This window comes from Exilibacterium tricleocarpae (assembly GCF_007004655.1).
GTDB classification, from domain to species: domain Bacteria; phylum Pseudomonadota; class Gammaproteobacteria; order Pseudomonadales; family Cellvibrionaceae; genus Exilibacterium; species Exilibacterium tricleocarpae.
The window spans coordinates 288,358-346,028 of record NZ_ML660089.1 but is presented as its reverse complement, the minus strand read 5'-3'; the positions used below and the strand labels follow the sequence as shown (position 1 = coordinate 346,028).

At 59.0% G+C, this 57,671-nt stretch carries 50 protein-coding genes (2 of these 50 only partly in view); 5 read left to right on the top strand and 45 right to left on the bottom strand.

Annotation, left to right across the window (positions count from 1 at the left end):
* The 6 genes from cysN to gyrA all read right to left on the bottom strand — a co-directional run.
* Positions 1–476 carry the 5' portion of a sulfate adenylyltransferase subunit CysN gene (cysN, locus tag FKG94_RS06015; RefSeq protein WP_142903290.1) on the bottom strand. It extends 955 nt beyond the left edge of the window, so 476 of the gene's 1,431 nt are visible here — the first part of the coding sequence; it begins with the start codon at positions 474–476; its stop codon lies off the left edge, out of view.
* A complete protein-coding gene (gene cysD / locus FKG94_RS06010; protein ID WP_142903289.1) occupies positions 476–1,387 on the bottom strand; it encodes a sulfate adenylyltransferase subunit CysD in 912 nt (303 codons plus the stop codon). The genes cysN and cysD overlap by 1 nt, the downstream gene beginning before the upstream one ends.
* 183 nt (positions 1,388–1,570) lie before the next feature.
* Positions 1,571–3,808, bottom strand: coding sequence for a bifunctional prephenate dehydrogenase/3-phosphoshikimate 1-carboxyvinyltransferase (locus FKG94_RS06005; protein WP_142903288.1), 2,238 nt, complete (start codon positions 3,806–3,808; stop codon positions 1,571–1,573).
* An 878-nt stretch (positions 3,809–4,686) separates the two neighbouring features.
* A complete protein-coding gene (gene cysC, locus FKG94_RS06000; protein WP_142903287.1) occupies positions 4,687–5,277 on the bottom strand; it encodes an adenylyl-sulfate kinase in 591 nt (196 codons plus the stop codon).
* A gap of 323 nt (positions 5,278–5,600) precedes the next feature.
* The gene (gene pheA, locus FKG94_RS05995) at positions 5,601–6,719 is read right to left on the bottom strand and encodes a prephenate dehydratase (protein WP_142903286.1); all 1,119 of its coding nucleotides are present in this window, start codon (positions 6,717–6,719) and stop codon (positions 5,601–5,603) included.
* Positions 6,720–6,774: 55 nt separating this feature from the next.
* Entirely contained in the window at positions 6,775–9,426 is a 2,652-nt protein-coding gene (gene gyrA, locus FKG94_RS05990; RefSeq protein ID WP_142903285.1) for a DNA gyrase subunit A, read from the bottom strand.
* 244 nt (positions 9,427–9,670) lie between these two features.
* On the opposite strand from gyrA, the gene FKG94_RS05985 reads away from it, so the two are divergent.
* The 4 genes from FKG94_RS05985 to FKG94_RS05970 all read left to right on the top strand — a co-directional run bounded on the left by FKG94_RS05985 (position 9,671) and on the right by FKG94_RS05970 (position 14,111).
* Positions 9,671–10,996: a TRZ/ATZ family hydrolase gene (locus tag FKG94_RS05985; protein ID WP_142903284.1), complete on the top strand. Its 1,326-nt coding sequence runs from the start codon at positions 9,671–9,673 to the stop codon at positions 10,994–10,996.
* Between the two features lie 576 nt (positions 10,997–11,572).
* Complete coding sequence (gene ubiG, locus FKG94_RS05980) at positions 11,573–12,316, top strand: bifunctional 2-polyprenyl-6-hydroxyphenol methylase/3-demethylubiquinol 3-O-methyltransferase UbiG (protein ID WP_142903283.1); 744 nt, start codon at positions 11,573–11,575, stop codon at positions 12,314–12,316.
* Positions 12,313–12,969 carry an HAD family hydrolase gene (locus FKG94_RS05975; protein WP_142903282.1) on the top strand — a complete coding sequence of 219 codons (657 nt, stop codon included), beginning with the start codon at positions 12,313–12,315 and terminating at the stop codon, positions 12,967–12,969. The genes ubiG and FKG94_RS05975 overlap by 4 nt, the downstream gene beginning before the upstream one ends.
* Before the next feature lie 362 nt (positions 12,970–13,331).
* Positions 13,332–14,111 (top strand): YciK family oxidoreductase, encoded by a 780-nt coding sequence (locus tag FKG94_RS05970; RefSeq protein ID WP_142903281.1) that lies wholly within the window; start codon positions 13,332–13,334, stop codon positions 14,109–14,111.
* Here the strand turns inward: FKG94_RS05970 and FKG94_RS05965 are convergent.
* From FKG94_RS05965 to flhA, 15 genes are all read right to left on the bottom strand, one after another.
* Entirely contained in the window at positions 14,062–14,571 is a 510-nt protein-coding gene (locus tag FKG94_RS05965) for a hypothetical protein (protein WP_142903280.1), read from the bottom strand. The genes FKG94_RS05970 and FKG94_RS05965 overlap by 50 nt on opposite strands.
* A 41-nt stretch (positions 14,572–14,612) precedes the next feature.
* Positions 14,613–15,026, bottom strand: coding sequence for a DUF2802 domain-containing protein (locus tag FKG94_RS05960; RefSeq protein ID WP_142903279.1), 414 nt, complete (start codon positions 15,024–15,026; stop codon positions 14,613–14,615).
* Positions 15,027–15,042: 16 nt separating this feature from the next.
* Positions 15,043–15,528, bottom strand: coding sequence for a chemotaxis protein CheW (locus tag FKG94_RS05955; RefSeq protein ID WP_142903278.1), 486 nt, complete (start codon positions 15,526–15,528; stop codon positions 15,043–15,045).
* 180 nt (positions 15,529–15,708) lie between these two features.
* The gene (locus FKG94_RS05950) at positions 15,709–16,701 is read right to left on the bottom strand and encodes a chemotaxis protein CheW (protein ID WP_142903277.1); all 993 of its coding nucleotides are present in this window, start codon (positions 16,699–16,701) and stop codon (positions 15,709–15,711) included.
* Positions 16,698–17,507, bottom strand: a complete 810-nt coding sequence (locus FKG94_RS05945) for a ParA family protein (RefSeq protein ID WP_142903276.1) — start codon at positions 17,505–17,507, stop codon at positions 16,698–16,700. Before FKG94_RS05945 ends, FKG94_RS05950 begins: the two co-directional genes overlap by 4 nt.
* A gap of 460 nt (positions 17,508–17,967) precedes the next feature.
* Positions 17,968–18,966: a flagellar motor protein MotD gene (gene motD / locus FKG94_RS05940; protein ID WP_142903275.1), complete on the bottom strand. Its 999-nt coding sequence runs from the start codon at positions 18,964–18,966 to the stop codon at positions 17,968–17,970.
* Between the two features lie 106 nt (positions 18,967–19,072).
* Positions 19,073–19,813, bottom strand: coding sequence for a flagellar motor protein (locus tag FKG94_RS05935; protein WP_142903274.1), 741 nt, complete (start codon positions 19,811–19,813; stop codon positions 19,073–19,075).
* A 1-nt stretch (position 19,814) separates the two neighbouring features.
* Positions 19,815–20,879, bottom strand: a complete 1,065-nt coding sequence (locus FKG94_RS05930) for a protein-glutamate methylesterase/protein-glutamine glutaminase (protein WP_142903273.1) — start codon at positions 20,877–20,879, stop codon at positions 19,815–19,817.
* A gap of 37 nt (positions 20,880–20,916) precedes the next feature.
* Positions 20,917–23,253, bottom strand: coding sequence for a chemotaxis protein CheA (locus tag FKG94_RS05925; protein WP_142903272.1), 2,337 nt, complete (start codon positions 23,251–23,253; stop codon positions 20,917–20,919).
* 10 nt (positions 23,254–23,263) lie between these two features.
* Positions 23,264–24,061: a protein phosphatase CheZ gene (locus FKG94_RS05920; RefSeq protein WP_142903271.1), complete on the bottom strand. Its 798-nt coding sequence runs from the start codon at positions 24,059–24,061 to the stop codon at positions 23,264–23,266.
* A gap of 51 nt (positions 24,062–24,112) precedes the next feature.
* On the bottom strand, positions 24,113–24,496 hold the full coding sequence (gene cheY / locus FKG94_RS05915; RefSeq protein ID WP_142903270.1) for a chemotaxis response regulator CheY: 384 nt from the start codon (positions 24,494–24,496) through the stop codon (positions 24,113–24,115).
* Positions 24,497–24,787: 291 nt separating this feature from the next.
* Positions 24,788–25,510: an RNA polymerase sigma factor FliA gene (locus tag FKG94_RS05910; protein ID WP_142903402.1), complete on the bottom strand. Its 723-nt coding sequence runs from the start codon at positions 25,508–25,510 to the stop codon at positions 24,788–24,790.
* Between the two features lie 27 nt (positions 25,511–25,537).
* Positions 25,538–26,365, bottom strand: a complete 828-nt coding sequence (locus FKG94_RS05905) for a MinD/ParA family protein (protein WP_142903269.1) — start codon at positions 26,363–26,365, stop codon at positions 25,538–25,540.
* A 28-nt stretch (positions 26,366–26,393) separates the two neighbouring features.
* Positions 26,394–27,824: a flagellar biosynthesis GTPase FlhF gene (gene flhF, locus FKG94_RS05900; protein ID WP_246124973.1), complete on the bottom strand. Its 1,431-nt coding sequence runs from the start codon at positions 27,822–27,824 to the stop codon at positions 26,394–26,396.
* Positions 27,825–27,857: 33 nt separating this feature from the next.
* Positions 27,858–29,927 (bottom strand): flagellar biosynthesis protein FlhA, encoded by a 2,070-nt coding sequence (gene flhA, locus FKG94_RS05895; protein WP_246124981.1) that lies wholly within the window; start codon positions 29,925–29,927, stop codon positions 27,858–27,860.
* Positions 29,928–30,087: 160 nt separating this feature from the next.
* Here flhA and FKG94_RS05890 point away from each other — a divergent pair, with 160 nt between their 5' ends.
* The gene (locus FKG94_RS05890) at positions 30,088–30,345 is read left to right on the top strand and encodes a hypothetical protein (RefSeq protein WP_142903267.1); all 258 of its coding nucleotides are present in this window, start codon (positions 30,088–30,090) and stop codon (positions 30,343–30,345) included.
* 170 nt (positions 30,346–30,515) lie between these two features.
* On the opposite strand, the gene FKG94_RS05885 is transcribed toward FKG94_RS05890, so the two are convergent.
* The 24 genes from FKG94_RS05885 to FKG94_RS05770 all read right to left on the bottom strand — a co-directional run.
* Positions 30,516–31,619, bottom strand: coding sequence for an SMP-30/gluconolactonase/LRE family protein (locus tag FKG94_RS05885; protein WP_179957502.1), 1,104 nt, complete (start codon positions 31,617–31,619; stop codon positions 30,516–30,518).
* Between the two features lie 204 nt (positions 31,620–31,823).
* Positions 31,824–32,957 (bottom strand): flagellar biosynthesis protein FlhB, encoded by a 1,134-nt coding sequence (gene flhB, locus FKG94_RS05880; RefSeq protein ID WP_142903266.1) that lies wholly within the window; start codon positions 32,955–32,957, stop codon positions 31,824–31,826.
* 7 nt (positions 32,958–32,964) lie between these two features.
* Positions 32,965–33,744, bottom strand: a complete 780-nt coding sequence (gene fliR, locus FKG94_RS05875) for a flagellar biosynthetic protein FliR (RefSeq protein WP_142903265.1) — start codon at positions 33,742–33,744, stop codon at positions 32,965–32,967.
* Complete coding sequence (gene fliQ, locus FKG94_RS05870) at positions 33,744–34,013, bottom strand: flagellar biosynthesis protein FliQ (protein WP_142903264.1); 270 nt, start codon at positions 34,011–34,013, stop codon at positions 33,744–33,746. Before fliQ ends, fliR begins: the two co-directional genes overlap by 1 nt.
* A 49-nt stretch (positions 34,014–34,062) precedes the next feature.
* A complete protein-coding gene (gene fliP, locus FKG94_RS05865; RefSeq protein WP_246124980.1) occupies positions 34,063–34,758 on the bottom strand; it encodes a flagellar type III secretion system pore protein FliP in 696 nt (231 codons plus the stop codon).
* Between the two features lie 233 nt (positions 34,759–34,991).
* Positions 34,992–35,441, bottom strand: coding sequence for a flagellar biosynthetic protein FliO (gene fliO, locus FKG94_RS05860; protein WP_142903263.1), 450 nt, complete (start codon positions 35,439–35,441; stop codon positions 34,992–34,994).
* Between the two features lie 55 nt (positions 35,442–35,496).
* Positions 35,497–35,985, bottom strand: a complete 489-nt coding sequence (gene fliN / locus FKG94_RS05855) for a flagellar motor switch protein FliN (protein WP_218943449.1) — start codon at positions 35,983–35,985, stop codon at positions 35,497–35,499.
* Complete coding sequence (gene fliM, locus FKG94_RS05850) at positions 35,978–36,982, bottom strand: flagellar motor switch protein FliM (RefSeq protein ID WP_142903262.1); 1,005 nt, start codon at positions 36,980–36,982, stop codon at positions 35,978–35,980. The genes fliN and fliM overlap by 8 nt, the downstream gene beginning before the upstream one ends.
* Before the next feature lie 23 nt (positions 36,983–37,005).
* Positions 37,006–37,524 (bottom strand): flagellar basal body-associated FliL family protein, encoded by a 519-nt coding sequence (locus FKG94_RS05845; protein WP_142903261.1) that lies wholly within the window; start codon positions 37,522–37,524, stop codon positions 37,006–37,008.
* 330 nt (positions 37,525–37,854) lie between these two features.
* Complete coding sequence (locus FKG94_RS05840) at positions 37,855–39,207, bottom strand: flagellar hook-length control protein FliK (RefSeq protein ID WP_218943448.1); 1,353 nt, start codon at positions 39,205–39,207, stop codon at positions 37,855–37,857.
* 301 nt (positions 39,208–39,508) lie between these two features.
* Positions 39,509–39,847, bottom strand: coding sequence for an Hpt domain-containing protein (locus FKG94_RS05835; protein ID WP_142903260.1), 339 nt, complete (start codon positions 39,845–39,847; stop codon positions 39,509–39,511).
* A gap of 91 nt (positions 39,848–39,938) precedes the next feature.
* The gene (locus FKG94_RS05830) at positions 39,939–41,660 is read right to left on the bottom strand and encodes an ATP-binding SpoIIE family protein phosphatase (RefSeq protein WP_142903259.1); all 1,722 of its coding nucleotides are present in this window, start codon (positions 41,658–41,660) and stop codon (positions 39,939–39,941) included.
* Between the two features lie 53 nt (positions 41,661–41,713).
* The gene (locus FKG94_RS05825) at positions 41,714–42,019 is read right to left on the bottom strand and encodes an STAS domain-containing protein (protein ID WP_142903258.1); all 306 of its coding nucleotides are present in this window, start codon (positions 42,017–42,019) and stop codon (positions 41,714–41,716) included.
* A 354-nt stretch (positions 42,020–42,373) separates the two neighbouring features.
* Positions 42,374–43,441 carry a protein-glutamate methylesterase/protein-glutamine glutaminase gene (locus FKG94_RS05820; protein WP_142903257.1) on the bottom strand — a complete coding sequence of 356 codons (1,068 nt, stop codon included), beginning with the start codon at positions 43,439–43,441 and terminating at the stop codon, positions 42,374–42,376.
* A gap of 29 nt (positions 43,442–43,470) precedes the next feature.
* A complete protein-coding gene (gene cheD, locus FKG94_RS05815) occupies positions 43,471–44,106 on the bottom strand; it encodes a chemoreceptor glutamine deamidase CheD (RefSeq protein WP_142903256.1) in 636 nt (211 codons plus the stop codon).
* Between the two features lie 19 nt (positions 44,107–44,125).
* Complete coding sequence (locus tag FKG94_RS05810; RefSeq protein WP_246124971.1) at positions 44,126–45,133, bottom strand: CheR family methyltransferase; 1,008 nt, start codon at positions 45,131–45,133, stop codon at positions 44,126–44,128.
* Complete coding sequence (locus FKG94_RS29335) at positions 45,118–48,447, bottom strand: methyl-accepting chemotaxis protein (RefSeq protein ID WP_281284215.1); 3,330 nt, start codon at positions 48,445–48,447, stop codon at positions 45,118–45,120. Before FKG94_RS29335 ends, FKG94_RS05810 begins: the two co-directional genes overlap by 16 nt.
* Before the next feature lie 57 nt (positions 48,448–48,504).
* On the bottom strand, positions 48,505–49,083 hold the full coding sequence (locus FKG94_RS05800) for a chemotaxis protein CheW (protein WP_142903255.1): 579 nt from the start codon (positions 49,081–49,083) through the stop codon (positions 48,505–48,507).
* A 20-nt stretch (positions 49,084–49,103) separates the two neighbouring features.
* Positions 49,104–51,518 (bottom strand): chemotaxis protein CheA, encoded by a 2,415-nt coding sequence (locus FKG94_RS05795; RefSeq protein ID WP_142903254.1) that lies wholly within the window; start codon positions 51,516–51,518, stop codon positions 49,104–49,106.
* Between the two features lie 57 nt (positions 51,519–51,575).
* Positions 51,576–51,935 carry a response regulator gene (locus tag FKG94_RS05790; RefSeq protein WP_142903253.1) on the bottom strand — a complete coding sequence of 120 codons (360 nt, stop codon included), beginning with the start codon at positions 51,933–51,935 and terminating at the stop codon, positions 51,576–51,578.
* Between the two features lie 37 nt (positions 51,936–51,972).
* Entirely contained in the window at positions 51,973–52,254 is a 282-nt protein-coding gene (locus FKG94_RS05785) for an STAS domain-containing protein (RefSeq protein ID WP_142903252.1), read from the bottom strand.
* A gap of 359 nt (positions 52,255–52,613) precedes the next feature.
* Complete coding sequence (locus FKG94_RS05780; protein WP_142903251.1) at positions 52,614–54,383, bottom strand: fused response regulator/phosphatase; 1,770 nt, start codon at positions 54,381–54,383, stop codon at positions 52,614–52,616.
* A 241-nt stretch (positions 54,384–54,624) separates the two neighbouring features.
* Positions 54,625–56,997 (bottom strand): ATP-binding protein, encoded by a 2,373-nt coding sequence (locus tag FKG94_RS05775; protein ID WP_142903250.1) that lies wholly within the window; start codon positions 56,995–56,997, stop codon positions 54,625–54,627.
* 49 nt (positions 56,998–57,046) lie between these two features.
* Positions 57,047–57,671, bottom strand: partial view of an EAL domain-containing protein gene (locus FKG94_RS05770; protein WP_142903249.1) — the end only. 2,183 nt of this gene lie beyond the right edge of the window; 625 of the gene's 2,808 nt are visible here — the last part of the coding sequence; its start codon lies off the right edge, out of view; its stop codon occupies positions 57,047–57,049.

Sequence of the window (57,671 nt, the reverse complement as noted above, 5' to 3'; positions counted from 1 at the left end):
TGCTTGATGCCCAACAGCGAGGCAATATAGCTGTGGCGCCGGGTTTGCGTCATCACCCCGTGACGGGCATCGATAAGAATAATGGCAAGATCACAGGTGGAAGCACCAGTGGCCATATTGCGGGTGTACTGTTCGTGCCCCGGCGTGTCGGCAATGATAAATTTGCGCTTGGCCGTGGAGAAATAACGGTAGGCCACATCGATGGTAATGCCCTGCTCCCGCTCCGCCTGCAGACCGTCGACCAGCAGCGCCAGGTCGATTTTTTCGCCCGTGGTGCCGTGTTTGCCGGTGTCGGCTTTGACCGCCTCCAGTTGGTCTTCGTAAATCATTTTAGAGTCGTGCAACAGGCGCCCGATCAGGGTGCTCTTGCCGTCGTCCACGCTGCCACAGGTCAAAAACCGCAACAGCTCCTTGCGTTCGTGTTGGGCGAGATACTCGTCGATATCTTCGGCGATTAGTGCTGACTGGTGAGACATTAAAAATAACCCTCCTGCTTTTTCTTCTCCATGGAGCCGGAGCTGTCGTGATCGATCACCCTGCCCTGCCGCTCGGAGGTGGTGGTCAACAACATCTCCTGGATAATTTCCGGCAGTGTGGTCGCCGTAGACTCCACGGCACCGGTCAGCGGGTAGCACCCCAGGGTGCGAAAGCGCACCATTTTTTCCTGAATTTGCTCGTCGGGCTCCAGCGGCATACGATCGTCGTCGACCATAATCAGGACCCCATCCCGCTCCACCACCGGACGCTTGGCGGCAAAATACAGCGGTACAATAGGAATGCTTTCTAAATGAATATATTGCCAGATATCCAGCTCGGTCCAGTTGGAAAGTGGAAACACGCGAATACTTTCGCCTTTGTCCACTTTACCGTTATAAATATTCCACAATTCCGGCCGCTGGTTTTTCGGGTCCCAGCGGTGGTTTTTATCGCGAAAAGAGTAGACCCGCTCTTTGGCCCGGGATTTTTCCTCGTCGCGCCGGGCGCCGCCAAAAGCCGCGTCAAAGCCGTATTTGTCCAGCGCCTGTTTCAGCGACTGGGTTTTCATGATGTCGGTGTGCTTGGCGCTGCCGTAGGTGAACGGATTCACCCCCATTTTCACGCCTTCCTCATTGATATTGACCAGCAGCTCCCATCCCAGCTCCTTGACGCGCTGCTCGCGGAACTCAATCATCTGGCGAAACTTCCAGGTGGTATCGACATGCAGCAGCGGGAACGGCGGCTTGCCCGGGTGAAACGCCTTTTGGGTCAGGTGCATCATCACCGCCGAGTCTTTGCCGACGGAGTAGAGCATAACGGGGTTGTCAAATTCTGCGGCAACCTCGCGAATAATATGAATACTCTCCGCTTCCAGTTGCTTCAGGTGAGTCAGATCATAACTGTTGGACATGATATCGAGCTACTGTTGTTAGACTACTGTTGTCAGATTACTACGGTTAGACCACTGTCAACCCACCCGGCTAACCGGGCAGCTTTCGGCTGACTGATCGTGATTAAATAGCGACGGCGGTTTGAAAGCCCCAACAAAACCCGCCCCGGCGAGGGTGCATTATAGGATAAACCTGCGCAAAGATTATGTATCGTATACTTCTAAGCTTATTCCCGCGCCTCGGGCGATCTCGGCAAACCCCGGAAAGGACGTCGCCACATTGGCGCAGTTGTCGATCTGTATTTCACCGCCGGCACGCAGGGCCGCAATGGAAAACGCCATGGCAATACGGTGGTCCCCCAAGCTGTCGACACGGCCCGAACCTATTTCACCGCCGCGGATAACAATCCCGTCGGGCGTCGGCGCCGCGCGCACACCGAGCACTTGTAAACCGTCGGCCATGGCCTGAATCCGGTCGCTTTCCTTGACTCGCAGCTCCTGTGCACCGGTGAGCACGGTCTCTCCCTGGGCACAGGCGGCCGCCACAAACAGCACCGGAAACTCATCAATGGCCAGGGGCACCTGGTCCGGCGGAACGTGAATGCCCTGCAACGGGGCATAGCGAACACGGATATCCGCGACCGGCTCCCCTCCTACAACGCGTTCGTTCGACAGGGTCAAATCCGCGCCCATCAACCGCAGGATATTGATCACACCGATACGGGTGGGATTGACGCCGACGTGCAACAACGTCAGGTCGGAGCCCGGCGCGATGGAAGCCGCCACCATAAAAAACGCCGCCGAGGAAATATCGGCCGGTACGTCGATAGCAGCAGCCGTCAGGGTTCCACCCCCGCTCAGCTCGGCGGTGGCGCCACGCCGCTCAACCGGGTAGCCAAACCCCGCCAACATACGCTCGGTGTGGTCCCGGGTCGGCGCCGGCTCGGTGACGCGAGTGCTGCCCTCGGCATACAACCCGGCCAACAACAGGCTGGATTTCACCTGGGCACTGGCCATCGGCATGGTGTAATCGATACCCTGTAATTGCCGGCCGCCGGTTATCTTCACCGGCGGCACGCCGCCGGCGCCAGTTTCGATCGCCGCGTTCATAAGGCCCAGCGGTTTGGCGACCCGATTCATGGGTCGCTGCGACAGGGATTCATCGCCGGTCAGCACCACATCGAATGCCTGCCCCGCCAGCAACCCGGCCAGCAACCGCATCGACGTGCCGGAGTTACCCAGGTACAGCGGACCCGGCGGTGGCCGCAGGCCGTGCAAACCGACCCCGTGCACCTTGACCCGCCCCTGGGAAGGCCCCTCGATAACCACCCCCATATCCCGAAACGCCTGCAGCGTCGCGAGCGCATCCTCGCCTTCGAGAAAGCCCTCTATTTCAGTCACTCCCTCGGCGAGCGAACCCAACATAATGGCGCGATGGGAAACAGACTTGTCGCCCGGCACGCGAATCGAACCCGACACCTTGCCACCGGGCTGTAAATGAAACCTTAACTCTCTGTCCTGCATAGAATTCGAATACGCCTGTTTTGCCAACATTTTTGTAAAATGGTCCCGCGCCGCTTTTGCGCGCGTAAACACCCCCAACAGCGTTTCGCTGTCTTCTGTCTCGATCGCCTGCCTTAAACCCGCCAGGTTCTGGCTGAACAAATCCAGCGCTTTCAGCACGCTGTCGCGATTGGCCCGCATAATGTCGTGCCACATCACCGGATCACTGGAGGCAATCCGGGTAAAATCCCGAAAACCGCCTGCCGCATAGCGAAAAATATTTTCATTCTCCGCATCGTTGGCGAGCGTATCCACCAGTGAATAGGCGATGGCATGGGGCAGGTGGCTGGTGGCGGCAAGCACTTCGTCGTGCTCCGCTACCGGCATTTCCAACACCTCCGCACCCACGCTCTGCCAAACCCGGCGCACTTTATCACGATGTGCCTGTCCCGTTTCAGGCGTGGGCGTCAGGATCACCCGGTGATCGCGATATAACTCCGCGCGGGCGGCAGTCACCCCGCTTTTTTCCGAACCGGCGATCGGGTGGCCCGGCACCAGTTGCGCCGGCACCTCGCCAAAGACTTCGACCGCCGCTGCCAGCACACTGCCTTTGACACTGGCGCCATCGGTGAGGGTGACCTGCGGGGATACCACGGCCTTTATCTCCGCGAACACCCGCGCAACGGCGAGAGTCGGCACGGCAATAAAAATCAAGTCGCGCTCGCCCAGCTCCGCCGCCACCTCACTTAGCGAGGTGTAGGCCCGGTCGACAATACCGAGGGCTTTGGCCTGCTCGCAGGTATCCTGGCGGCGGGCGATTCCGATCACTTCACCGCAGCGGCCATTGGCTTTTAAACCGGCGGCGAGACTGCCGCCAATCAGGCCGAGGCCGATAACGACCAGTTTGTTGATCAGGTTTTCTTCGTGCGGAAATCTCATTTTGCGGTCAGGCCTGTAATCCGGTTGAGTGCTCATATGTGTTAAGTCTGCATGACAACCGCTTCAAGCGCTTACCATCGTTTGAGACGACTACCTTCGAGAGTACTTGGAAAAATTTTAACAATTTATCGATCTGCACGTTACCGTCACCCAACTCAATTATAAATACCGAGGGTAGGCCTGGCTCTGGAGACGGCTTTCAGAAACTCTCGACAGCAGGGATGCTGTCGGGACCACCAAGAGTAGGCGCCTTAAACGACAGTAGGCGCTTTAGGCGAGCCCCCATGGGTGGAGCGAGAAACAGCGAAGGGCTGCCTCGCCCCGCGCAACGCCCAAAGCCTCTGGCTTTGGGCTGGACCCGCTTGCAGGGGTTCATCAAGGGACGCCTAGTCCGTGTTTCTGAAAGCCCTCCCCAGAGCCAGGCCGTTCAGTTGGAACCTAGTATTATGATCAGTAAATCTTTTCACTCCAAAACGGGTTTTGGTCTCCTTAGCCAGCCCGGTCTCAATCCGGGCATAGCCCTTTGGGACACGCCGTGAATACATCCCTGTAGGCTCTTCGCCAGCATCCCTGCTGGCGCAGGTCCCAAAGGGCTATGCCCGGATTGAGACCTAAGTGCCACCAAAGTGAAATTCTTTTCTGGTCGAAGCACTAGTTGCTAGAGTACTACCAACTAAAGTAGGCACCTAAAGTGAATACCATCGCTATCAAGACCATTTTTATCATCAAGCTTGTAAAGCACCCGGGCCTTTTCAAGCGGACTCTGTATAACAAACCACTGGCTGGGGTTGCGGGCGGAGCCTGTCTGCGGTGCGGTCGAATTTGTATTCACACCTGAACCACTGAAAACCGGCCCTGCCTTGCCACCCCGACAAAACTCAAACAATCCCCTGATCCTTCAAGTAATTGGTCAGCAGGATCACCGAATCCTCCACCGTGGCCTCGCCGGCCTTGATGGTGACCTGCGCATCCTCCGGCGGCTCGTAGGGAGAATCGATACCGGTGAAGTTTTTAATCTGGCCGCGCCGGGCTTTTTTATAGAGCCCTTTGGGATCGCGCACTTCACAGATATCCAGCGGCGTATCCACATAAACTTCTATAAACTCTCCCGGCTCGAACAGCGACCTGACGATATTGCGATCACTGCGAAAAGGGGAAATAAACGCGCATATCACAATCAGTCCGGCATCGACAAAAAGCTTGGCCGCCTCACCGATACGGCGGATATTCTCAACCCGGTCTTTGTCGGAGAAGCCCAGGTCTTTGTTGAGGCCGTGGCGCACATTGTCCCCATCCAACAGGTAGGAGTGGTGGCCGCGCTTGTAGAGTTCGTGTTCCAGCGCATTGGCAAGGGTCGACTTGCCGGCCCCACTCAAGCCGGTAAACCACAACAGACAAGGCTGTTGGTTCTTTTGCACAGACCGCATATCGCGGGTAATTCTGTGCTCGTGCCAGGTCAGATTGCTCATAGGTTCACCTTTCCTAGAGTGCTGTCAGCCCAAATGTTGTCAATATCGGCCTTTTCACGTTATCGCTATCCACCTTGATTAAGATATCGTAGGTAGGTCTGCCGCTGGGTAGGGCTTTCAGAAACTCTCGACAGCAGGGATGCTGTCGTGAAGCCCCCATGGGTGGAGCGGGAAACAGTGAAGCGCTGCTTCGCCCCGCGCAACGCCCAAAGCCTCTGGCTTTGGGCTGGACCCGCTCGCGGGGGTTTACGGCGTGTTTCTGAAAGCCCTACCCAGCGGCAGACCGATCGATTGGCACATTATTGCTTAAGGAAATGCCACCATCACAAAACCGCTTTCGGATAAGAACCGAGCACCTTCAAATCCGATGCCCGCTCCCCCACGGCCCGAAGTGCCGCACGCACAGGTTCGTCGTCGATATGTCCGGAGAAATCAATAAAAAACACATAGTTCCAGGTACCGCTGCTCGATGGGCGGGTCTCGACCCGGGTCAAATCGACGTTGTGCTCGTGAAACGGCCGCAGCAAATCGTGTAAGGCACCGGGCTGATTTTTCATAGCCACGACAATGGAGGACTTATCCTGGCCGCTGGGCGGCACCTCCTGGGTGCCGATAATCAAAAAGCGGGTGGAATTATCCGGCTGGTCCTCGATCTTCTCCGCCAGCACCTCGAGCCCGTAAAGATCGGCCGCCATCTCACCGGCGATGGCGGCGGCATTCCACTCGCCTTTGATGCGCTTGGCCGCCTCGGAGTTACTGTTAACCGCCACCCGGTCGGCGTGGGGATAGTGACCATCCAGCCACTTGCGGCACTGGGCCAGCGATTGGGAGTGCGAGTAGATGCGGGTGATGCTATCGGTATTGGTAACCCCGGACACCAGCAGGTGTTGGTGGATGCGCAACTCCACCTCGCCGCAAATTTTCAGATTGGAATCCATAAAATTATCGAGCGTGTGGTTCACCACCCCTTCGGTGGAATTCTCAACCGGCACCACTCCGTAGTTAACCGCGCCCGCCTCCACTTCGCGGAACACCTCGTCGATCGCCGACATGGGCACGCTGACGGCGGCGTGCCCGAAGTGCTTGAGCGCGGCCTGCTGGGTAAACGTACCCTCGGGCCCCAAAAAAGCCACCTTTACCGGTTGTTCGAGGGCCAGGCAGGCCGACATGATTTCGCGAAACAGCCGCGCCATCTCCTCGTCGTCCAGGGGACCGTGATTGTGCGCCATCACATTGCGCAATACCTGGGCTTCCCGTTCCGGGCGGTAGTAGAGGGCCGCGCCGCCAGCGGCCTTTTTCACGTCGGCCACCTGCTGGGCGCAGGCGGCGCGCTCGCTGATCAGTTCGCCAAGCTTGAGATCGATAGCATCGATACGCTCGCGCAACTGCCCCAACTCGGCCGGGGAGCCCTGCGCTACGGGCGGCTCTTGGTCTGCTGCCATGCTGGTATTACCATCCCATCAATTAAATGAAATTATCGCTTTGCGAGCGTTCAACTCACTCGCCGGCGTCCGGGCTGTTGTCTTCCGGGTTATTGTTTTCCGGGTTATTGTTTTCCGGGTTATTGTCTTCCGGGCTACTGTCTCCGGAGCCCTGATCTTCCAGATCGACTGCCGCCGCCTCAATGCGCTCTATCCGCTCCACGCCCACCAGGTGCTCGCCCTCTTTCACTTTGATCAGGCGTACCCCCTGGGTGTTGCGCCCGAGGATGGAGACCTCGTCGACCCGGGTTCTGACCAGGGTGCCCTGGTCGGAAATCAGCATGATCTCATCGCCGTCGAACACCTGGGTGGCCCCCACCAACTGGCCGTTGCGCTCGGTGGTCTGCATACCGATCACCCCCTGGCTGCCGCGGCCCTTGGTGGGGAAGTCGTCAACATCGGTGCGCTTGCCGTAGCCGTTCTCACTGACGGTCATCACCTTGCCGCCGGCGGCGGGGATCACCATGGAAATCACGCGCTGCTCCTGGGTCAGTCTGATGCCCCGCACACCGCGGGATATCCGGCCCATGGAGCGCACATCGGTCTCCTTGAAACGGGCGGCCTTACCGGAGGAGGACACCAGGATCACATCGCAGTTGCCGTCGGTAATAGCCGTGCCGATCAGGTCGTCACCGTCATCCAGGTCGATGGCGCGCAGGCCGACGCTGCGAGGCCGGGAGAACTGAGTCAAAGGAGTCTTCTTCACGGTGCCCCTGGCGGTGGCCATAAAGATAAAATGATCGTCGTCGTACTCCCTTACCGGCAGGATTGAGGTAATGCGCTCGCCCTCCTCCAGCGGCAGCAGATTCACCATCGGACGCCCGCGGGACTGGCGCCCGGCGAGCGGAATCTGATACACCTTGAGCCAGTAGACCTTACCGGCATTGGTAAAACACAGAATCGTATCGTGGGTGCTGGCGATCAGCAGGTGCTCGACAAAATCCTCGTCCTTGACCGCCGTGGCGGCCTTCCCCATACCGCCGCGGCGCTGCGCCTGGTAGGCATCCAACGGCTGGGATTTGGCGTAACCGCCGTGGGAGATGGTAACCACCCGATCCTCCTCGCTGATCAGGTCCTCCACGGTCAGGTCAGACTTGGAACTCTGGATATCCGTGCGCCGCTCATCGCCGAAGTCCGCCACTACCTGTTCCAGTTCGCCGCGAATCACCTGCATCAGGCGCTCCGGGTCGCCCAGGATGGCCAGAAACTCGCCGATCTGCTCCAGCTTCTCTTTATATTCGGCCAGCAGCTTGTCGTGTTCCATACCGGTGAGGCGGTGCAGGCGCAACTCGAGGATCGCCTGGGCCTGGGCCGGCGACAGGTGATACTGGCCGTCGCGCAGGCCGTAATGTGCCTCGAGTTCCTCGGGGCGGCAGGCATCGGCGCCGGCGCGCTCTAGGAACTGATTGACATCGCCCACCGCCCAGCCCCTGGCAATCAACGCCTCCTTGGCCTCGGCAGGTGTGGGCGACGCCTTGATCAGCTCGATCACGGCGTCGATATTGGCGATCGCCACCGCCAGACCCTCGAGAATATGGCCCCGTTCCCGGGCTTTGCGCAACAGGTACACGGTGCGCCGGGTGACCACCTCGCGGCGGTGCAAGATAAAGTATTCCAGCAACTGCTTGAGATTCAGAATGCGCGGCTGGCCATCGACCAGGGTCACCATATTGATGCCGAATACGCTTTCCAGTTGGGTTTGGGCGTAGAGGTTGTTGAGTACCACGTCACCCATCTCGCCGCGCTTCAGTTCGATAACGACCCGCAACCCGTCTTTGTCCGATTCGTCACGCAACTCGGAAATCCCCTCGATCTTTTTCTCTTTCACCAGCTCGGCGATACGCTCGATCAAGCGGGCCTTGTTGAGCTGGTAGGGAATCTCGGAGACGATAATGGTCTCTTTATTGGTCTTGTCATCCCGCTCGATATCGGCCTTGGCACGCACATAGATACGGCCGCGCCCGGTGCGGTAGGCCTGCACGATACCGGCACGCCCGTTGATGATACCGCCGGTGGGGAAATCCGGCCCGGGAATCACCTCCATCAACTCATCGACACTGATCTCGGGGCTGTCAATGACTGCCAGGCAGCCTTTGACCACCTCGCGCAGGTTGTGCGGGGGAATATTGGTGGCCATGCCCACCGCAATGCCGGAGGAGCCGTTGACCAGCAGGTTGGGCACCCGGGTGGGCAGGACATCGGGAATCTGTTCGGTGCCGTCGTAGTTGGGGACGAAATCAACCGTCTCCTTATCCAGATCGGCCAGCAACTCGTGGGCGAGTTTGGTCATGCGTATTTCGGTATAACGCATGGCGGCGGCGCCGTCACCGTCGATGGAACCGAAGTTGCCCTGGCCGTCCACCAGCATATAGCGCAGGGAGAAGGGTTGGGCCATACGGACGATGGTATCGTATACAGCCGCGTCGCCATGGGGGTGGTATTTACCGATCACATCGCCCACCACGCGGGCCGATTTTTTATAGGCTTTATTCCAGTCGTTGTTGAGCTCACTCATGGCGAACAGCACGCGCCGGTGCACCGGCTTCAAACCGTCACGGACATCGGGCAAGGCGCGCCCGACAATGACGCTCATGGCGTAATCCAGGTAGGATTGTTTCAGCTCATCTTCAATACTGACGGGTAATATTTCTTTCGCTAAGTCGCCCATAAACCAAGGGATTCCTTGTTATCATCGCGTTGTCGTCACTTACCCGCGCCGGCTCTGGGACCAACTGCGGTGCGGCGGACCAAAACGTCGAATACTACCATAAAAATCAGTAAGATAGGCAGCCAAACACAGACACCAGGTACCGATGGCGCTTCCTTGAGCAACTATGTGCTAATTAGCCGGCCTGGCTTTAAACACCATGACCTTAAAAGGCCCGTAAGGCTTTTAAAACAAAGGATTTCCTATGACTGCACCGGAGACTGTCGATCTTTTAATCAACGCGCGCTGGATTATCCCGGTGGTGCCGGAAGACCAGGTATTTGAGCATTGCAGTATCGCTGTCAACGACGGGCAAATCCTGGCCATAGTGCCGCAGGCGGAGGCCACCAGGAAGTTTGCCGCCACCGACACCGTGGATTTGCCCGAGCACCTGGTGATTCCGGGGCTGATCAACGCCCATGGGCACGCTGCCATGAGTCTGCTGCGGGGCTTTGCCGACGACACCTCGTTACACGACTGGCTCGAGCAGCATATCTGGCCGGCGGAGCAGCGTTGGGTCGACCCACAGTTTGTCAGGGATGGCGCCAATCTGGCCATTGCCGAGATGATTCGCAGCGGTACCAGTTGTTTCGCCGATATGTACTTCTACCCCGAGGAGACGGCCGCCGCCGCCCAACACGCCGGTATCCGCGCCCAGGTGGCCTTTCCGATTCTCGACTTTGCCACCGTCTGGGGCAGGGGACCGGACGAGTACATCAGCAAGGGGCTGGCCCTGCACGACGACTACCGCTCCCAGGACCTGGTCCATATGGCCTTCGGCCCCCACGCCCCCTATACCGTCGGCGACGGGCCCCTGTCCCGCGTTGCGACCCTGGCCGAAGAGCTGCAGGTACCGATCCAGATTCACCTGCACGAGACCGCCCAGGAGGTTCGCGAAGGTATCAACGCCCACGGCGTGCGCCCGAGCGAGCGCCTGGCCAACCTGGGGCTGCTGTCGCCGCTGGCCCAGTGTGTGCATTTGACCCAGGTGGACGACGGCGATATCGAACGGCTGGCGCTCAGCGGCGCCCGGGCCATTCACTGCCCCGAATCCAATCTCAAGCTTGCCAGCGGCTTCTGTCCGGTGGCGCGCCTGCTGGAGGCCGGTATCACAGTCGCCCTCGGCACCGACAGCGCCGCCAGCAATAACGATCTGAGCCTGCTCGGCGAAATGCGCACCGCGGCCCTGCTGGCTAAGGGCGTAGCGTCCGACGCCCGGGCGGTAAACGCCCGGCAGGCGCTGCGAATGGCGACCCTGGACGGCGCCCGCGCGCTGGGACTGGAGGATAAAACCGGCAGTCTGGAGCCGGGCAAGGCCGCCGATATCTGTGCGCTGCAGTTTGACGAGTTGGAACTGCAACCGCTGTATCACCCGCTGTCGCAATTGGTGTATACGGACAACAGCCAGCGCGTCAGCCACCTCTGGGTCGCCGGCAAAGCGCTGTTGAAGGAGCGACAACTGCAAACCCTGAGTGCCCGCGAACTGACCGCCAAGGCCAGGCAGTGGCAGGTGAAGCTGGCCGGGCCATAGTCGCGCCAGAGGTCTCGAAGCCCAGGCATAGAAAAATATCGGTTTATGGAGATATGAAGAGGGCAAAAGAGCGTATTACGACGTGAGCGGTGATAAAGAAGGGAACCTTCTCCGCGAGCGAAGGTAGAGGTGCCATCGCGGATGGGAGTGGGACCCCTCGAAGGGGACGCAACTAAAGTTACGTCCCCGCACCGTGCCGCCGGAGCGGATAGGGTCGGAGTGCTTGAGGTAGATAGGGGTCGGAGTGCTTGAATTTTGACCAGGAACGGCCTGGTCAAAATTCAAGCACTCCGACCCCGCAGCATACGCTCCGACCCCGCAGCATACGCGGACCCCGCACCATACGGCCCCGCACCTTGCTGCCGCAGGTGATACAGAAAGCAAACTGTCCACTCCTGGTACACACTTGACTGTCAGGACTCATCGAAACTTCATGACCAATACGCTTTATCAGAAGCCGGTTAGTACACATAAATCGTCTACTACACAGTAGAAAAGCAACCGCAGTTGAATAGCAACAGTAAACAGACAGTACACATAGATAGAAAGCAAAGCGTAAAAGCACCAGGAATCCACATGACCAACGTAGACAGCGCCGAAATCGCAAAATTCGAAGCCCTCGCCAGCCGCTGGTGGGACCGCCAGGGGGAGTTCAAGCCCCTGCACGATATCAATCCGCTGCGCAGCAACTATATCGACCGCGCCTCGCCGGTGGCCGAACGCCGGCTGCTGGATGTCGGCTGCGGCGGCGGCATCCTGTGCGAGGCGCTGGCGCAGCGCGGCGCCCGGGTCAAGGGCATCGATATGGGGGAAGCGCCGCTCAAGGTCGCCGAGCTGCATCGCCTGGAGAGCGGGGTCGAGGTGGAATACCAGCGCACCACCGCCGAAGCGCTGGCCACCGAGCAACCACAACACTACGACATCGTCACCTGCCTGGAAATGCTCGAACATGTACCCGACCCGGGCTCGGTCATTCAGGCCTGCGCCGACCTCACCAAACCCGGGGGCGACCTGTATTTTTCCACCATCAATCGCACCCCCAAAGCCTACGCCTTCGCCATCATCGGCGCCGAGTATGTCTTGAAACTACTGCCCAAAGGCACCCACGAATACGCCAAGTTTATTCGCCCCTCGGAGCTGGGCGCCTGGCTGCGCGCGGCGGGCCTGACCCTGGTGGATATCACCGGCATGACCTACAACCCGTTGACCAAAACCTACCGGCTCAACCCGCGCGATGTCGGGGTCAACTACCTGGTACACGCCCGCAAACCCGCCGCCCCCGGCACCGAAGCTGCCGCCGGCGCGGGAGAGACGCCGTGACTTTGAAAGCGGTCTTGTTTGATTTGGACGGCACGCTGCTGGATACGGCGCCCGACTTCGTGGTGACACTGAATCAGTTGCTGGCCCAGGAAGGCAGGGCGCCGCTGCCCGCCGAGCGCATTCGCGCGACTGTTTCCGAGGGCGCCCGGGCGCTGGTGACGCTGGGGTTTGAACTGACCGAAACCGACAGCGACTTCGAACCCCTGCGCCAGCGCCTGCTGGCCATCTACCGGGATAACCTGGCAGTTCACACCCGCCTGTTCGACGGCATTGCCCCGCTGTTGCAACAATGCACCGCGCGGGACCTTGCCTGGGGCATAGTCACCAATAAACCGGACGCCTACACCCAACCGCTGCTGCAGGCGCTGGCGCTGGCGCCCGGCGTCACCGTCTGTCCGGACCACGTCAGCCAAACCAAACCCGATCCGGAGCCACTGCTGCTGGCCTGCACCAGGCTCAACTGCGACACCGGCGACGCCATTTATATCGGCGACCATGTGCGCGACATCGAGTGCGGCCGCCGCGCCGGTATGCCGACCATCGCCGCGGCCTACGGCTACCTGGCCGATACCGGTGCCGCAAGCCAGTGGGACGCCGATCACATAGCGCACAGCGCAACGGAGCTTTGGCCCATAATCGAAGGCTATCTGTAACTATTTGGCGCGATATCCCTGTTGCCGCCGGAAACTTACCTTTATCATCTGCCAGAGCAGCGCCTGCCTGCGCCGACGCTGCTCTGGTCACCCGGGCCCCGCCGCCGGGCCAGTAGCCGCGCAGAAGGGGCCAAACGCCGGGAACAGGAGGTTGGCGCCGGCGATTCGCACAAACGGCTCGTCAAGAACGGGTCGGGAGTCAAACTCCGGATGGTGCAGTGAGCAGCAGATGTAGCTATAAGACGTAGCTGTAAACAGGTGCAGTGATCAACTGGTTAGTCGCGCCACAAACACATGCCCGTAAGAGGCAGGCGCTCGTCAGGCACAAGCACTGCGACAAACAGAACCACAGAGTACGATATATGACCGATACGCAAGACCTGCTTAACTACCGTGCCGACAGCCAACTGTTGAAGGACCGGGTCATTGCCGTCACCGGTGCCAGTGACGGTATCGGCCGGGCGGCTTCGATGGCCTACGCCGCCCACGGTGCCACGGTGGTGCTGTTGAGCCGCACGATTCCAAAACTGGAAACGGTTTACGATGAAATCGAGGCGGCAGGCGGTCCGCAACCGGCAATCTACCCGATCAATTTCGAGGGAGCGGTAGAGAAGGACTACGAGGATATGCACCAGACGCTGGAACAGGAGTTCGGCCGCCTCGACGGTCTGCTGCACAACGCCAGCGAACTGGGCCAGCGCACCAGCATCCAACACTATGCCGCCGATGTCTGGCAGCGGGTGTTGCAGGTCAACGTCACCGCGCCGTTTCTGATGACCCGGGCGCTGCTGCCGCTAATGGAAAAATCCGATCACGCCTCGTTGATTTTCACCGGTTCTTCGGTGGGGCTACAGGGCAGAGCCTTCTGGGGCGCTTACTCAGTCTCCAAGGCGGCCACTGAAAACCTGATGCAGATTCTCGCCCAGGAACTCGACGGCACCACCTCGATTCGCGTCAACAGTATCAACCCCGGCGCCACCCGCACCAAAATGCGCGCCGGCGCCTATCCGGCCGAAGACCCCGCCACCCTCAAGACACCTGCCGAGTTGATGGGTTTATATCTGTATCTGATGGGACCGGACAGCAAAGGGATCAGCGGCCGACAGTTCGACGCCCAGCCAAAGCCGGCGCCGGCAAACTGAACGCCGCCGGTGCCGCGGCCTCGTCCGGCAACAGGTTGTGTTTTTTCTTGCGATTTATCACCGGCGATCCCGGTGGCGGTGGGGCGCTTTCAATGTCGAGGTCTCCCCAGATGTCCACCACGACCCGATCGACGAGCTTCAGATAAACATCGCGCCGGTAGGTCTTGGAAGCGCGGTACTGGAACAGCAGTATCAGGCGATACAGGTTATCGCGACGCTCTTCGAGGCGGTAGTGCCAGATTTCCGCAGCGTCCGCCTGCGGCGTTATCCGCTCGGGGTAACCCAGGTGCTGGAGCAGCCAGTCGGCGCGCGTTTGCTGCGGGCGTATATCCCGCAGGGTCTGGTGCGGCACCGCACCGCGACCGGTGTTAAACGCCGTCGTCTCGCGCACATCGATAACCGCACAAGCGCTCAGGACGAGTGCGGTCGCTACGAATAAAGCGGTGGTTTGACGGTGCATGGTTGACGGACTTCGCCCGGCGGCAGACGGCGCAACGGCGCTCAGGCCCAGGTCGCGCGCCGGCCATCCTTCATATGCCGGTGCATCATTTCCATCAGTGACGCCTCGGCCTGGGAAAGGTTGCATCGACGGGCCACTTCGGCGGCGTCGATGCCCGTGTCGAAGAGAGTAATTGCCTCGGAATAGGACGCTTGATTTTCGCCCTGCTGCTCAAACTGTTGCTGTCTGTGCACGGTGGACTTCAGTCGCCGCTCCACCCCGACCAAACGCCGCCCCATACCCATGGCGCCGCTGTTGGCAACCTGCAGTTCGCGCTGCAACTGCTGGTAGAGCTGCCGGGTCAACCGGGCCTGGCGCCGTTGCCGCACACTGCACAGCAACGCCAGCAGTACCGCCAGGCCGCTGGTCAGGGTGCTGGCCACCAGCGCAATATCGATCCAAGCTGCCATCATCATGGTTACCTCCGCGCCGTCACACCCCTTCGAGTTCCGCCCACTGCTGATCGGTCAGCAGCTTGTCGAGTTCGATCAGGATCAACAGCTCTTCGTTCTTGTGGCAAACGCCTTGGATAAATTTCGCGCTCTCTTCGTTACCGACATTGGGCGCGGTTTCAATCTCCGACAGCCGCAGGTAAACCACCTCGGCCACACTATCGACCAGGATGCCGATCACGTGGTGGTCGGCCTCGATAATCACAATCCGGGTGTGGTCGGTTAACTCGCCCGAGGGCAGGCCAAACCGATGACGGGTATCGATAACGGTGACCACATTGCCGCGCAGATTGATGATACCGAGCACATAAGCCGGCGCTCCGGGCACAGGTGCGATCTCCGAGTAACGCAACACTTCCTGAACCTGCATCACGTTGATGCCGTAGGTTTCTCCCGCCAGGCGGAAGGTCACCCATTGCAGTATCGGATCTTCGCTGCTTTTACTCTTGGTGGAACCCGTTGCCATAGTGTCAATTCCTCGTGCGCATCGGTGTCAAAAAACAAGCGAGACTACATCCTTACTATAGAAGAAAGCAGCTTCTATGCCAGCCGGCCGGGATTATTAATGGCAAAACACGGGAGAAAACCCGTGGCCAGTCGCACTGGTGATCTGCGGCGGGCTGTAAATCGTCCTAATCGTATTGACTTACGGCTTCTCCGCATCGACTAACAGCTTTCCCATCATCGGCACATCGATCAGCGCGCACATATGTTCCTTGACCGTACCCGCCAGCCAGGGCCGCCGCGAGCGCTGCGTGCGCCATATCACGTCGTCCGGGTCCAGCGTAATCGGCTGATTGACGGAATCCACCGCCATACCCCAGGACAGGCCACTAATCGAGATCACGTATTTGGCCGTCTCCAGAAAGCGCTCGTTGTAACGTTCCGGCATGACGAATTTGGCCGTGTTGAGGGTGCGAATGTCCCCCATCGGCGTCGGCTGTAAGCCCATAAACCAGTCCGCCTGGCCGAACAGCGGGGTCAGGGCATCGTTCAGTGGCTGAATCTGACCCAGGGAAATCAGCGGCACCGCCAGCGTAAGACCCGAGACCTGAAATAACAGCGCTTCAAAACGCGCCTGGGCCCAGTCCGGGCGGCCGTTGTCGAGCCATTGAACCGCTGCCGCCGGCGCGGCGGTGACCGGTGCATGAGCGGGCAGTACATCAGGGGCAGCTTCGGATTCGGGCCGACCGGTCGTCTCTGCCTGCGGCGGGATATCCTCTGTTATCGGCACTGTAATCGCAGGCGCTTCTGCTGTGGGGTTATCCGTTACGGGACTGTCCGCTGGGGGACTATCTGCTAAGGGATCATCTGCTAAGGGATCATCTGCTACGGGACTAGCCGCTGCGGGAATATCCTCCAAGGGAATAGCGGCGGCCGCGGTGTCGACCACGGGTGCCGGAGGTACCGGTTCCCGCTCCGTTGCCGGCGGCGGATCGGGCATCAGAGGCCGGCTTTGCAGCAGTTTCGCCACCCGCTCAGCCCGCTCGGCAACAATCGCCGGCGCCGTCTCGGGCACCGGTGACGGCGCCGGCGGACGCGCCAGAGGCGCGGGCGCATCGGCGGGCGGCGCAGTATCCAACAGCAGCTCATCGAAATATTGTTGCAGAGTATCCTGGGGGGATTCGCGCTCGCTCACGCACCACCTCCAACGCCGCAGGCGGGGGACAGGTCCCGGGGCGCCTGCGACAGCCATTTGCGCAGCGACTGGTAGGCGCGCACGCCGCGACTTTGGGGGGCGAGAATATGGGGCGGTACACCGGCTTTGCTGGCATCGCGGAATTTAGTGTCGATCGGTATTCGCCCGGGCCAGACCCGCTCCCCATAGGTATTGCGAATGCTGCGCAGACTGCCGACCGATGCCTGGGTACGGCGATCAAACAGGGTCGGCACAATGGTATAGTCGATACCGCCACGGCGCGAACGGCTCATCATCTCGAGGGTGTGCACCATCCGCTCCAGTCCCTTCAAGGCCAGGAACTCCGTCTGCACCGGAATGACCAGCCGCTGGCAGGCGGCGAGCGCATTGATCATCAGCACGCCCAGCAGGGGTGGAGTATCGATGATGACGAGATCGTACATATCGGCGATGTGCGCCAGCGCCCCGGCAACCACCAGACCGGCGCCGTCCGGTCCGATGGCCTTGCGTTCCAGTGTGGCCAGTGCGGTGGAGGCCGGCAGCAAGTGGAGATTGTCATAGGCCGTCTCAATCACCTGGCGACTGACGACGGCGGGGTCGAGCGCCTGCCGGTCGCGAAACAGATTGAAACAACTGCGGGTGACAGTGTCGGGATTTTGACGAAAGTAGCAACTCATAGAACCGTGCGGGTCCAGGTCGAGCAGCAACACCCGCGAGCCACCTCCGGCGGCCAGGCTGCCCAGCGCCACGCTGGTGGTGGTCTTGCCGACACCGCCTTTTTGATTCGCCACTGTCCAGACCTGCAAGCTCGGTATCCCCTACTGTCGACTCAAGTGAATTGCTTGAGTGTTCGATGCAAAAAATGGGCCTGGGATTAACGGCACTTAATTTAAGCGAGGACGATTTAAAGGGGTCGTAGTGCTTGAAAAACAATCAGCCAAAGGCAACTCGTCGCAAGTCTGTCAGCAGCCAGGTTCTCAGACCGGACTGGCTAAGAAGCGAGCACTACGACCCCTAAGCGCTAAAATCAATCAGCCAACGGCAACTCGTCGCAAGTTTTCCAGCAGCTAAGCTCACAGACCGCACTGGCTAAGAAGCGAGCACTACGACCCCTAAGCGCTACGACCCCTAAGCGCTAGCAGCTAAGCTCACAGACCGCACTGGCTAAGAAGCAAGCACTACGACCCCTAAGCGAGCAGCTAAGCTCACAGACCGCACTGGCTAAGAAGCAAGCACTACGACCCCTAAGCGCTACCCCTAAGCGCTCTACTCGTTCTCCGGCAGACTCGGGGTCCTCGGCAAATCCGGATCACTGCTGAACAACAGACCGCCGCCCTCGAGTTCCACCGGTACAATACCCTCGCGCCCGGCGGCGACACCCGGCTCCGCAGTGCCGGCGTCGCGATTGTCGAGCGCGCCGCTATCGAGCGACCCAACCTCCTGCCCCACCTGCGGCTGCGAACCGGCAACCGCCGTTTCGAACTGCTCCGGTGTACTGATCGCCGGGCGCTGCTGGCGCTGGCGGGCGATCATCAATACGACCCGTCGATTCTCGGCGCGACCTTGCGCCGTGGCATTGTCGGCTATCGGCTGGAACTGACCGTAACCCACCGCCGACAACCGCTGCGGTGCCACCCCACCCCCGGCCAACAACTTGACCACCGCCGCGGCGCGGGCGGCGGACAGCTCCCAGTTGCTGGCGTAACGCTGATTGCTGATGGGGATGCTGTCGGTAAAACCCTCGACCTGCACCGGGTTGTCAAAGCCTTCCAACATCGCCGCCATCTCCTCGAAAATCACCAGCGCCCGGGCGCCGGGCTCGGCACTGCCCGAGGGGAACAGGATGCTCGATTTCAACTCCACCTGGAGCCAGAACTCGTTGCTGTTGACGCGCACCAGTTCGGCATCGATCAGCTCGGCAAACTGATCGCTGAACTGATCGGACAACTGCGGCAAGTCAGCCATTTTTTCAAACGCCCCGTCGCCGCTAAACTCACCGGTCTGCTTTCCTTCAGCAAGTGCAATAGCCGCCGGCTCCACCGCCAGGCGCGGCTGGCCGACCTGGATGGGCTTGAGCGACTGCGGCGGTTCATTGTTAAAGGCGTGCATCAGGGTATCGGACAACACCCGGTACTTGTCCTGGTTGACCTGAGACACCGAATACATAACCACAAAAAACGCAAATAACAGGGTGATGAAATCGGAATAGGACACCAGCCAGCGCTCGTGGTTGATATTGATGTCGGCGGCACGGCGACGGGGCATGGCAGCAGCCTCGAATCAGTATGCGTCCCTGCGGGGTCGATCCCTGAGATACACTCGCTTACACTTGTCGGCTGGCAGCGACACAACTTGAGTGGTCGAGGCTGGGCTATCTCAAATACCCGTTTAGTTTCAGCTCGATGGCCCGGGGATTTTCCCCCTCGGCAATCGCGATAATGCCCTCGACCATCAGCTCGCGAAACTGCGACTGTTCGTGGATACACATCTTCAGTTTGTTGGCGACCGGCAGCAAAAACAGATTGGCAAACGCCACGCCGTAAATGGTCGCCACAAACGCTATGGCGATACCGGGCCCCAGCTCACTGGGATCGGCCAGGTTGCCCATCACGTGAATCAGTCCCATAACGGCCCCGATAATACCGATGGTGGGGGAATAGCCACCCATGCTCTCGTAAAACTTTACCGCATCCTGGTCGCGCTGCTCGCCGATGATCAACTCGGTTTCCATAACCCGCCGGATAGCCTCCGGCTCGCTGCCGTCGACCAGCAACTGCAGCCCTTTCTGGGCAAAGCGGTCGACCTCGGTCTCAGCCAGCGTCTCCAGCCCGAGCAGCCCCTCTTTACGGGCTGTCAGCGCCCAGCGCACAATCTTGTCGATGCCCTGCTGGAAGGCCTGCACCGGGGGCCGGAAAATCCAACTGAAAATACCGAGTGCACGTTTCAAATGCGCCAGCGGCGTCTGCAGAATCGCCGCGCCGAGGGTGCCGCCGACCACAATCACCGCCGCCGGCCCGTTCAACAGGGATTCCCAGGTGCCCCCCTCCAGGAAGTTGCCGCCGAGCAGCGCGGCGAAGCCGAGGATGACGCCGAAGATACTCAGCAGGTCCATCTCACAGCTCCCTAGTCAAGCGCGGTCCCACATCCTTCAGACCCAGCACCAGGTCGCTGAGCCGCGCGCGCGCCACCGCCATCGGCATACCGTAGATTAGGCTGCTGGCCTCGTCCTGCGACCAGACGGTGGCGCCCTTGGCTTTCAAAAGCCGGGCGCCCTCACAACCATCGGCGCCCATGCCCGTCAACACCACCGCCAGGACCCGGTCGCCATAGACATCAGCGGCCGATGCAAAGCTGATATCCACCGAGGGTTTGTAGTTCAGGCGGTCGTCCCCGGGGTGTACCCGGACCGCCCCCCTGTCGCGCCGTTTGAACAGCAATTGCCGGCCGCCGGGCGCCAGCAACGCCGTGCCCGGCGCCAGGCGGTCGCCGTCGCACGCCTCTCGGACTTCGATGGCGCATTGTTTATTCAGGCGCTCGGCAAACGCGCGGGTGAAGTTCGCCGGCATATGCTGCACCAGGGCCAGGGCGGCGGGAAAATCCGCCGGCAGTTGTGTCAACACCTCAGTGAGCGCAACCGGACCGCCGGTGGATGCACCGATCACCACCAGGCTGATGCGGTTTTTCAGGCTTTTACTCTCTCTGGCAACGGCAACAGCCGCCGTTTCCCTGGCACTCGCCGTCGCCTCGCGCGCGGGCCCCCTGGCCGCACCGGGGCGACCTTGGCGGCGGGCAATCGCAATAAGTCGCTCGTGCAGTTTTTTCTTCAGCGCCGTCGAGCCGCGAGAAACTTCGGCAAAGTCTTTCGGCATAAAATCGACGGCACCGGCCTCCAGGGCATTGAGCGTTGTGCGCGCGCCCTCGTAGGTCAGCGACGAGAACATAAGAATCGGCACCGGCCGGCGGGCCATGATTTCGCGCACCGCCGACACGCCGTCGAGCACCGGCATTTCGTAATCCATGGTGATGATATCGGGGTTGAGCTGCTCGGCTTTGGCAATGGCCTCGCGGCCGTTGGCGGCGATGCCTACCACCTGGAGGTCGGGGTGCTCGCCAATCATCCCCTGCAGGCGATGCTGGAAAAAGTTGGAATCATCCACCACCAACACTCTGATAGGCATTACCACTGTCCCCGCCCACCGCGACCGGCCCGGTCAATCATGGGCTGTCCGCGTAACGCTGCAGCATGCTCGGCACATCCAGTATCAGGGCAATGGTGCCATCGCCGGTGATGGTGGCGCCGGCCATACCCGGCGTCCCCTGCAACATTTTACCCAGCGGTTTGATAACCACTTCTTCCTGACCGATAAGCTGGTCGACGACAAAGCCCACCCGCTGGGTGCCGACAGAGACAATCACCACGTGGGCCTCTTCGGGCACTGCCGCACCAAACTGACCGTTTACCAGCCAGTGTTTTAAATGAAAGATGGGAATGGCCTTTTCGCGGATGGTGACACACTCCTGCCCGTCGACCACATTGCTCTTGGTGAGGTCCATATGGAAAATCTCATTGACGCTCACCAGCGGCAGGGCAAAGGTCTGCTCACCCAGCATGATCATCAGGGTCGGCATGATGGCCAGGGTCAAAGGCACCTTGATGATGATGCGTGAACCCTCACCGAGCTTTGACTGTATTTCTATGGAGCCGTTTAACTGGGTGATTTTGGTTTTCACCACATCCATACCCACGCCGCGCCCGGAGACATCGGAAATTTCTTTTTTCGTCGAAAAGCCGGGGGCAAAAATCAAACTGTAGGCCTCGGTGTCCGACAGCCGCTGCGCCGCGTCTTCGTCGAGAACACCTTTATCTACGGCAATACCGCGCAGTTTATCGGCATCCATACCGCCGCCGTCGTCGGTGATGGTCAGCAGGATGTGATCACCCTCCTGCTCCGCCGCGAGAACCACGGTGCCGACGCGAGGCTTGCCGTTGGCTTCGCGCGTGGCGGGCAGCTCGATACCGTGATCGACGGCGTTGCGCACCAGGTGCACGAGGGGGTCGGCCAGCGCCTCGACCAGATTTTTGTCGAGATCGGTATCCTCACCCTGCAGCTCCAGATTGATTTCTTTTTTCAGGTTGCGAGCCAGGTCCCGCACTACCCGCGGGAAGCGACCAAAGACTTTTTTGATCGGCTGCATGCGGGTCTTCATGACCGCGCTCTGCAAATCCGCCGTCACTACATCGAGGTTGGCAACCGCCTTGCCCAGCGCCTCATCGTTGGAACTTAAGCCCAGGCGCACCAGTCGGTTGCGCACCAGCACCAGTTCACCCACCATATTCATAATATCGTCGAGACGCTGGGTATCGACTCGCACCGTGGTCTCGCCGGCGCCGGCCTGACCGCCCTCGCGACCGGGCCGGGCCGCAGGTTGTTTCGCCGGCGCCGCGGTGGCGGCCGCGGCGGCGGCTGCCGGGGGTTTTGCCGGTGGCGCGCTCGGCGGCGTTTTCTTGGCCGCCGGCGCACTGGGCGCCGGCGCCTTGGCGGCCGGCGGCGGTGTCGCTGCGGCTTTATCCTGTTCATTGGCGGGCGCCTTGCCCTTGCCGTGCAATTGATCCAGCAGGTCTTCAAACTCGTCTTCGGTAATCAGATCGTCCCCGGCCTTTGCGGCCGGCGGCGGCGCGGCCTCACCGCTCGGGGCAGCCGCCGCCGGCGGTTTATCGCCCGGGGCAGCCGCCGCCGGTGTTTCACCGCCCGGTCCGCGGCCACTGCCGTGTATCTGGTCGAGCAGCGACTCGAACTCTTCTTCGGTAATTTCGTCGCTGTCGGACGCCGCTGCAGCGCCGGCGGCCGCCTCTGCCGGAGTGGCACCTGTCTCTGACGAGGTGCCTACAGGTGCGTCTTTGTCACCGGTTGCCGGCCCTTTGCCCTTGCCGTGTAACTGATCCAGCAGCGCGTCGAACTCGCCCTCGGTAATTTCGTCACTATCCCCACCACCGGCGGCAGGTGCGGCGGCGGCATCGGTGTCGCTGATAGCGTCGAGTAGCTGTTCAAACTCCGTGTCTGATATATCGCCCTCCGCAGCAGCGGTATCCGCCCCGGCAACCGGCGCCGGCTCCGCCGCCGCAGCCGGCTCACTGTCGGCGACAGCGGCCTCAGTCAGGTCTTCACAGGACACCAGGCGCTCCAACTGGGCAATCAACTCTGGCTCAGCCAGAGGCGGCTCCTCGCGATTGGAGATGGCGTCAAACTGGTTGTTGACGGTATCCAGCGCCTGCAGCACCACATCCATCAACTCGGAGGTCACCGCCCGTTTGCCGTTGCGCAGGATGTCAAACAGATTCTCAGTCACATGGCAGCAATCCACCATGGCGTTCAATTGCAGGAAACCGGCACCACCCTTGACCGTGTGGAAGCCGCGAAAGATGGCATTTAACAGTTCGGTATCATCGGGACGCTGTTCGAGGTCGACAAGCTGCTCGGAGAGTTGCTCGAGAATCTCTCCGGCTTCAACCAAAAAATCCTGCAGGATATCTTCGTCATCACTGAAACTCATTTATGGCCCCTTAAAACCCTAAACTCGACAGCAAATCATCGACATCGTCCTGTCCCGAAACCACATCGTCACGTGTGCTCGCATGTATCTGTGGTCCTTCGGCTTTCGTATCGCGGCCCTCTTTTACGGCAGTGGGCGCGCTGGCTTTATCGGCAGTGCCGGTCAAACCTGTAATGTCCTCTACCTGGCCGGCGATGCGCACCAGATCGACCAGGTCCCGCTCCACATCCTGCAGCAGGCCGATAACCCGCTTCAACACCTGCCCCGTCAGGTCCTGAAAGCCCTGTTCTAAAACAATGTTCTGTAAACTCCCGCTCAGTTTTTCGGTGCTCGCGCAGGTATGGTCCAGGTGTTCGTCAATGCGCGTGTAGAGGCTGCGAAACTCACCGACTGCCATATCCCGGTTCTTCAACCGCGCCCACTCCCCTTTCAGCCCCGCCGCCTCCCGCCCCAACTGCGCGGCGACCGGGGTGGCGGCATCCACCATATCCATGGTGTTGTCGGCCGCCTTTTGGGTCAGGTCAATAACATAATTGAGGCGATCGGAGGCATCCTGAATACCGTTATTTTCCGTCGCGGTCCCCACCTCGGTGCCGATCGGGATATTGGCAATGGCATTGTGCAAACCTCGGGTCAGCTTGCCAACCGACTGAAAGATGTCACTGTCGCGTGTGCGGGCCAGATTCTGAATCAACCTGGAAGCCTCGTTGTAGTTTTCCTGTTGGAGCTGTTCGATGAGTGACTCGGCACAGTCGCGAAGCTCGGCAATAAAAACCTCTTCTCGGTGCTCGTCGCTTTGATTTCCCATTACCAAACCTTTTATATACCGGTGAGTGATCGGCGCAGAAATAGACGGCGTTTACTCAATTCGTTCGAAGATTTTATCTATCTTCTCTTTCAGCACCTGTGCGGTAAAAGGTTTGACGACGTAGCCGTTGACCCCCGCCTGCGCCGCCTCGATAATCTGATCCCGCTTGGCCTCGGCCGTCACCATCAGGGCGGGTAGAGAGGCCAGCTTGTCGTCGGCACGAACCGCCTTCAACAGATCGATACCCGTCATCCCGGGCATATTCCAGTCGGTTACGAGGAAATCGAAATCACCGCTTTTCAGCATCGGCAGCGCCGTCATACCATCATCCGCTTCGTGCGTATTGGTGAAGCCCAAGTCCCTCAGCAGGTTTTTTATAATCCGGCGCATTGTCGAGAAATCATCGACAATCAGGATTTTCATGTTTTTGTCCAATGCAACCTCCGTCTTGCCCACGGCGGGGACGCCGTTTAACTAATAGTCTAGTAGCTGATTAGCGGGTATCCAGTATTTACCAAAGACGATCTCTCCACCGGTGCTCCCAACACCGGCACAACCCCTCAGGTTGACTCGCCGAACCCATCAACCCGTTGAAAACTGAGCATTTTTTGGACAATTCGGCGGGTCAAAATCCCGCCTTCGAATACTCACCCCGGGACCCCACCCCAAGACCAGACAAAGCCTCGGCAAAAGTCTCGGCAAAGGTACTGAGAAATAGCTACAGGGTCAATCGTCGCTGCCCCATGCCTGCAGCCGGGCGCGCAGCCGCAGCGCCGCCTGGCTGTGGAGTTGACTGACCCGCGACTCGCTGACGCCGATAATCTCACCGATTTCCTTGAGGTTGAGTTCCTCGTCGTAGTAGAGCGCCAGCACCAATCGCTCCCGTTCCGGCAACTGGCTGATCGCCTGGGCCAGGGCGCGTTTGAGCGACTCGCGCTGCAAGCCCTCCAGCGGGCCGACAAAAGGCAGACTGACCCGTTCGCTTACCAGGCGACTGTCATCGTCCCCGAACGCCTCCTCATAGCTAAATAGCCGGCTCGAGGCAGCGTCCTGAATCATGGTGTGATAGTCGCCCAGCGCCACGCCCAATTCGTCGGCCACCTCCTGGTCGCCGGCGTCGCGGCCGGTGCGCCCCTCCACCGCCTGAATGGCTGCGGCGACCTGGCGGGCATTGCGATGCACCGAGCGCGGTGCCCAGTCGCCGCGGCGCATTTCATCGACAATGGCGCCGCGAATGCGGATGCCGGCGTAGGTTTCAAAGCTTGCCCCCCGCTCGGCATCGTATTTTTGCGCCGCCTCCAGCAATCCGACCATACCGGCTTGAATCAGGTCTTCCACCTGTACACTGGCGGGCATTCTCGCCATCATATGGTGGGCGATACGCTTTACCAACGGGGCGTGGTCTTCCACCCGAATGGCCAGCGCCTGCGCCTGTGCTTCACCGTACATGGCCAATCCGTCCGCTGCTGCCACGGCTCAATGGCCCGCGCTCGCCGACTGCAGCAGCCGCTCGACAAAAAACTCCAGGTGTCCGCCCGGCGCACTCGGCAGCGGCCACTCCCCTACCTTCTGGGCAAGGGTGCGCAGTGCCTGCGCGGCCTTGCAGCGCGGTGAGAATTCAAGCAGCGGTTTTTGTCGCTGCACCGCTTTGCGAACGTTGTCATCGAACGGGATATAGCCGGCATACTGCAAAGTCACATCGAGGTAGCGTTCACAGACCTTGTTCAGTTTATGAAATAAATTCTGGCCTTCCTGGGCACTGCGGGTCATGTTCGCCGCCACGCGAAAACGCTGCATCTTGTGCTCCCGATTGAGCACTTTTATCAGCGCATAGGCATCGGTGATGGAAGAGGGTTCATCGCAAACCACCACCAGCACTTCCTGCGAGGCCCGCACAAAGCTGATGACGGTGTCGGAAATACCCGCCGCGGTATCCACCACCAGCATATCGATCTGTTCACCGAGCGCGCTGAATTCGTGGATCAGGGCGGCGTGTTCCTGCACACTCAACGTCGCCATCTGCGACACCCCCGAAGAGGCCGGCACCACGCGAATGCCGCCCGGCCCCAGCACCAGCACATCGCGCAGGCTGCACTGACCGGACAGGACATCGGCGAGCGTGCGCTCGGCGCGCAGGCCGAGCAGTACATCGACATTGGCCAGCCCCAGATCGGCATCGAGCAACGCCACCCGTCGCCCCTGTTCCGCCAGCGCCACACTGAGATTGACCGAGATGTTGGTTTTGCCAACACCGCCTTTGCCACCGGTAATGGCCACGACCTGCACGGGACGACGTTGAATCATTAGCGGGTCTACCTCTCGTTTCAATTATCTAGCCAAAGCACGGCGTCGCCGCTTTGTCCCGAACGGCGGGCTCCGTTGCGCCGGAGCCGCCGGCGATATCCGTTTTCAACAGGGCCACGGCGCGGGTTACCAGCGTGTGCGCCTTGCCCACTTCGATGTCCTGCGGAATGTTTTGTCCATTTGTAGTGTAGGTCACCGGCAGGCGTTGCGACATGACGACACCGAGCACCTCACCGAGGCTCGCGGTTTCGTCCATTTTCGTCAGCACACAGCCGCTAAGTCCCGCCGGTTTGTAGGCGTGCAGGGTGGCCTTCATCATTTGCAACTGGCTGTTGCAGGGCAACACCACCAGCTTTTTTACCTGCGTCTGTCGCTGCAGGACCGCCAAGTGCTGCTTCAATACCGGATCACCGAGCCGCAGGCCGGCGGTGTCAATCAGTACCAGCGCGCAGTGCTGCAGGCTTTGCAACACCGGCGCCAGGTCGGCGCTGTCGGTGACGATACGCACCGGTACATTGAGAATTCGGCCGAACGCGCGCAGTTGATCGTGGGCGGCGATACGGAAAGTATCGGTGGTCACCAGCGCTACCTGACCGGGGCCGTGCTCGAGTACATAGCGGGCCGCCAGCTTGCCGATGGTGGTGGTCTTACCCGCGCCGGTCGGGCCGACCACGGCAAACACGCCGCCGGCCGCCGTGACGTCGGCGCCCGCCACCGGCAGGCGCTGCGCCAGACACGCCAGGGCCCGGCGCCAGGCGCCGGTCAGATCGGTGCCGGATTCGACGTCGCGCAGCAGTATGTCAATCTGCTGTGCGGGCAACCCCAGCCGTGTAAACCGCTGCCAGAGACTGGTATGTACGGGAGACTGGCGGGCGCTGCGGTCCCGGGCCAGCTGACCCAGTTGTTCCTCGAGCAACTGGCGCATGCCGGTGATTTCCGATCGCAACACCGCCAGTTCCCGCTGCTCGGCCGGATCGGCCGCAGCCGCCGGTTGGTCCGCCGCAACAGTCGGCGCCGCCGCGGGCTCCTCCTGGCGGGCGTTCAACATGCGTTCCCGGGCGCGGTCGATCTCCTGTGCCAATTGCACCCGCGTTTTACCCGAGGCGGGACCGATCCCGTTGTCCGCAACGGATGAGCGCTGCACGTTGTCGTCCGCTGCCGGCGCGCCGGCCGCTGCGCTGAAATCACCGAGGGCGGCATCGACACCCACCTGCCCCCGCCAGGCATCATCGCTGGCCAGCGGGCGGTCGCTGTCGGTGAAACCCTCGGCATAATTGCGACCGCTGAGCGGTGTTGTGCCGCTCACCGGCTGCTCCAGCGTGGTGACAATTTCAACTCCGCGTTTAGTGCGCCGGTTGGATAGAATAATCGCCTCCGGGCCCAACTCCGCGCGCACCAACTCCAGGGCGCGGCGCATATCTGCCGCGACAAAGCGCTTGACCTGCATTTCCGCCTGCATTCGGGGTCTCCTGTCAATCCAACGTTAAACCGATCAACCCTCACCACCGACTGTCGCTTCAATGGTGATCTGCTTGTTGTCGGGAATCTCCGTGTACGACAACACAGCCATCTCCGGTGAGTTGCCGCGCACAAACCTGGCCATCATCATCCGCAGCGGTGCCGCCACCAGCAGGATCACCGGCTTGCCGGTCAGCTCCTGTTTCTGTGCTGCCTGCAGCAGCGATTTTTGCAGCCGCTCCGCCAGCATGGGCTCGATAAAAGCCGGGGCCTCGGCGCCGGCTTTTTGGGCCTGCTGAACAGACTTGAGCAATAACTGTTCCAACCCCGGCTCCAGGGTGATAACCGGCAGGTTCGGCTCTGCACCTGCGATGTCCTGTACAATCTGGCGCGCCAGCGCCACCCGCACCAGGCCGGTGAGAGTGGCGGGATCTTGACTGTTGTCGCCATTGGCCGCCAAAGCTTCGGCAATGGTGCGCATATCGCGAATCGGCACCTGCTCGCGCAGCAGGTTCTGCAGCACCTTCAGCAAGGTCTTCAGCGTCAGGGTGCCCGGCACCAGTTCTTCGGCCAGCTTGGGGGATGTCTCGGCAAGCATATCGAGCAACTTCTGCACGTCTTCATGGCCAAGCAGTTCGTGGGTGTGGCGCTGTAAAATCTGGTTCAGGTGGGTCGCCACCACGGTGCTGGCATCGACCACGGTGTAGCCGAGCGTCTGCGCCTGGTCTTTCTCCGCCACCTCCACCCACACCGCCTCCAGACCAAAGGCCGGGTCCTGGGTCGCAACGCCCTCTACCTTGCCGAACACCTGTCCGGGGTTGATGGCCAGGTGCCGGTCCGGGTGCACCTCCGACTCGCCCACGGCAACGCCCATCAGGGTGATGCGGTAGGCATTGGGCAGCAGATCGAGGTTGTCGCGGATATGTACCGAGGGAATTAAAAAACCCACTTCCTGGGACAACTTTTTGCGCACACCCTTGATACGCCCCAGCAACTCTGCGCCCTGGTTTTTATCGACCATGGGAATCAGCCGGTAACCCACCTCCAGCCCCACCATATCCACCGGCATCACATCGTCCCAACTGATCTCCTGGGGTGGCGGCGCCGGCTCCACCTCGCCGGCCACAGCGCCGGCTGCCGCCGGCAGTGCCGCCAGGCCGTCCGCCGCCACGGCCGGTGCCGCACCGGCGGCCGTGGCGGGCGCGCGCTGGTTGCGCTGGTGAATGAAGTAGGCGAGCGCACCGGCAACCAGTGCCAGACCGATAAAGGCCACATGGGGCATACCGGGAATCGAGCCCATCAACAGCAAAATGGCGGCGGTCACCGCCAGCGCCTTGGGCGAATCGAACATCTGGTTGAGCACCTGGCTGCGCACGTCCTCGGCGCTGTTGACCCGGGTCACCATAATGGCGGCGGCCGTGGACAACAGCAGCGACGGGATTTGCGCCACCAGGCCGTCGCCGATGGTCAGCAGAATATATTTCTCCAGCGCGTCCTGAAATTCAAGATCGTGCTGGGCCATACCGACGCTGAGTCCGCCGATAATATTGATCACCAGGATCAGGATGCCGGCCACCGCATCGCCGCGCACAAATTTGCTGGCACCGTCCATGGCGCCGTAGAAGTCGGCCTCGCTGGCCACGTCTTCGCGGCGCCGGCGGGCCTCGTCCTGATCGATCAGGCCGGCGTTCAGGTCAGCGTCGATCGCCATCTGCTTGCCGGGCATGGCATCGAGGGTAAAGCGGGCGCTGACTTCGGAAATGCGCCCGGCACCTTTCGTCACCACCACAAAGTTGATAATCATCAGGATGATAAACACCACCAGACCCACGGCGTAGTTGCCACCGATCACCACCTCGCCAAACGCCTGGATCACCTTGCCGGCGGCGTCGCCACCGGCGTGCCCCTCGAGCAGCACCACCCGGGTGGAGGCGACATTAAGGGCCAGGCGCAACAGGGTTGCCACCAGCAATACCGTGGGAAACACCGCGAAATCCAATGGTCGCAGGGTGTAAACACCCACCAGCAACACAACGATGGACAGGGCGATATTAAAAGAGAAAAACACATCGAGCAGAAACGCCGGCACCGGCAGCGTCATCATACCGAGCAACACCAGCAACAGCAGCGGAATACCCAGATTGCCGCGGCCGGCATTACCCAAATGCCTGATGGCCGTCTGGCGATCGAACGTAAAGCGGTTGCTGAGGGGACGGGCCATAAGTTTCCAGTATTTTGACGGTGTGGGGTGCTACTGGAGGGGTATGGCAAGAAATGTGCCTGAACTGCATGCTTCGGGGCGCCAGGGGTTTATTGAACGTTATCACGCGCCTGATCCGGCTGTTGCAATAATTCGCTTTGCGATATTGCCCTGTTTGAGAAAGGGGCACTCAATATTGAAGAGCGGAGCGCTCGAGTTTGGGAAGAAATTTGAAGTGCAAATGAAGAATCAATTGAAGGAGACGCCTTCTGAGACCGTGCACGGCAGGGATGCCGTGCGCGAGCCCCCAGGGATGGGTTGAGGGGGGACGCCTAGTCCGAGTCTCAGAAGGCGTCTCCTTCAATTGATTTGCCACGATCTGCAGCAAAACCACGATCTCAAAAAACCTGGACAATCAGGTGCACGTTAAGGCAACTACCAACTCCCATAGATCTGATTTTTATCTGAACTAACTGCCTGAAAACTGGCATGCTAGAGCCCCACACGGCTTTTCGGCACCCGGGCCAAGACCGGGGCCACAAGGCTGCTGATATAAAGATGGGTCACAGATTCCGCCGCTCCAGTCGTAACAGCATAACCACCATCCGGGTCCTGCAGGGAAACCACCACCTCGCCCTGCCCGTCGATCGCCACAATATGACTATACGCCACAGCCTGGGGCCGCAGCACCGCCGGCAGCCGCTGCACCAGGGTGCGCAGCCAGGGTTTGTCCGCCAGGCGATCGAGCAGTCGGTTGCGCGGCGATGCCAGTCCCAACCAGAAACGCCCCTCCAGACCGCGGCCCAGGTTGTCGGGAAAACCCGGCAGATTGTCGATCAACACCTGTGTCTGCCCCGCCTTCTCGCCCGCCAGCCAGTGTTTCAAAACGCGGTATTTACTGGTTTCGTTTATTAATATAAAACTGTCGTCGCCGGCCAGCGCCACGCCGTTGGCAAAATTCAAATCGCTTACCAGTACGCGGGTCTGGCGGGTCTGCGGATCGAACACCAGCAGGCGCCCGTGGCCGCCGTGCTCCAGGATATCCAGCAGACTCGCCTCGTAGGTGCCGCCGATCGCCCTGGCGGAGAACTTGGTCGAAGAGTCGCTGAAGTAAATTTTTCCGTCGCCGGCCACCGCCACACCGTTGGCATAACGGATCGGCACGCCGGCGGCGGTGTTGGCCAGCAGTTGCTGGCGACCGTCCGCAGAGATACTCAGCAGACCAATAAATGCATCAGCGACAATCAGGTTACCCTGACGGTCGAAATCCATGCCCAGCGGTCTGCCGCCGGTGTTGAGCCAAGGCTCGGCGACATCCTGCCCCGGTGCCAGGCGCAGAATCCAGCCCTCGTGGGTGGAGGTATAGACCGTGCCGTCGGCACCCAGCGCCACACCTTCCGGGCCGTGATAATCGCCGATGGCGATGCTGTCGAGTTGCGCCAGTTTTTGATTAGGGGCAAAAGCGCCGGTAAAACCCCGATCTTGCGGAGCGACCCAGCTCACCGGTTCTACCGGCACCGGCCACAGTAACAGATATGCCGCCAGCAATACTGCAATATACAGGGCCACCCGCCCCTTCGATGGTAATTTAACCACGCTTCCCCCTTGTTATTTTTGGCCACTGCGCCGGGAGTGTATGTAGTCTGCGGGAAGAACACAATAAAGACGGTGTACCACTGGCATCAACACACCATCGGCGACGTGCGCAAGTCGATAGCACCACGCTGAATTGCCCTTGCGCGACACCAGGTTAAACTTTCGCTGTCGCGGTCAGTTCTGTGCGTCAATCAAATCGGCAGATCAATCAAACCGCATATCCGGCGGCACAACAATATTGCGTGGGTATACAGGCTTTTGTCCCTGGCCGCGGCGATAATTGCGCAGTTGAAAGACGTAGGCCAACACCTGGGCCACGGCCATGTACAACGCTCCCGGAATCTCCTCCTCCACCTCGGTGGTGTAGTACACCGCCCGGGCCAGCAGCGGCGCCGCCACCAGGTCGATACGATGGGCGCGGGCGATTTCACGAATTTTCATAGCGTTGTGCTCGACACCCTTGGCCAGCACCACCGGTGTCTCCATGGTGTCCGGGTCATACTTCAAGGCCACCGAGAAATGCGTCGGGTTAGTAATCACCACATCCGCCTCCGGCACCGCCGCCATCATGCGCTGGTTGGACATTTCCCGCTGCAACTGGCGGATGCGGCTTTTGACTTCCGGTTTGCCCTCGGTGTCCTTGGTCTCGTCTTTGATGTCCTGGCGCGACATTTTTAACTTGCGGGTGTGATCCCACATCTGAAACGGCACATCGACCACCGCAATCAACACGGTAACCGCCGACAGTGCAATGGCCGCCCAGGCGCTCATCTGCACCGAATGGACAATGCCGGCGTGCACCGCCTGGTTGGCGAGGTCCAGCATATCCTGGCGCATGCTCGCCAGCAGCCAGACCGCCAGCACCAACACCACGCCGACCTTGGCCAGGGCCTTGGCCAACTCCACCAACGCTTTGGCCGAAAACATCCGCTTCAATCCTTCGATGGGATTGATGCGACTGAATTTCGGCGCCAGCGCGTTGGTGCTCCACAGCCAACCGCCAAGCGCGACGGGACCGGCCAACGCCGCAATCAACAGCAACACAAACAGCGGTATCAGGGCGATCAGGCCGTCGGCAAACGACTTGGCCAGGTGGGATATCATGACGCTGGTATCAAAGGCACCGGCGCGATCGAAGGCAAAGTTGTAGCGCAGAATAGCCAGCAATCGCGCGGCGATAAACTCTCCGAAAATATACAGACCCACCGTCCCGGCCAGTAGCACGGCGGTGGTGGTCAACTCCCGCGAGCGCGGTACCTGGCCCTCCTCGCGGGCCTTCTCGAGACGTTTCGGGGTGGGTTGTTCGGTCTTTTCCTGACTGTTGTCTTCCGCGGCCATGATCTACCTACCGAGTACCGGCCAACTGGTGTAAAAACGCAAACCCCTCGCCGATAAACAACTGGTAATTCGGCAGGAAACTGACCAGGCTCAACCACATCAACAACAGGCCGAGTATCAATGTGATGGGAAAACCCACGGCAAACACATTCATTTGCGGCGCCGCCCGGCTCATCACGCCGAACGCCAGATTGACCACCAGCAGCGAGGTAAGTACCGGTAACGCAATCAGCGTGGCCCGGGTAAACATCCAGGCGCCCAGATCGGCCAGCTCAAAAAAGTGTTGTGCCGTCAGCCCGGTGGCGGCAATCGGCAGCGTGTTGAAGCTCTCCACTAACACTTCGATAACGACCAAGTGCCCGTTGACACTCAGAAACAGCAGCGTGGTTAAAATCAGGTAGTATTGAGAGACGACGGTGACCACGACACCGTTGGCCGGGTCGTTCATGGAGGCGAAACCGAGCCCCATTTTCATGGCGATAAACTGTCCGCCAAGCACGAACAACTGAAACACCACCTGCAACACAAACCCCATGGCCAGGCCGATCAGGACCTGCTGGACGACAATCATCAAACTCTGTAACGACAGCCCCGCCACCGCCGGCAGCGGCGGCAGCAGCGGCACCACTATCAGTGTGACGGCCACCGCCAGAACGACGCGCACGCGCACCGATACGATTCTGGTGCCGATAATCGGCATCGCCATAAACAGCGCCCCGATGCGTATCAGCGGCCAGCCGTACTGGCCGACAAACTGCATGATGTCAACGTCGGTGAGCTGTAACATCAGCCTATGAGCACCGGGATATTGGTGATCAGGCGGGTAAACAAATCCGTCAGTTCAGTGATCAACCACGGCCCCGCCACCATGATAGTGGCCAGGGTAATAATCAGGCGCGGGAGAAAACTCAGCGTTTGTTCGTTAATCTGGGTGGCGGCCTGAAACGTACTCACCAACAGCCCCACCGCCAGACTGGGGCCGACAATCAGACCGACAATCACCACCGTCAGGTAGAGCGCTTCGGCCAGCAGGTCCATCACTATTTCCGGTGTCATGATCGTGTTACCTGTTCGGGTTGTCACACCGCTGTGTTCACCATGCCGATCAAACTGCAAAGCTCGCCGCCAGCGAACCGATCACCATGCCCCAACCGTCCACCAGCACAAACAACATAATCTTAAACGGCAGGGAGATAATCAACGGCGATAACATCATCATCCCCATCGCCATCAAGACACTGGCCACGACGATATCGATGACCAAAAACGGGATAAAAAGAATAAAGCCGATTTGAAAAGCCGTTTTCAATTCACTGGTGACAAAAGCCGGCACCAGCACGGTCATCGGTACGTCCTGGGGTGTAGCGACGCCGTTGATATCACCGATGCGCATAAACAACGCTAAATCCGTTTCACGGGTCTGCAGCAACATAAACGCATGAAAAGGTTCGGCGGTGCGCGCCAGCGCCTCCCGCGCGCCTATGTCCTGGTTGATATAGGGTTGCAGCGCGCCGCTGTTAACTTTTTCAAAGACCGGCGCCATGATAAAAAACGTCAGAAACAACGTCAGCCCGATCAGAATCTGATTGGATGGCGACTGCTGTAAACCCAGGGCCTGGCGCAGTATGGCAAACACGATAATGATGCGGGTAAAAGAGGTCATCATCATCAACAGCGCCGGCAGCAGGCTCAGCACGGTCATAATGACCAGAATCTGCAGGGTTACCGTATAGTCCTGGCTGCCGTCCGGGTTGGTGGTTACGGTAAAAGCCGGCAACCCCGGAATGCCATCGATCGGCAATGCCGGTGCGGCCTCATCGGCGGCGACAGCCGCCGGTACTTCCTGCGCTAACGCCGGCACGGTAAGTGCGCAGCAGATGCTGAGAAAAAAAACCACTACCCAGGGATTGAACCGGCGCCCGCCCAACCGGTGTTCACGCAATCCCGCCGCATCGGTGCCGGCGAACACGCCACTGCGTGCCACGCCGCAGGCAACGGCGGGTTCGCGGCCGTGCACATCCGGCGCCACCCTGCTCAAGAAGTTCGCCCCTGCTGCATAACATCGCGCACTTTGCGGCCGAACGCCGACAATTCACGGTCCGGTTTGATGGCGACCACCGGCTCGTCGAAGACATACAGGGTCGACACGTGACCGGGGGCCACCCCGATCAGCAGTTGCCGGCCTGCCACTTCGACCAGTAGCAGTCGCTCGCGAGTACTCAACGGCAGACTGCCGACCACGCGCATGCTATCGCTCTGCAGCAAGCCACCGGCGCCCAAGCGGCGCACCAGCCAGGCGATGGCGAAGATAATCGCCAGAATTGCCAGCAGTCCCAACATAACCTGCCCTATATACGCCGCATTATCAGGCGCGCCGGCCGTGGCAGCGGCCGGCGCCTGGGCCCAACCGCCCGGTGCAGCGAACACAAGACCGGCAAAGAAACCGGGGTAAAGGGTGCCCGGAGATACGGGTTTCTTTAACATAGCGTTAACATAGCGTTGTCACAGTATCGACTCGATCGGCATGGCGGCCGGCAGTTCATCGCAGCTTTTTGATCCGCTCGGACGGGCTGATCACATCGGTCATACGAATGCCGAATTTCTCGTTGATGACCACCACTTCGCCGTGGGCAATCAGGGTGCCGTTGACCAGAACGTTCAGCGGTTCACCGGCCAGGCGGTCCAGTTCAATCACCGAACCCTGGTTCAGTTGCAGCAGATTGCGAATGGTAATCGAGGTGGAACCCACCTCCATGGAAATGGAAACCGGAATATCGAGAATGACATCGAGATCGGGGTTGTCCCCGACATCATTGCCCGGCGGCGTCTCCTCAAATTCATCGAGGTCGATATTCTCAGCCGCTAACGCTTCACCGGCGGCTTCGACCTCGGCGTCCCCCTCGCCCATGGCGTCATCGACCTCCGCCTGTTGTTCCAGCGCGGCCGCCCATTCATCGGCTATGGCCCCCTGATCGACATCCTCGTCGCCCGGGGTTATCTCACCGTCACCGTTGTCGTCGTCACTCATGGTTGTCTCCCTCGACAGGCATTACGACCGGCGTGCCGGTCCGCTCTATTTGGCTGGTAATCTTTAGCGCCAGATGACCGCGGGACTGGCCCAGAATCGTTCGGAACATAGGGACGCCGTTGGCAGTCAGCACCTGCGTGTCCGGCAATTCGATCGGTATCACATCACCGTCCTTTAAGTCGACAATATCACGCAGGGGGATGTCGCGACGCGCAATGTCACACTCGAGGTCCACTCGCGCCTCCATCACATCGCGGCGCAGGGCGTTGATCCAACGCTCATCGCGCTCGTCGGTGTCGGTCTGTAAACCCGCGTCCAGCATTTCGCGAATCGGCTCGATGGTGGCATAGGGAATGGTGATATGCAGCTCGCCGCCACCGCCGTCGAGCTCCACCTGAAAAGTGCTCACCACGACCACTTCACTGGGGCTGACAATATTGGCCATCGAGGGGTTGACCTCGGAGTTGATGTACTCGAACTCGATCGGCAGCACCGCCTTCCAGGCTTCTGTCAGATCGATAAACACCTGCTCTAAAACCATCTGCACGACCCGCAACTCCGTCGGGGTGAATTCCCGCCCTTCGATCTTGGCATGGCGACCGTCGCCACCGAAGAAGTTGTCTACCAGTTTGAACACCAGCTTGGCATCCAGGATCACCAGCGCCGTCCCCCGCAGCGGGCGAAACTTCACCATATTGAGACTGGTGGGCACATAGAGGGTGTGCACATACTCGCCGAATTTCTGTATCTGAATACCACTCACCGATACATCGGCGGAGCGGCGTAAAAGATTGAACATACTAATGCGGGTGTAACGGGCGAAACGTTCGTTGATCATTTCCAGGGTCGGCATGCGCCCGCGCACGATACGATCCTGGCTGGTCAGATCGTAGGAACTGATGCCACCGGGCTGGGCGTCGCTCTCGGTTTCTATATCACCGTCGTCGACTCCATGCAGCAGCGCATCGATCTCGTCTTGTGAAAGTAAATCCTGCACGCCGTCAAACCTCGCGGTGGTCGCTATTGCATCACGAAATTGGTAAACAACACCTGTTCTATTCCGGGCTGGTCGATCTCCTGTTGCAACAAACCCTGGAGTTCTTCCAATGCCTGCTGTCGCAACAGTTCTTTGCCTTCCGCCGTCTGCAGGTCTTCGTAGACCTGGCCGCCGAGCAGCAACACCAGGCTGTTGCGAATCATCGGCATATGCAGTTCTATCGCCTCGACCACCTCGTTTTCCCGCGCCATCAGGGTCACTTCCACCTGCAGGAAACGCTGCCTGCCGCGCGCCTGGAAATTCACCACAATGGGCGGTTTGAGCGGAAAGTAAACCGCCGGCAGTTTTACCGGCGCCGCCGGTTCGGCCGCCGCGCCATCCTCTGCCGCCACCGGCTCGGGAGCCAACATCTGCAGCGCCAACAGCGTGCCGCCGACGGACAAACCGATCAGCACCAGGCCGACCACGGCCAGCACAATGACCTTTTTCTTACCGCCAGACGGTTTTTCGTCGTCCTGCGCCTGATCGTCTTCCTCTGCCATGTCAAAAGTCCGTCAATACACCCGGATTCAACGCCGATTGCAGCGCCTTACCCGCTTTATCATCATAAAAAGCAAAACCCGTACCAGCGCCCGGGCGCAGCCGTGCACCGTCAAACGGAGAACTCCCGGAGACTGGGTAAAAACGAAAAACAGGTGGCGGGTGGAAACAGAGAGCAGGCGGAAAAAATCGTGAGGGGCTGACTCAGGCGCGGGGGCTCGGCGTCGAGCCGGCGCCAGCTTGACGCCGGCGGCTGTTCTAGAACTGCCAGACTGCAGGAGCGACGCTATCCATCACTCGCCTCACTGCGCCCGGCAATTATGAAACAGTGACTAAACATAGTGATCCACCAGTCCCAGCGCGGTATTGATCGCTGAAACCGCGGCGGTATCAGCCTCGGCCTCGGCGCTGCCGGCGGTTGCGGTATCGACCTCATCGCCGCTGCCGGGATCGGACTGCCGTTCGAAAGACTGATCGGATACATCGACATCGACCAGGTTCAGCCCCTCGCCCTCAAACAATTCGCGCAGCCGGTGTGAACCTGTGTCCAGTGCTTCCCTGACGCTGGCGTGCTGGCTGCTGAAAGTGACCTGCGCCTGATCCTGGGACAAGGTAATCCTGACCTGCAACGGCCCCAGTTCGGGCGGATCGAGATGTATTTCGGCAGCACTGATATTTTGCGCAGCCAGCCACAGAACCCGCTCCTGTACCACACCCCGCCACTGCGGGTCGGCCACCGGGGTATCGACCCCGGTTTGCACGAGCCCGGCGCGCGCGGCAGTCGCCTGGTATTGTTGCAGGGCCGGTTGTTGGACCGGTTTCGCCACGGCGGCGAGAGCCGGCTCGCGACTGCTCTGCAGGCTATCGGTGTCGATGGTGTCGGCGGCTTCACCGCCGGCGCCGGACAGTATCGGCGTCACCTCTTGACCCGGCTTGACGGCCGCCGGCGGTTGCGCCACGTCTGCATTGGAGAGCTGACCCGGAGACTGGGTCGAAACAGGTGTCGAGGTGTGGGTCGACATCTGGGCAGAGTTCGGAACCGCCGTCGCGGTGCCGCCGTCCGCTATCGCAGCGCCAGCGAGCGGCGAGCGGCGACCCGGTTGCAGGGCAGCGGGGGGCGCGGCCCCCGACGCCTGGCGATGTTCACCTTCAGCGTCGCTGTCGCCACCCGCTGTGGCGCCGGGCGGCAAAACGTTACCGGTCTGAGGCAGACCGGTGCCTGTCGCGCTCCCGGGCCTCATCGCGCCGACTGCCTGGCTCGATATAGCAACTCCGGTTACCCCCGGGGCGGACCCTGCGCTTAGTGGTTTCCCAACCGGTGCGGGCACCCGTGGTTGAGCGACTGCCGGCGCTGTCAGACCGGGCTGTGCCGGAGCACCACCCGGTGTTGTCGCAGTCACCGCTGCCGGATCGGCAGCCGGTGCTTCAGACGGCGGCTGTTCGGTGTCCGGCCCGGTCGGTCGCGCGTCCCTGCCGGCGTCGCCTTTGACTTGAGCGGGCGCCTCAGAGTCCGCCCGCGGGCGCCTGTCGGCAGCCGGCTTGGCCTCGCGACGCGGCGCCATCACCTCGCGGAAAGCCGGGTCATCGGCGCCCGGCCGCTGTCCCCGGGCCTCCTGGCCGGCACCAGCGGCGGGTACCGCGGGGGTAGAGATGAAATCCTTGATCAAATTGGGGCTGCTACTCATGGTGGTTCACGTTCCAAGTTCAGTATTAAAGATGATCAGCACCTGGAGCTTTGCAAAGCGGATGCCAAGTTAACAACACCGCAGCAATGATGGCGAAGTCTGACTGATAAGGTCGGGTTAAACCTGGATAAACAATACCCGGTCAACGAAACCGGTTTGTGAGGGAGAAGCAGGCTCGCAATAAGCCGCGGGCGGTGCTGGTCGCACCGGGGAGTGGCCCTCTCGATGCTGTCTGACTCCGCATTGCGCTATTGCGAACTCACAGCATGCCAACTTCCGGGCGTGCCATTCGACATATCGCCTACAACTCGCCGAGCGCCGCAACGACAATTTTATGCTCCGCTTCAATCGCATCCAGTGCCGGCGCCAGACCGTCGAGTTCGCCGGCGACCGCGGCATCCTCCACCCGGGCACACAACTGTGCCATCAGCGGTGCGCCAATATTGCTGCAACTGCCTTTGAAGCTGTGGGCGGCGGCCCGCAGACCGGTGCTGTCAGCACGGGCCAGACAGTCACGCAACGCCGCCAGGCGCTGCTCGGCATCGCTGAGAAAGGTATCGATAAGCAACTGAAACTCCTCCTCCATGACTTCTTTTAGGGTCATGAGGGTGTCTTTATCGATGTGGATTTCGGTGCTCATTACAGGTTCTCTTGGCGCTCTCGCTGAGGATACTGGGTTGCGGCAGCTCGCGGTAGCGACTCACCCCACACTGCCCGCCACGGCCATCAGCTCAACGATCATCATCATTATCCCAGACAAACACCACTTCGACCTCGTTGCCGTTGCCCAGGTATTTAACCGATTCACACATGGTTTTGATCAGGGGAATACCACGGCCGGAGTAACCTTCCAGCGTGTGGTCGTTAGCCATTTTTGCGTCGTGATCAAAACCCGGACCACTGTCTCTGACCTGCACGGTGAGGCGCCCGCCGGTCGGTGAGGTGGCCAGGTAAAAACGAAAGCCTACGAATCCCTGTTTGAGTTCCTCGAGGCGCTGTGTGCGCAGTTTGTAATACTCGCCGAAGCCCTCCGGAGTCTCTTTCATCGCCGAATCAAGACCCAAAACCCCATGCTCGAGGGCGTTGGAGTACAGCTCGGATAAAATAGTGTATAGACTGCCGCTGTGCTGCCGCAACCCGGGCACTTCCATCAAAATATTGAGCAGCACCGGCAGCGGGTCGAGGTAACGAAAGCTGGTCTGCTCGACCTCGAAATCGAGGTTCCACTCCAGCAACCCCCGATCCACTACATAGTTGACGTCGACACCCTTGGATTGAATGTTCTCCGGCGTGTCGACCCGCACCTCTACCAGCGACAGATCATCGTCTTTCTCCCCTTCGCCGACAAAGCTTTGCACGTGATTCAATATGTCCTCAAACAACTGGTCGGCCTGGACATTGTCAGCAAAGACGGCCTCGAGGCGCTCCTCGCCAAACATCTCACCCGCCTGGTTGCGGGCCTCGTGGATACCGTCGGACCACATATAGAGCCGATCGTCGAGGTTTAGCTCAAAGTGTTTGCAGTCGTCTTTGAAATCTTTATTGGACAGCACGCCCAGAGGCAGGTGTGTCGAGCGGATCGGCTCCACGGTACCCGAGGCGCTGCGGCGCAGAAAACAGTCCGGCAAGCCGCCATTCCAGACTTTCAGGCGCCGGGTACGGAAATTGATATCCACCATGGTGGCGCAGCAAAATACGCCCACCGGGAGTATGTTCTTCAGCTTCTGGTTAATCTCGCGCAGGATATCGGTCAGCGAAAACCCCTTGTGCGCCATTCCGTAGAACGTGGTCGCCAGCGGCATGGCACCGATCGCCGCCGGCAGGCCGTGGCCGGTAAAGTCGCCCAGTAACACCATCATGCTGCCCGACGGGCTCACCGCCGCCACCAGCACGTCGCCGTTGAACACTGCCAGCGGCGACAGGTAATGCTTGACGTTGCTGGCGTCGAGGCAGCCGGTGTGGGCAATATTGTCGAACACCTGCTTGGCAACCGTCTGCTCCTGCAGGAGATGCTCATTGTGCAGAACAATCTGATCGCGCTGGGTCAACATGGTGGCGTGCATCTCCCGCATGCGATAAAACGCTTTGATTTTCGCCTGCAGGATAAAGCGGTTGTAGGGTTTGGAGAGGAAATCATCCCCGCCGGCATCCAGACACTGCACCAGTGACTCGGTATCGGTCAGGGAGGTCAGGAAGATAATCGGCACCAGCTCTTCGCCGGCCAGCGCCTTGATTTGCCGCGCGGCGCCGAAACCGTCGAGCTTGGGCATCAACGCATCGAGCAGCACAATGTCGGGGCGCTCGCGCTCGTAGGCCTCCACCGCCTCGAGACCGTCCCGCGCGCCGATCACCCGATGCCCCTCTTTTTTGACAATGGACTCCAGGATCATGCGATCGGTGTCGGTGTCGTCGGCGACGAGCACCTTGAGTCCGGTTTTATCTGCCTCTGCCATACCTTACTCCCACGTGCTACTCGACAGGCTCACCCGGACAGTGATAGACAAACTTACTGAATGGAAAAGAGCTGCTCAAAATTGGAAATCGTCAGAATTTTTTTGACATCCGGGCTGCAATTGACAATTTTTATACTGGCCGAATCGCCACCGGCGTGATCCCGCAACAACAACAGCATACCGAGCGCGGAGCTGTCCAGGTAGGTGGTATCGCGCATATCTACCAGGTAGGAGGTGGGGACCTTGCTCAGGCTCTCGTAACAGTTGCGAAAGTCCTGGTGAGCACTGAAATCAAACCGACCTTCAATTGCAATAGTTAACTCGTTTCCATCAGCCGATATGCTGGAAGAAATTGCCATAGCCTACCTCTATTAAGGTTTCACGTTTAACGGTCTTGTAAGTACTGCATCCGGGAGAGAGTCTAAACCATCTTGCGGCGGATGTTTATACACGCTGACCGGCCGGCCCCGATCCTGTCGCCCGGTCTTGCTGCCGGTATCGATCGTCGCTACCTGGTGCCGGCCCCTGCCGTCCAGCCCTTTATCCACTCATCCACCCACTCATCCCGGCCGGGGGCGACTGCCCGCGAGCGCCGTAGAGTAGCACGGTTTTTCCTCGCGTGAGTACCCTTCACGCCTGCCAGTAAATATAGACCATATTAAACGCGCGTCCATCGCCGCACCGATACCGGCCGCTACCGGTAATGAGAAGCGCTAACCCCGGGCCCGTCGCGCAGTCTGGGTGGATAGTTGCATAATGCGCGGGCCGACCCGGTCCAGCGGCAGTATCTCCTCGGCGGCCCCCAATTCCACCGCCGCCCGGGGCATGCCCCATACCACGCAGGTAGCTTGATCCTGGGCGATAGTGGTGCAGCCGGCTTCGCGCATATCCAGGAGCCCCTGGGCGCCATCGTTACCCATCCCCGTCAACAGTACGCCCAGGGCATTTTTGCCCGCCGCCTGGATTACCGAACGGTAGAGTACCTCCACCGATGGCCGATGCCGGTTCACCAGGTCGCCCTGATCGAGTTTGCAGACATAGCCGGTTCCCTTTTTCACCACCTGCAAGTGGCTGTGGCCCGGTGCCAGATAGGCGCAGCCGGCCAGGATCGGTTGATCGTGCTCCGCCTCAAATACCGCCATCGCACAATTAGCGTCCAGCCGCCGGGAAAACGAGCCGCTGAACGCTTCCGGAATATGTTGCGCCATCACAATCGGCGGGCACTGGGCGGGCAGTGTCATCAACACGTCCTTGATGGCCTCAGTGCCGCCGGTGGAGGCCCCGATGGCACACAGAAAATTGGGCCGTAACGCCGCGCCGCGCTCCAGCACCGGCGCCCGCGCGGGCGCCCGCTGCGCCGGGTCGCGATAGCGGACATTGGCCCGGGCCGCCAGCAGTACCTTGTTGATGATCGTCTCCCGGTATTCGGCCAGCCCCTGCTCTCCACCCTGGGGCTTGGGCAGGAAGTCCACCGCGCCGAGTTCCAAGGCCTCTAGCGTGGCGGGAGCGCCGGCCTGGGTCAAGGTCGAGATCATCACCACCGGCATAGGACGCAGGCGCATCAGGTTTTTGAGAAAGGCGATACCGTTCATCTTCGGCATTTCGATATCCAGGGTGAGCACGTCCGGGCTGAGCTTCTTGATCAGCGCGCGCGCCTCATAGGGGTCCTGGGCCTCGCCGACCACCTTGATACGCGGATCGCCGGCCAGTACCTCCACCAGAATCTTGCGGATCAGGGCGGAGTCGTCCACCACCAGTACTTTAATCGTTTTGTCACCCACAGCTCTCTCCAGGATTTGCCAGGCCGCGTTCAGAACAGCTCCACATCGCCCTGCGCAGGTTTTTCGGTAATGGATTCGATGTATGCGCGTTCGCGCTTTTCAACCGTGTTGTTGTGAATATTGCGCAGCTTCTTCACCTTCACCGCGCCGGTGTCGGGAAAATACAAAACCTTGCGCGGATAGATATCACCCAGGTCCTGGGCATCCACCAACAACCTTTCCTCTTTTACATAGTGGCGGGCGAAGTCGATATTGCGCTGGCCGACACCGGTCATATTGCTCAAGACATTGCCGCCGCCAAACAGTTTTACTTCGAGGTTTTTCCGGCGGCCGCCGTTAGTGAGAATGGTATTGATCAGGTATTCCATCGCCCAGTTGCCGTAGCGCAGCGACATACTGACCTGACTCTGCCCCCAGCCGTCAGTGCCCTCGCCCTGGGCCGGCAACATAAAATGGTTCATGCCGCCAATACCGATTACCCGATCCCGGATGCAGGCAGAGACACAGGAGCCCAGCACCGTCACGATCATTTCGCCGTGCGTGCTGACATAGAATTCACCTGGCAGGATTTTGGCGGCGTACACTTTCATCTGCCGGTCCCAATAACGACTGACGTCCTCGAACCCTTTGATCGCCTGCGGTAACTCGTGCTTGTTCAACGTCATGAAATACCTTTACGTTCTCTCATTTTACTTTCTGATAGATAGTTCGCCCCAGTGAGCGAAATCGGTCGGTAACGCGATGCAGGCTTTCTGAATGACCGATAAAAAGATAACCGTCGTCTGCCAGGATATCCGCATAGCGATTAAACAGTTTTTTCTGGGTGTCCTTATCAAAGTAAATCACGACATTGCGACAAAAAATAACGTCGAAGGGGCCGGAAAAAGGCCAGGGGTTGAGTAAATTCAGCGGCTTGAAAGTAATAATTTTCTGTAGCTGCGGTTTCACTTTGGCCTGATCGTCACCACCTTTTAAAAACCAGCGTTGGCGGCGCTCCTCGGAGACCGAGTCGACGCGATCGCCGCTGTAAACGCCGCGCCGGGCATGAGCGACCACTTCCGTGTCGAGGTCCGTTGCCAGCAGTCGCACATCCCACCCCGCTGTCGGCAGGTGCTCCTGCATCACAATCGAGAGTGAATAGGGCTCTTCACCGGTGGAACAACCCGCCGACCAGATCCGCACCCGTTTTTGCGGCAGGTTTTTGGTACGCAGGGCCGGGAACACCTCCTGTTCGAGAAATTCAAAGTGATGGCCTTCCCGGAAGAACGCGGTGAGATTGGTGGTAATGGAGTTGACAAAGTCACCCATCTCCTGGTTGCCCGACTCGGCGATGAGTTCACAGTACTGGTTGAAATTCTTTAAACCGAGACTGCGCAGGCGCCGGGCGAGGCGGCCGTAGATCATGTTTTTCTTGTGATCCGTCAGGGTGATGCCGGTCTGCCGATAAGCGATCTGTTTGATATCGGCAAAGTTTTTGTCGCTCATCGGAAATTCGCGATTTAAATAACTGTCTGCACCCAAGTTACCGGTATCCTCTGTGGTCGGATTGTTGATGAAGGCTGTGGTGCCGACCGCCCCGGTTTCAAACGCGCCTAAAAGGGTCGCTGCGGTGACACGGCGATAAAGTGCGGACAGGCCCGGTTCGCCGCAGCCCGTCCACCGGAACATGCGGGTGGTTAGAAATCCTCCCATTCATCATCACCGCCGCCGGCAGCGGGTTGATGACCCTGTCCTGCGGCGCGAGACGGTTTGCTGCTCGGCTGATTGACGACATGCAGCGAGGGTTTGGCAGCGTCGGTCACCATATTTTCATCCACGGTAAAGAAGTCCATCATGCCGCTCATGCTGCGCGCCTGCTCGGCCATGGACTCGCCGGCGGCCGACGCCTCCTCCACCAGGGCGGCATTTTGTTGAGTCATCTCGTCCATCTGCGAAACCGCGGTATTGACCTGCTCGATACCCGAGGTCTGCTCCTGCGCCGCATCGCTGATCTCGCGCATCATATTGCTCACCTTCTCCACCGCTGCCACTATCTCCTGCAGCGTCTCGCCGGACTGGTTCACCAGTTGCGTGCCGTCATCCACCTTATTCACGCTGTCGCGAATCAAATCCTTGATTTCTTTGGCTGCGCCCGCCGAACGTTGCGCCAGGTTGCGCACTTCGCCGGCGACCACCGCAAAGCCCCTGCCCTGCTCTCCGGCGCGGGCGGCCTCGACCGCGGCGTTCAGGGCGAGCAGGTTGGTCTGGAAGGCGATTTCGTCAATCACACCAATAATGTCGCTGATCTTTTTACTGGCGGCGTTGATCTCGTCCATGGCGGAAACCGCCCGGCTGACGACTTCGCCGCCTTCCTTCGCTTTTTGCTGCGCATCGCTTGCCAGACCGTTGGCCTGGGAGGCATTTTCAGCGCTTTGTTTGACTGCTGATGTCATCTGCTCCATGCTCGAGGCCGTCTCCTCCAGCGAAGAGGCCTGCTCCTCGGTGCGCTGACTGAGGTCGGCATTACCCTGGGCAATTTCACTGGCGGCCGATGTGATCGCCGTTGCCGAACCGCGGATATTGCCGATGACTTCGGTCAACTTGTTGGCGGTGTCGTTGGCATCATTTTTCAACTGCCCGAAGGACCCCTGGTAATCGCGGGTAATGCGCTCGGACAAATCGCCCTTGGCCATGGCACCGAGCATCCGCAACACATCATTCATCGCCACTTCGATGGTGCTGACCAGGGTATTCAGACCGGTGCTGAGGTTCTTGAAGAAGCCCTCCTTACCTTCCATGGATATCTGCCGGGTAAAGTCGCCGGCACCGGCCGCTTCAACCACGGCGTCGATTTCGTGTTCGATAACCACCTCCGCGGTGCGATCATTCCATTCGACCACCGTACCTATGCGATCACCCTCGACGACAATGGGGTTGGCTATCAGCGAGAAGGTCCTGCCACCCACCTCGATTTCACCGCGATAGGTGCTGCTCATGGCACCGACCATGGAACGCTGGTGAGCGGGGTTTTTGTGGAAGATGTCGACGTTGGCGCCAATCAGTTTGCCGGCGTCAAATCCCGTCAGCTGTTTGCGGATATCGCTTTCGGCGGCGCGCATCATGCCTGCCACGGATTCATTCAGGTAAATGATATTGAAGTCGTTATCGGCAATCATGACATTGGCCGACACATTGTCCAGCGCCTGCTTGACCCGGGCATTGGAGGCAGAAAGTTCCTGTTCCTCTTTTTCCCTGGCCAGGCGATCGGTCTTATCGTTCCACTCCACAACCGTCCCCAGGCGCGTACCTTCTTCATCAAATAACGGCGTTGCAATCAATCCGAAGGTAAGGCCGGCCAATGGCAGGTCGGTCATATAGGTGTCTTTCAGGTCCCTGAGCATATTGCGCTGGTGTGACGGGTTTTTGTGAAAGCCGTCGACGTTGAAACCCAGCAGGGAATTGACATCAAAATTGGGCAATTGAGTGCGAATCTGCTGTTCGCGGTTGCGCAACATGTCTACCACGGCCTTGTTCATGTAAATAATATTGAGGTCGTTGTCGGCCATCATCACGCTGGTATCGCAGACATCCAATGCCTGTTTTATACGCAGGTTTTCTGCCGCGACGCGCTGTTCTTCATTCTCCCTGGCGAGTCGGTCCGTTTTGTCAACCCATTCCACCACGGTGCCCAAACGCCGGCCCTGCTCGTCGAACAGCGGCGTCGCGATCAGGCCGAAGGTAAGACCAGCCAATGGCAGGTCGGTCATGTAGGCGTCTCGCAGGTCTCTGAGCATATTGCGCTGATGCGACGGGTTTTTATGAAAACCGTCGACGTTGAAGCCGAGCAGAGAGTTGACATCGAAATTGGGCAACTGGGTGCGAATCTGCTGCTCGCGGTTGCGCAGCATCTCTACCACGGCCTTGTTCAGGTAAATAATATTGAGGTCGTCGTCGGCCATCATCACGCTGGTGTCGCAAACATCCAGCGCCTGTTTAATACGCAGATTTTCTGCCGCAATGCGCTGTTCTTCGCGTTCCCTGGCAAGCTGGTCGGTCTTGTCAACCCATTCGACCACAGTGCCCAAACGCTGGCCTTGTTCATCGAACAGAGGCGTCGCGATGAGGTTGAATGTAAGGCTCGCCAACTGCAGGTCAGTTTTGTAAGGCTCCCGCAACCCTTTCAGCATATTGCGTTGGTGGGCAGGATTTTTGTGGAAATTATCAACGTTGTAGCCCATCAGAGAACTGACATCGAAGGTCGGCAACTCGGAACGTATCTCCTGCTCGCGGTTGCGCAACATCTTCTTCACAGCTTCGTTCAGGTAAATGATATTCAGATCATCGTCGGCCATCATCACACTGGTATCGCAAACGTCCAGCGCCTGTTTAATGCGCAGGTTCGCCGCGGCACTGCGCTGTTCCTCTTCTTCCTTTGCCAGCCGTTCGGTTTTGTCTTCCCACTCGATGACAGTGCCGACCCGCTCACCGGACAAGTCAAACCAGGGTGTCGCTGTAAGTCCAAAGGTTAGACCGGCAACTTTCAGGTCCGTATTGTAAGGTTCGGACAACCTGCCGATCATGCCCCGCTGGTGGGAGGGGTTTTGGTGGAAGTCATCCACGCATTTACCGATCAGATCGTTTACCCGGAAGTCTCTCAGTTCACCCTGAAGTTCCCGCTCCCGGTCCCTGAGCATCGATTTAACCTGGTCGTTCATATAGACAATGGTCATGTTATTGTCGGCTAACATGACATTGGCCTGGCATACTTTCAGTGCATTCGACAGGTTGGCGTTCTTTAACTGTTCCGCAACGGCTTCGCCCATCCCCGCCCCGCTCAAGGCCGCCGATGCCTGGTAGGCGATAAAAAGACCGGCCAGGGCACCCATCAGGGCCACCGCAAACGGCACTGTCATGGCAATCTGCGCTGCAGTCGCGAGGTAAAGCAGCAGAACCACCAGGGCCGCCACCGGCAACCCGACAGCCAGGTATAGTTTGCGCTCGACGTTCATGTTATTTAGCGATTCCATGATCAACCTCAACAAAGTATTAACAAAACAAGAATAGATTACCGATTGTAATTTTCACTACTGTGCCTCAGCATCCGCTGCCCCGGACAATACCTGGCGCGACACTTCCGCCAGATTGGGAATGTCATCCATACTCAGCAACCGATCAATCTCCAGCAGAATAACCATTTTGCCGTCGACATTAACCAGACCGCGAATATAGTCGGTGTTAACCGCGTCGCCGAGGTCCGGTGCGGACTTCATCTCCGCGGCGGCCAGGGAGTAGACATCCGACACCGCATCCACCACGATACCCATAATACGGCTGCCTTTTTCCGTTTCCACCTTCAGCACAATGACCACGGTAACCGCGGTATACTCGATTGCCTCCAGGCCAAAACACTGGCGCAGATCGACAATCGGCACTATGGTGCCGCGCAGGTTGATGACCCCCTTGATATGGGAAGGCGCATTGGGGATCGGCGTCGCAGCCTCCCAACCGCGAATTTCCTGCACACACAGAATATCCACACCGTATTCTTCATGGGCCATAATAAACGTCAGGTACTGGTCGCCGTCCTCCACCACGTCACCCTGATGCTGCTCGGCGGGCAGTTGGTCGTTCTCGTCAGTCGCCCCTACATTTACCGCTTGCATAAAGAACTCCCGTTCGCTGTTTAAGCACTGGCGGATAGCGCCATCAATTCTGAATTAGAGTGAGAGCGGGCCAGGCTCGTGACCTGGTTGTCCGTCAAGTGACGCACCCCTGCAATTTTTACGATACCCGGAATATCGAGTATCAGGGCAACAGTGCCGTCGCCCAGTATGGTGGCCCCTGAAATGCCCTCCACTTTTTGATAATTCTGCTCCAGGCTCTTGATCACCACTTGCTGCTGAGCCATCAGATCGTCAATCACCACTCCGACTTTCTCGCCGTCGCACTCGACCACGACCATCAGTGATTCACCGAGATTGCGACTGTCCGGCTCGATGGAAAACACATCAAACAAGCGGATTATCGGCACATATTCATTGCGCAATTGAAAAACATCACAACCGCCCGCCACCTGGTTGACCAGGCTGGAATCGCACTGCAGGGATTCAATAATCGATACCAGGGGAAATATGTAAGTGTGAGAACCCACCCTGACCAACTGCCCGTCGAGGATAGCCAGCGTCAGGGGCAAACGAATGGTAATCTTGGAGCCCTGCCCGGCCGTGGAGGTAATCTCTACAGAACCGTTCAACGCCAGAATGTTGCGTTTCACCACGTCCATACCGACACCGCGTCCGGAGACATCACTGACTTCTTTAGCGGTAGAGAAACCCGGGTGAAAAATCAGGTCATACACCTGCTCGTCGCTCAACTGCCCGGCATCGCGTTCGGTGACCAACTCCTTCTCGACAGCCTTGGCAAGAATACTGTCGCGGTCGAGCCCGCGGCCGTCATCGATGATCTCGATCACCACATTGCCACCCTGGTGGTAGGCATTGAGTGTGATCTTACCTTCTTCCTGCTTGCCGGCAGCGAGACGTTTCTCGGGCGGCTCAATGCCGTGATCCACCGCATTTCTCACCAGATGCACCAGCGGATCACCGATTTTTTCCATTACCGTTTTATCCAACTCCGTCTGCTCACCTTTCAGCTCGATCTCCATCTTCTTATTCAACCGCCGGCTCAGGTCGCGCACCATGCGAGGAAAGCGGCTAAACGCGAAACTGATCGGCAACATGCGGATGCGCATGACACTCTCTTGCAACTCGCGAGTGTTATGTTCGAGTTGACTGAGTCCTTCCAGTAAATTGGGCAGGCGGTCGAGATCGAAGTCGGTTCCCAGTTGACCGAGCATGGACTGGGTTATCACCAGTTCGCCCACCATGTTGATCAAATTATCAATTTTATCGATACCGACACGAATTGAGCTGGTTTCCACAGCCTTCTTGGCACCGTCACCGCCACTGGGTTTGGCCTGAGGCGGCGACTTGGCCGGCTTGGCTGCAGTCGGGGTCGAGGTCGGGACCGGGGCCGGGGCCGCCGGTGCAGCGGCGGGCTCGGACTCGGGCGCCACTGTTGTGCTGGCTGCAGAAACCGGCTCGGCGCCGGTCTCAATAGTCAGATCGGACTCATCAATAACCCATTCGAATATCTCGTCGATGCTACTTTTATCGGCCTCAGTCGTCAGCGTCAACTGCCAACCGAGGTAGGAGCTTTCCGGATCGAGTTGGGAAAATTGCGGCAGCCCGTCCGTATCGGCGCTCACCGTCAGGTCACCCAGTGCCGCCAGCTCGCGAAACATACGCGCCGGTTCATTGCCGGTGCGCAAGACATCGGTGCCCGGCCGATAGGCAATCGACCAGGTAGCGCTCGCCGGCGCGGCTTGCGCCTCGATGCGTATCTCCGATTCGTCCACCACCCATTCAAAAACTTCTTCGATCTGGGCTTTCTCGATCGAACCGGTCAGCGAAATATGCCAGCCCAGATAACAGCTTTCGGGCTCCAGCGCGCCCAGGCCCGGCACTTCTTCAGCCGCCACCGTGACTTGGGCCTGTCCGAGCGCAGCCAGCTCCCGCAGCATACGGGCCGGCTCGTTGCCGGTTCGCAGTGTATCGGTCCCCGGGCGAAAGTATATTTTCCAGGACTGCGTGCCGGTCTCGCCGGCGTCGGGTTCGGGCTCGGTTGCTACCGCAGTGGTTGTGTCGCCGCCCTCGCGCAGAATCTTTTCGAAGGCAGCCTTCAATTCCTGCGCGACCTCGGTGTCCGGTTGCTCACCCTGCTGCAGTTGGCTCAGCAGTTCCCGCAGGCAGTCCACGGCGCGCAGAAACAAGTCGACATCATCCTGGCTGATACCACGGGTTTCCGCCCGGATTTCATCCAGCAAAGTCTCCAGCACATGGGTAAAATCCGCCACTACGTCGAAACCAAAGGTGGCACTACCGCCTTTGATGGAGTGTGCTGCCCGGAAAATGCTGTTGATCACCTCGCCATCGACAGCACTGGGGTCCAGTTCCATCAGGCAGGACTCCATCTCTTCGAGTCCCTCGAAGCTCTCTTCGAAAAACACCTGGTGAAATTGAGATAAATCGATGCTCATTGGGGCCTAAGCTTCCTTTTCACTGCGACAGGGTGGATAACATGCGGGCATGGGACGCTACAACACCTTGTTAATCGTCGCCAGCAACTGATCGGGATTAAACGGTTTGACAATCCAGCCCGTCGCGCCCGCAGCCTTACCCTGCGACTTTTTATCGCCGGAGGATTCGGTGGTCAACATCAGCATCGGGGTAAACTTATAGCTGGGTAACTGCCGTAGCTGGGATATCAGTGTAATGCCGTCCATGTTCGGCATATTAACGTCGGATATAACCAGATCGACGGCGCCGGACTTGGCAACCTTGAGCGCCTCCACACCGTCGGAGGCCTCCACCACATCGTGTCCCGCACCTTTAAGTGTAAAGGACACCATTTGTCGCATTGATGCGGAATCATCCACAGCCAATATTTTTGCCATTACAGGCCTCCCTAGAACATTAACGGTCTAATGCTGCTCATTTCAGTAACAGTAGTTCACTCATGCCTAAAATCAACGCCGTTTCTTTCAGCTCAGCGCTAGGATTAGACCAGGATAAGGTGAGGCTACTTTTTTTCAATTCTGCGGCCAGTGCACAGATCACCTGCAATCCGGCAGTGTCGACGCGGCTCACGTTGGCACCGTCCAACACAATGTCCCGATTGGCTTGACAGAGTTCTTCAAGCTGCCCGTATACGGCTTCCACATTGGTAATCGTCAGATTTTCCGGCAGTGTTGTCTTGGCTGGCTGGTCTTCCACTTACGTCTCCTGATTACTTCGGCGCCGATAGTCGTTGCAAAACTGGTAGCGCGCTCAAGGCTTCAAGGTTTACAACAGGTTCAATATTGATAGCAGCCTTACTACTGATATCGAATTGGCATTTCAACCCAAACTTTTCTAAGTCTAGACGCTAAACTTACCCCTGCTAGGAATTTATCGGCCGAAACAACTTTTTCAATAGCACACTGTCGTTTTTTTCAACAGCCCGCGGAGCACTATCTTTGGCAGCGGCCATTACACTGTCGCACACAGGGGGTTTAAGAACGCGGACGCGAACGCAATGAAATAAGACGATTATTTTTATTACTTTTTGAGAACTCTCTGTCTGCTACATCCCGTTATGATGATACCGATAGCGGAATCCCTGCCAGCAGCTCCGGCTCGGACGCCACCACATCGGTGTAATCCGTTTCAATTTTCGCCCGCAGGCGTCGTCCCCCTTGTTCGACGTCAAGAGCGTTGACAACCCGCCTCACCGGTTCGAGCGGATCGGTTGCGGCTTCACGGGTATCTGCCCCGGGGACCGATACCTGGGCCGGGTCAGTTTGACAGTGCGGTGCGGTGCGATTTTCTATTTCAACAACCAGGGCCGCCTTTCCGTCCCCTGAGCTCACCGCCAGAGTAATGGCGATTTGTGCCTGTTGCAGTTGCGCGATCCTGCGCCTGCGCTCGTTCAGGTAAGTCATACTACCGGCTTGTTGAACTGAGCGCGGCGCCGGCAGACCGAGCAGGGTCCGGTCCAGGCAGTACTCGAAACAGACTCGTATTGCCGTGTCACAGACACCGGAAAGACCGTCCAGGCGGCGATCGACAAGCGCCAGAGCCGATAAAAACTCCAGGGGATCATCACTTTTAAGCTCCCTGACTCCGAGCGTAGCGGTCAGAGTCCAGGGTACCTCCGTGCGCCTGTGGGCCGGCTCGGGCGCGGGTTCGTCGTCCTCGGTCTCGGCGAACGGACTGAGCACCAGTTCCAATAACGTAATATCGTCACTTTGGTCCAAGTCCTCCCTGAAGGCACTGACAGCCGCCAAAATACTGTCGAACGGCGAGCTGTTCGCCCCCTGGCAAGCCGTCAATAAACGGTCTTCGCCAAACTGTTCACCACGCCTGTTGCGGGACTCGATAATGCCGTCGGTATACATGATAAGGCGGCTGTTCAGAGGTAGCTCCAGGGTTTTTACATCGCACCGGAACTGATCGTCCTCCTCCACCCCCAGCGGCAAATGCCACGCCTGAATACAAGACAGCAGACTGCCTCTCTCATCGACATGCAAAATGTCGGGCATGCCGCCGGCCCAGAGCTGCAGCCGCCGGCCATTGCCCTCAAGCCTGCCGATAGTGCCGGCCATCATCATATTCGGCGGCAGTACTTTGCGGCTAAATCTGTTCATCTCCTCGGCGATCTGGCTGACGGACAGTCCTTTTTTCGCCATGACCTGAAAGGCGCAGGACGCCGGCACCGAGCTTACCGCCGCCGGCAGACCGTGGCCGGTCACATCGCCGAGAAAGAAGTAAAGGCAGCCGTTGGCAGAGGGCGTTACCAACAGCACATCGCCGTTGAAGCGCGACAGAGGTGAACTGTACGAACGGATATTCTGGTTCTGGGCAACACCTATGGAGAGGAAATTATTGAAAAAATGCTCGGTGACATCATGCTCCATCTCGATTTGCTTTTGATAGTAGGAAAGCTGCCTGTTTTGCTCCTGCACCTCACGGCACAGATCCGCTATGCGGCTGTGCACTCTGACCTTGGCACTGAGTATCTCGTGTTGAAAAGGCTTGGTAATGATATCGTCGCCCACAGACAGGCACCGGACCACCTGGTCCTTTTTACTGAGGGAGGTGATAAAGAGAATAGGAATATGGGCATCCCCAGCCATCCTCCTGATCTGCGCCGATGCCTCAAAGCCGTCCATTTCCGGCATCATCGCATCGAGCAACACGAGAAATACCACACCTTTGTGAGCCTCAAACAGCTCTACCGCCTCTTTGCCATTGTTGGCGAGAACGCATCGGTAGCCGGCATATTCCAAAAGCGTTGAAATCAGGTCCAGGCTGTTGCGATCATCGTCGGCAACGAGCACGTACTTCCCCTCGGCATTGGTCATGTGCTGCCTATCGTAAAATGTCGAAGCATGTTGTTGAGAAATCGAGTCCGACCCGTCGTGTCGGAATAGTTACCCGCAGGCACTTTCTGTACTCAAGTGTAGCAGACACCGGCCGGCCCACCGGAATTTCTGTCCCGGCTTGCCGCGACGGTGAGAGGGTTAAAGTCCGGCATGTTTTTCACAGAGCGCTTGACTGCCAGGGTAATTTTGGTCAACACTCCCGATACGCAAACAGCCCTCGCTAGCGCAGTGTCGGTATCACCCGCTCCCGCATCAGTCTGTCGCAGAGATGGATTTCCCGCTCGACCTCCTCCAGTAGTGGTGCGACACCGATGGCCTCGAGATTTTCGGCATGCTCGAGATCGTGCGCTTTTTCCCCCACTTGTATCAAACCGACATTGACACTCGCCGATTTCAACTTGTGGGCGAGCAGCCGCAGTTCGTCCCACTGGCCACCATGGGCCCTGGCCCGCAGCTCCTGCAACAGGCCCGGCGCACTGGAGAAGTAGTTACTGATCATCCGGTGTAACAGGTCGGACCCGGCCTTTTGTTGCAAATCAAATATGCTCTCTATGACCAGCACGTCGATATGATCGTCTACAGACACCGCATCCCCGCCTGCCGCCGGGGCCTCTGATGCAGGCTTGGTGCGCACCGTATTTTCATGCTCAGCAGTATTCCCGTCGCCGCCCGCCCCGGGGCTCTCCTCAGTAAGCTCAGCGGCACTGGCCCAGCGGCTGACGATGTATTGCAGTTTGTCGAAAGTGAAGGGCTTGGCCAGAAAGTCGTCCATACCGGCGGCCAGGCACTTCTCCCGCTCGCCCGCTATGGCATTCGCGGTCAACGCAACAATGGGAGTGTGGCCACCCTTTGCCCCTTCAAGCGCCCGTATGCGTCGGGTGGCCTCATAGCCATTCATACGCGGCATGTGGCAATCCATCAGAATGCAGGTATAAGCGTGTTTCTCATAAGCGGCCAGGGCCTCCTCGCCGTTGGCAACCCCCTGGTAAGGAACACCCATAATATCCAGCATTTCAAATACCATCTGCCGGTTGACTTCGGTATCTTCGACAACCAGAACATGGGCGCCGCTCACCGGACCGTCGATAGCAGTGGCGCCGTCATCGCTATCAGTCTCGATAACGTTGATCCCATTGATACCCTCGCGCTGGGCACCGGGGCGGATGCTGACCGCCACCGCCGCGCTACTCGCTACCGGTAGTGCCAGGGCGACGGTAAATTCGCTGCCCCGGCCCTGCTCACTGGTCAGGCTGATAGTACCGCCCATTAGGTCTACCAGTGTTTTGCAAATCGCAAGCCCCAGACCGCTGCCACCGTATTCCCTGCTGACACTGGCGTCCGCCTGGGTAAAGCGGTCGAACAAATCAGCCTGACGTTCTCTATCGATACCGATACCGGTATCCTTCACAGCCAGACGGAAATCGAACTGCCCTGCGGCTATGAGCGCGCCACTCAATTTCACCTGCACAGCCCCGTGCTCAGAAAACTTAATGGCGTTGCTCAGCAGATTATTTAATACCTGATACAAGCGCTGGGGATCGCCCACCAGGTAGGACGGGAAGTGGTCGGCTATATCCAGCGACAGCCCGATGCCTTTCTTTTCCGCCGTCTCCAGATATAATTCGATACTGTCGGAGACCAGTTCAGTCAGGCAAAAAGTTTTTTGCTCCAGTTCAAGCCTACCGGCTTCGATCTTGCCCATATCCAGGATACCGCTGATCAACTCGTGCAAGGCTCCACCGGCTCGGTTAATTCTATTCAGCAGGCGCTGTTGTTTTTTATCGAACGTGGACTTCATCAACACCTCAACGGTACCCAACATACCATTTAACGGCGTTCTTATCTCGTGGCTCATATTGGAAAGATAGTCTTGCTTGGCCTGGTTTTTTGACTCTGCGTCCTTGCGCAGGGCGACGGCTTTTTCAACTTCCATACGCAGTTGGTAATTGATGTCGAGCAGCCGCCGGGATCTGTCGTTGACCCGCATCTCCAGTTCACGCTCCAGGTGCTCGGTGTATCTGCGGTCCCTCAGCGCCATCGCCTTCAGAGCGAATCCCCATACGGCAAAGAAGATCAACAATCCCGCACCGGCGTTCATCAGCACAAGGTTGGGAGGTACTTTGTAGAGAATCCAAAAGTTGGAGCCCGAACTGATCGCATCGGCCACATAGTAGTTCGCCCAAAACCGGTTTTCGATCAACCCCCGCAGTGAAATCAGCGAACCGTTGAACTCCACGGCCAAGCGCCTGGCGCAAAACGAGTCGGCCTCAATAACCAGATCATCCAGGTAGGCGTAGGCACGACCACCGGCACAGAGCACCAGTCCGACGACACTTTCCGCCGCCGTAATGGCACGCAGACTTTCGGCGCCTTCGAAACTGCCGCCGCTGTCCGGCAACGCCTGCATCTGCGCCATCACCACCGCCGCGCCGCCGTCGACCTCCCTGCTTGTGTGGTAGCGCGACAGCAAGTAACTGCAAACCACTACGCCCAACAGAGCCAATAGTACACCGGGGAGATAGACGGAATATCGCAACTCGCCGGTCGCTGCATCCACAGGTTTTTTGGCATCGTTGCGCGCTATACTGCTCATGGCGATTGAACTTCTAATTGAACTTCCAGTTTGTTGGTTGTAGTCACTCTTACCGGTCGACGTGCCGACTGTCGGCTTCCGTGCGCTGCGCCAGGAAGGCCACGAACTCGTCTTCCGGCAATGGCCGGGAAAACAGATAGCCCTGCAGGTAGTCACAACCGTTGTCGGCCAGAAAGCGTCGCTGGGCGTCTTTCTCAACACCCTCCGCAACCAGCAACAGTTCGAGATTGTGCCCCATAGCCACTACGGCTCGCACCACCGCCTCGTTTTCGGTGATCAGACCGATGCCGTCGACAAAGCATTTGTCTATTTTGAGGATATCAATCGGCATTCTGGTCAAATAACTCAACGATGAGTAGCCGGTACCGAAATCATCGATGGCAATTGTGATACCGAGGGCGTGCAGTTTATTCAGGTTTTGAATAACACGGCTCGGCTCATACATGACCGCCGACTCGGTCAACTCGAACTCCAGATATCTGGACGGCACTTGGTATTCATCCAGTAGGTCCCTCACAGCGTAGTGAAACGACTCATCGATTAATTGCAGAGTGGAAATATTGACAGCCAGCTTGAAAGAGTCGCCGATCAAACCGCGCTGCAGCCAGCCCTGGAGCGCCCGCACCGCCGTCGTCAACACCCACTCGCCCACGCCTCTGATTTGCCCGCTGCCC

Coding starts and splice junctions, on each gene's coding strand:
- cysD (WP_142903289.1), bottom strand. CDS start 1,387: ATGTCCAACAGTTATGATCTGACTCACCTGAAGCAACTGGAAGCGGAG.
- FKG94_RS06005 (WP_142903288.1), bottom strand. CDS start 3,808: ATGAGATTTCCGCACGAAGAAAACCTGATCAACAAACTGGTCGTTATC.
- cysC (WP_142903287.1), bottom strand. CDS start 5,277: ATGAGCAATCTGACCTGGCACGAGCACAGAATTACCCGCGATATGCGG.
- pheA (WP_142903286.1), bottom strand. CDS start 6,719: ATGGCAGCAGACCAAGAGCCGCCCGTAGCGCAGGGCTCCCCGGCCGAG.
- gyrA (WP_142903285.1), bottom strand. CDS start 9,426: ATGGGCGACTTAGCGAAAGAAATATTACCCGTCAGTATTGAAGATGAG.
- FKG94_RS05985 (WP_142903284.1), top strand. CDS start 9,671: ATGACTGCACCGGAGACTGTCGATCTTTTAATCAACGCGCGCTGGATT.
- ubiG (WP_142903283.1), top strand. CDS start 11,573: ATGACCAACGTAGACAGCGCCGAAATCGCAAAATTCGAAGCCCTCGCC.
- FKG94_RS05970 (WP_142903281.1), top strand. CDS start 13,332: ATGACCGATACGCAAGACCTGCTTAACTACCGTGCCGACAGCCAACTG.
- FKG94_RS05965 (WP_142903280.1), bottom strand. CDS start 14,571: ATGCACCGTCAAACCACCGCTTTATTCGTAGCGACCGCACTCGTCCTG.
- FKG94_RS05960 (WP_142903279.1), bottom strand. CDS start 15,026: ATGATGATGGCAGCTTGGATCGATATTGCGCTGGTGGCCAGCACCCTG.
- FKG94_RS05955 (WP_142903278.1), bottom strand. CDS start 15,528: ATGGCAACGGGTTCCACCAAGAGTAAAAGCAGCGAAGATCCGATACTG.
- motD (WP_142903275.1), bottom strand. CDS start 18,966: ATGCCCCGTCGCCGTGCCGCCGACATCAATATCAACCACGAGCGCTGG.
- FKG94_RS05935 (WP_142903274.1), bottom strand. CDS start 19,813: ATGGACCTGCTGAGTATCTTCGGCGTCATCCTCGGCTTCGCCGCGCTG.
- FKG94_RS05930 (WP_142903273.1), bottom strand. CDS start 20,879: ATGCCTATCAGAGTGTTGGTGGTGGATGATTCCAACTTTTTCCAGCAT.
- FKG94_RS05925 (WP_142903272.1), bottom strand. CDS start 23,253: ATGAGTTTCAGTGATGACGAAGATATCCTGCAGGATTTTTTGGTTGAA.
- FKG94_RS05920 (WP_142903271.1), bottom strand. CDS start 24,061: ATGGGAAATCAAAGCGACGAGCACCGAGAAGAGGTTTTTATTGCCGAG.
- FKG94_RS05910 (WP_142903402.1), bottom strand. CDS start 25,510: ATGTACGGTGAAGCACAGGCGCAGGCGCTGGCCATTCGGGTGGAAGAC.
- FKG94_RS05905 (WP_142903269.1), bottom strand. CDS start 26,365: ATGATTCAACGTCGTCCCGTGCAGGTCGTGGCCATTACCGGTGGCAAA.
- flhF (WP_246124973.1), bottom strand. CDS start 27,824: ATGCAGGCGGAAATGCAGGTCAAGCGCTTTGTCGCGGCAGATATGCGC.
- flhA (WP_246124981.1), bottom strand. CDS start 29,927: ATGATGACGCTGCCGGTGCCGGCGTTTCTGCTCGATGTGTTTTTCTCT.
- FKG94_RS05890 (WP_142903267.1), top strand. CDS start 30,088: ATGGCAAGAAATGTGCCTGAACTGCATGCTTCGGGGCGCCAGGGGTTT.
- flhB (WP_142903266.1), bottom strand. CDS start 32,957: ATGGCCGCGGAAGACAACAGTCAGGAAAAGACCGAACAACCCACCCCG.
- fliR (WP_142903265.1), bottom strand. CDS start 33,744: ATGTTACAGCTCACCGACGTTGACATCATGCAGTTTGTCGGCCAGTAC.
- fliQ (WP_142903264.1), bottom strand. CDS start 34,013: ATGACACCGGAAATAGTGATGGACCTGCTGGCCGAAGCGCTCTACCTG.
- fliO (WP_142903263.1), bottom strand. CDS start 35,441: ATGTTAAAGAAACCCGTATCTCCGGGCACCCTTTACCCCGGTTTCTTT.
- fliN (WP_218943449.1), bottom strand. CDS start 35,985: ATGAGTGACGACGACAACGGTGACGGTGAGATAACCCCGGGCGACGAG.
- FKG94_RS05845 (WP_142903261.1), bottom strand. CDS start 37,524: ATGGCAGAGGAAGACGATCAGGCGCAGGACGACGAAAAACCGTCTGGC.
- FKG94_RS05840 (WP_218943448.1), bottom strand. CDS start 39,207: ATGAGTAGCAGCCCCAATTTGATCAAGGATTTCATCTCTACCCCCGCG.
- FKG94_RS05835 (WP_142903260.1), bottom strand. CDS start 39,847: ATGAGCACCGAAATCCACATCGATAAAGACACCCTCATGACCCTAAAA.
- FKG94_RS05830 (WP_142903259.1), bottom strand. CDS start 41,660: ATGGCAGAGGCAGATAAAACCGGACTCAAGGTGCTCGTCGCCGACGAC.
- FKG94_RS05825 (WP_142903258.1), bottom strand. CDS start 42,019: ATGGCAATTTCTTCCAGCATATCGGCTGATGGAAACGAGTTAACTATT.
- cheD (WP_142903256.1), bottom strand. CDS start 44,106: ATGACGTTGAACAAGCACGAGTTACCGCAGGCGATCAAAGGGTTCGAG.
- FKG94_RS05810 (WP_246124971.1), bottom strand. CDS start 45,133: ATGGGAGGATTTCTAACCACCCGCATGTTCCGGTGGACGGGCTGCGGC.
- FKG94_RS29335 (WP_281284215.1), bottom strand. CDS start 48,447: ATGGAATCGCTAAATAACATGAACGTCGAGCGCAAACTATACCTGGCT.
- FKG94_RS05800 (WP_142903255.1), bottom strand. CDS start 49,083: ATGCAAGCGGTAAATGTAGGGGCGACTGACGAGAACGACCAACTGCCC.
- FKG94_RS05795 (WP_142903254.1), bottom strand. CDS start 51,518: ATGAGCATCGATTTATCTCAATTTCACCAGGTGTTTTTCGAAGAGAGC.
- FKG94_RS05790 (WP_142903253.1), bottom strand. CDS start 51,935: ATGGCAAAAATATTGGCTGTGGATGATTCCGCATCAATGCGACAAATG.
- FKG94_RS05780 (WP_142903251.1), bottom strand. CDS start 54,383: ATGACCAATGCCGAGGGGAAGTACGTGCTCGTTGCCGACGATGATCGC.
- FKG94_RS05775 (WP_142903250.1), bottom strand. CDS start 56,997: ATGAGCAGTATAGCGCGCAACGATGCCAAAAAACCTGTGGATGCAGCG.